The organism is Candidatus Neomarinimicrobiota bacterium, from assembly GCA_012964825.1.
Classification (GTDB): domain Bacteria; phylum Fidelibacterota; class Marinisomatia; order Marinisomatales; family S15-B10; genus UBA2125.
The window spans coordinates 1-51,011 of the sequence record DTTI01000005.1 but is presented as its reverse complement, the minus strand read 5'-3'; the positions used below and the strand labels follow the sequence as shown (position 1 = coordinate 51,011).

Below are 51,011 nucleotides of genomic sequence, written 5' to 3'. Positions count from 1 at the left end.
TGCCACCGTAGCTCAGTTGGTAGAGCAACGCATTCGTAATGCGTGGGTCGGGGGTTCAAATCCCTCCGGTGGCTCAATCCCACCCTTCTGTTTTGGCATTTGCTCTTTTATCCGGTCTTGTTGCACTTTTTCTAGGTGGAGTGAATTTTCCGAAATCTGACAAGCGATTCTCCAGATTAGTCTGACACCTCCTCCCTTATAGCAAAGATCCAGATGTCTAGGAAAATTAATTTACTTTTTTGGATTGAGCAAGTTCGCAGAAAACCACCAGACTGTGGTTTGCAAAACTCTTCTGGTCTTTCCCTGGTCTGAAAGCATGAATGTACTTGCTCTTCCGAAATAAAAAACCAACTTCGGAGAGGAGAAGTGTGATGGAGTCCAAGGAATACTTCACTTTGTGAACATTCTCAAACTTAAAGCGAACAAGGTTATAAAGATTTTCCGGCAATGCAGAATCTCCCCTGATTCTCTCTTGAGGGATACAGATGATTAATGAACCGTCTCCTCTGAATAGTCCCTTCAATTCTCTCAGAAACGCCTTGGGATTATGCATATGTTCGATAACGTGTGATAGCAGTACATACTGATATTTTCCCCTGTTCTCATGGTAGAACTCATTTGCGATGTAATGAAAGGTCAAATCAGGATCACGCTTCCGGCATCGATGGATCGAACTAAGAGAAACATCGGCCCCTTGAACATGACTGTAGCCAAACTTTGTGGCCAAGGCGCGAGTAAATTGGCCAGTGCTGCATCCGAGATCGAGAATGAGACCACTGTTGCCCCGTTCATTGATATAATTAATGATATAATCAATTTCACGTTTTTTGTAGTTGAGAATATTTCTACCAAGGACCGTCTTGGCGCCGATGATATACTGATAGGCGAGATTGTAGATAGAATTATTATTCAAAATAGGAATCAACGGCGTAATCTGAATGTAAAATCAATTACCCCCTCCATTATTAATGGATTTTACTATGAGACTTCTGGATAAAAGGTATCTTCTACTCTCAGTTAAAAAAGGTGGAACAAAATTGGCAAAAATGTGCTGTTGAGGTTCGAAACCAGCTTTTCTTAACAAAGAGAATAATTGTTCTTTGGAGAATTTGTGTTTGTGTGGATTCTCAAACTTCAACTTGAGAAAAAAAGTATGCGGTTTGCAGGGGATTAATATCACCCCTTATCCTCTCCTGAGGTACGGCCGTCACAAATGAACCTCCTTCTTTCAATAGTCCATGAATACCTTTCAAGAAATCACTGGGAATGTCCACATGCTCCAAAACATGTGATAGTATTATGACGTCAAAAAAGGACTTATACCTGTCGAAAACCTCTGAGTTAATAATTTCTGCCGGAATGCCATTTTTATTGGTAGCTGACACTGCGGCGTGGTGGATATCCCCACCAATCACGTTACAATCATATTTCTGCTTTACCAGCCTAGCATGGCGACCTGTGTTACATCCATAATCCAGTACATTACTATTTTCTTTAGCATCCACAAAATTAACTATACTTTCATCTTCGTACTTCCCGAAGCGCAAAATATTTGTATAAAACCAAACTGATGCCTGCGTTAGCCTGGAATAGAAACTGTCATAGGGTGCTTGCTCGTTCATGTTGCCAAGTTTCAAATTAAGTCTTTGATCAGCATAAACAGAATCACCGTTCCACTCAGCATATTGCCTGTGTGTCCCCTCTCAGATTGAAACAGCCAATAATGCGAAAATCGCATTCGGAAAAGAAACTTAGCATTTAGTAAATGTCAAGCAGTTCTACCTCGAAAACAAGCGTGGCATTGGGGGGAATCGGACCCATCCCTCCCTCACCATAACCTAGATGTGAAGGTATAATTAACTTCCTTTGGCCTCCCACGCGCATGGATAGAACACCTTCATCCCAACCGTCAATGACCGAACCTACACCGATAACAAAGCCGTAGGGTCTCCCCTTTTTCCGCGAACTGTCAAATTCCTTCCCTTTGTTGTCAGGCTGATTCTCATCATAAAGCCATCCAGAGTAATGAACGGATACCCGCTGACCGGCCTGTGGTGAAGTACCGTCTCCTGCTTTAAGATCTAAATACTTCAATCCAGATTCTGTTTCCATGAGTTCTCCCGCTTTTTCACTGCATGCCGTGAGGCAAATAACAGAAAAAAGAATCGTCTTTGTTGCTATTTTCATCCTTCAGTTCCCATCAAGATTGGCAAGTGTACAGTTTTTCCTCCTTTTTTGCACTCTCTATTTAGTACGGTTGGTTTTGGACAACCTTCGATCTAAATTAATTTGTCATGAGCAAGAACAGACAATTAATGCCCCCACTGGCTGAGCGTGTCCGACCGGCCTATTTGCAAGATTTTCTAGGTCAGGACGACCTCACAGGCGAAGGTACCCTTTTACAGCAATCCATTGCGTCGGGAAAACTGTTCAGCTGCGTTCTCTGGGGGCCACCGGGTACTGGAAAGACAACACTTGCAAAGATCCTTGCTAAAAGTTTGGAGGGAGACTTCTTCCAGATCTCGGCTGTGTCATCCGGCGTAAAGGACCTAAGAAAGATCATCGAAACAGCGAAAACTAACCTGACATTGAATACTCCTACCGTGTTGTTTATTGATGAGATCCACCGTTTCAATAAAGCACAACAGGATGCGCTTCTCCATTCCGTGGAAGACGGGACCCTGACCCTCATCGGAGCGACTACAGAAAACCCGTCCTTTGAGGTCATTTCGCCTTTGCTTTCCAGGTGCCGTGTTCTGAAACTAAAAAGCCTGGAGAAAAATGTACTTAAATCAATTCTGTTAAATGCAATAAACATCGATGTGGTCCTCATGAAACACAACATCTCTTTCAAAGACGGTACACAAGAAAAACTCGTACTCGCCTCTGGAGGAGATGCCAGAAAGATGCTCAACACACTGGAAGCGGCTGTAACCATGAGTAACCAAGATGGAAAAACAGTGGTTGTTGACAAAAAATTGTTGTCCGAAGCACTTCAGTCAAAGAGCCAGATTTATGACAAGGCTGGTGACTACCATTACGACACCATTTCCGCATTTATAAAGTCTGTGAGAGGAAGCGATCCGGACGCCGCCGTCTATTGGCTGGCGATCATGCTGGAGGGGGGCGAAATGCCTGAGTTCGTTGCTCGGCGCCTTATCATCCTTGCTTCAGAAGATATTGGAAATGCCGATCCTCAAGCTCTCGGTATTGCTACCTCAGGTTTTCAGGCTGTTCACGTTATTGGCATGCCCGAAGCTGCATTAATCCTTGCCCAAGTCACCATTTATCTCGCCTCTGCTCCCAAATCAAATGCCAGCTACGTAGCTGTCACCCAGGCCATAAATAAAGTAAAGGAAGAAGGAACCTCTTCGGTGCCACTTCATTTAAGGAACGCACCTACACCACTCATGAAATCTTTTGATTATGGCAAGGATTACACCTACCCGCACAATCATCCCGACCATTTTACAGATGTGAACTACTTTCCTGAAGAAATGGCACAAACCCCATTCTATAAGCCAACAAATCAGGGTTACGAAGAATTTATCTCCAAACGCCTCAAGGATCTCTGGCCGGAGCGCCGGAGCTGATTAAAATCCAACCCACATGAATGTCAGACTGATCCTAACGGGCCTCACTATATCTGTCATCACTGCTCAGTCAAGTGAACGGCTGCGACTTATTCAAGCCGATGTTCTGGAGAACGTGACAGACGCTCAAGGCGAGCCTGTTCAGCACCTGCGCGGCAATGTGAAATTCCAAAAAGGGGAGGCCGTTATCTCCTGTGATAAGGCTTATTACCGAAACCGTGATGGTATCGGCTCTTTCGCCGGGAATGTTCAAATGGTAAAGAACGAACAAATATTGACGGCTGATTCAATCAGAACAAACTCAAATGACGATATTGTCACCGCTTATGGATCAGTTCATTTGCAAGACAGAGAATACAAACTCAAAAGCAGACTGCTCACTTACTTTTCAGAGGCTGACAGCGGTATTGCGGAGGGTGACGTTGTGTTTGTGCAAAAAGGTCAAACCATCACCGCCGGAAAATTTACTTATGTGAAAGAAACAAATGACGTCGCAAGCTACAGAGCCGAAGAGGATGTGATCATCCGAGAGGAGGAAAGAACGGCAACATGTGGGCTCACCATTTACGATGCACTTTCTGACATATCCAAACTATTGGATAACCCTATCGTTGTACAGGAGGGACAGCAAATCAGCGGAGAAGAAATTCATCTTCGCTATGAGGAAGATAAACTGGCAAAACTAACAATTCCCGGCAAAGCCCACATTGTTTATAAACGGAAAGGAAAAACCAACGGGACTGAAGATAATGAGTCAATACTTTCTGAATTCCTCGATGATATGACAGGCCAAAGTTTGGAAGCTTTTCTAAATGAAGGGCTTTTGGACTCAGTCCGTCTACAAGGTATGGCCACCACTTTGTATCATCTTTTCGAGGATTCAGTTTATCAGGGAAAGAATATTGCCAGCGGCGACACAATCACACTTTTGTTCGAAGCCGACTCCACTGAAAAAAGAGATGTTAACTCCATTCATGTTGCCGGTGGTGCAAGAGGTGAGTACCATCCGGACTCCTCGGCGGAAAAAATTGAGAATGCCATCCTTTACCAAGCGGATACCATTCATTACAGTATCCCCGATCAGCAAACATGGCTCCGCAAAGATGTTAAAATTGACTATATGGATACCGAGCTCCGATCGGGTTATGTGAATGTTATTTGGAAAGAAAATCTCATGAAAGCTGCGGCAGCACCACCGGGAGCCGTTAATTCTGATCCTGAAGAACGGCCAATATTCACTGAAAAAGGTCGCGAGCCCATGAGGGGTGATTCCCTCACTTACAATCTTTCAAATGGCCGAGGAAAGGTTCAGCACGGCACAACCAAGATGGAAGACGGTTACTACAGAGGCGATGAAATCCGTAATCGAACAGAATCAATCTTGCTTGTTGACAGGGGTATTTATACGACTTGTGATCTCATCGATGATCCTCATTTCCATTTCGGAAGTCGCCGGATGAAAATGATCATGAATGATCTCATCATTGCCAGACCCATCATTCTCTACCTTGGCGGCATTCCACTGTTTGGGCTGCCGTTCGCCGTCTTCCCCGACCAGAGCGGCAAGCGTCATTCAGGATGGATCATGCCGTCCTATGGCCAGAACACGGCGCAAGGGCGGTATCTGAGAGGGTTAGGCTTTTTCTGGGCGGCAAACGAATTCCTCAACAGCCAGTTCACCCTGGATTTTTATGACAAAGAGGGGATTGTATTTCACAATTCTAACCGATACTTCCGAAGATACAAGTACAGTGGAAGTTTCAGCTTTCGTTACAACAGAACAGTTGCAACAGGTGACATTGCCGAATTTTTTTCAAATCCGGGTGCTGTGAGGTGGTCCGGCTCTTGGAGTCACGCCCAAATGCTCCGGGGAAACCAAACCCTAAATGTTAACGGGCGGTATTATTCTGACAGTCAATTTAACCAAAAATTGGGCATAAATCGGGATACCCGCCTTAATCAGAACGCTGTTTCCAACGCTACCTACTCTAAACGATGGCAAAAATTGAATGCCAGCATGTCGGCAAACCTTTCGGAGACCAGAAATCTCATGGTAAAGAGCAAAATGGATCCAACATCTATATATTATGAAAATCCCACAGGCGCCGGTCGCCGCCTTGTAGAAAGTACTACAGTTTTTCCTATCTTGAATTTCAGAAAAGGACAGACCCAGTTGTTCGGGGCATCTGGCTCCGGTGTTTACCTCTCCTACGGCAGTACCCTGAAAAACCGTGGTCAGGGATTCTATAAATCAGAAGCGCTGGATGATTCAACCTTCGGCTGGGGAGACAGTCAATCGGAATATGATAATAGTTGGGTCCACAACATTTCTCTTTCAGGTTCATCACGGTTGCTAAAGTACATCGCTGTCCGGCCCAGCCTATCATTTCGAGAAGAATGGATTACAAAATATTTTGATGCCACCGGAGCTGACAGTTTGGGTAATGCCATTGATGCGCGTCAGGTGAGTGGATTCAAAGCCCGCCGCACAGGTACTCTATCAGTGAGCACCAATACCAAACTTTACGGTATTTTACCTGTAAAGGTCGGCTCATTGAAAACCCTTCGCCACACCATTACACCATCGGTCGGTTTTTCTTATCGCCCCAACTTTAGTGATGATACTTTCGGTTATCTGAAAAAACTTGAAGATAATGATGGTAATATTTACAATTTCGATCCTTTCAAAGGCACTCAGATAGGCACCACCCCAACGGGCGAACAGAGAAATATGAACATTTCCGTTAGAAATCTTTTTCAGGCAAAACTGAAAGATGGTGAAAGTGAAAGAAAAATCGACAACTTGCTCACCTGGAACATGAATACAAGCTACAACTTTGCAGCTGATGAGTTCAAACTGTCGAAGCTTCGCTCCACTTTTCGGGCTGGCTGGCTTAAGAAACTGAACCTCGATTTTTCAATGAGTCACGATTTCTATGACACCAATACAATTGACGGCCAATCAGTACGAATTAATGAAATCAAAACCAACAGCTGGGGCCTTCCCGCACCCCGAATGACCAATATGAACGCTGCCACAGGCTTTAAAATCTCTGGTAAGCGGCTGGGGTGGAGTGACTCTCCTACGGAAACAGATACCACAGAGAATGATACCTCTGCCTTTGCGGATCTTATGGGTGGCGGTATCGCTCGGCCGGGCAACAGAAGTCAAGCCCGCAATCCTGGGAACCTGTGGGATCTTAATCTTTCTCTACGTTATGCCGCCAACAGGATGAATCCTCTCAATCCAAAGGATACTTTCTGGATGAATTCGAACCTTACTTTAAAAATCTCCAAAGGGTGGCGGATACAGTACAATGCCCGGTTTGATCTTTTGGAAAGAGATTTGGTTAGCCATGATGTGAATGTCTACCGCGATCTCCATTGCTGGGAGATGAACTTTACCTGGACACCATCAGGTTTCGGACAGGGATTTTATCTCAGGGTGAATGTAAAATCACCAACGCTTCGAGATTTGAAATTCGAATCAAGAGGTGGTCGCTGGAGCGGACCTGGAATCCCTTAAAACAGTTGGTTTTCCCTCAAGCAAAGGACAAATTTCTGAGGGCAGACTCTAGCCGGTACGGATTTGAAAGCACGCTTAATCACACTTCTCCTCCCTTTAACAGTAGTCATACCCGATGTAGCTGACTGTTTTCAACTCAGTATTTATTCCAGTACCGGTTGGACAAACCATCATCAATTCAGCAATCCTTTTGGTATAGGTCTCTCCATTTCTCAACCTGTAAGACCTCAACTTTCAGTTGTGCTGGACCTCAGTCACCGAAGATTTCACAATCAATATTTCGGGGAAAAGGTATCACGTAACACTGCCACAACCGTGAAAAGAGAACCGGTTGACAATTTTTCCTATAGCAACAGTGGTTTTCTCTGGATAAAAAACGATTTCTTTTTCTTCTCCAAGGGCCTCTTGGCTGTGGCTGTGGGCGCAGGACCTATGGCGATTGATGGTAGAATTGTTGGAAACGACACCGGTCGTGTACTGAAATATAAAGGTTTAAACAAAATCAGTGGTAACATTGCCGTGGGCATTGAATCATTGATCTCTGAAAAACGGCCAACTTTCTGGAGTTGTTATCTCAACTATCAATTTCTCTCTTCCTCCATCCGCTTGACCTCTCTTCCTGACCCTTTTGCAAGATCCATTCGCGGTCTCGAAATTCGTTTGGGATTATCTCATATCTTTTAAACTTAGGTACCGGTGAATCTGAGAAAAGTGATAATGTGAAGTAATATGTTCTGCCCTGAATGTCAATCTGAATTCACCGCTGATGTCTCATTTTGCAAGGACTGCAGAGTATTCCTTATGGAGAAACCGCAGAAACTTGAGAATGTTGCTTGGAGTCCAGTAAAGGAATATGCAGGCTATATTCCAGCTGAAATGGCAAAAGTGGCTCTGGAGGAGCAAGATATCCCCAGTTTTATTAAGGGCGATTTTCTATCGACCGCTTACGGGATCAAGGCTTGGGAAACAGCCGGCGGCAAGGCAGTTCTTTTCGTTCCTGAGGGAGATGCTGAAAGAGCAACATTGATCGTCGAAAATATAGTAACTGACAACTGATGGGCAGGTCTTTCCAAACCGTTAAGGGAACCAAGGATCTGCTACCGGCCGATACGGCACGGTGGCGTGAATTTGAAGATGTTGTCAATGAAACCATGCACCAGTGGGGCTATGGTGAGATCCGGACGCCCGTTTTTGAAAAGACAGAACTTTTTTCCAGGAGTGTGGGCGAAGAGAGCGACATCGTATCCAAACAGATGTATACATTTACCGATCAGAGTGATACAAGCCTGACCTTGCGTCCCGAGTTGACCGCACCAACCATGAGAGCCTACATTCAGCACAATATGGATCGAGAAGGGGCCCTAACTAAACTTTACTACATGGACACACTCTTTCGGCAGGAAAGGCCACAGGCTGGGCGATTGAGACAGTTCAGTCAGTTTGGAGCAGAAGCCATCGGCTCTCCCCATCCGGAACAGGATGCTGAAGTGATCTCACTGGTCTGCGCCATTCTTAATAAGCTTGGTGTCGCCAATCTCACAGTACTCATTAACACAGTGGGCTCATCTAAGTCGAGAGAACGGTACCGTTCCGAGCTTGTCAATTTTCTCACTCCCCTTAAGAGCGAGCTTTCGGAGATCAGCCAGAAACGGGTGGAGACAAACCCTCTCCGCATTCTTGACACGAAAGATGAAAAAGAAGTTGCCCTTCTTTCGGATGCACCGGACATCCTCAACTGCCTCGATTCAGAGGATCTTTATCATTTTGAGAAAGTTCAAGGATTTCTCACCGAACTGGGCATTGCCCACGAATGTGACAACAAGCTTGTTCGGGGACTCGACTATTACTCTAGAACAACATTCGAAATTACCAGTCCCGATGTGGGTGCCCAGAAAGCGCTTTGCGGTGGCGGCCGCTACGATGAACTCATAGAACAACTGGGCGGAAAACCAACACCTGCTGTCGGTTTTGCGGCCGGCATTGAGCGCATCATGCTGGCTCTTAGTGAAAAACAGGCCCAGGCGACGGAAAAAATGATGGTATACTTTGTCACCGCAAGTGAGAGCGCGGTGGGCAGCCTGTTTCGCCTGGCTAACGAGTTGAGACAGAGCGGTATTCCAACTTTTTCCGATACATTGCGGCGCAGCGTTAAGGCACAGATGAGAGAAGCGAACCGGCTGGCCGCAACACACGCCGTTATCGTTGGGGACGAGGAGATAGCTGACAATTCTGCCAAGGTAAAAGACCTCGCTACAGGAGAGCAAACCGACGTCTCCATGAGTAATCTCGTTTCACACCTCAAATCTCTTTAACGTTTCAATTTTCGCAGAATATCTTCTTCACCTGATAATCGGTGTTGACTTTGCTCCCATCCATCGTAATTTTTCGCGCGTAAAGGAACCATTATGTCTAAAACACCCCTCATAATAGTTGAGTCTCCATCAAAAGCTAGAACCATTGAAAGGTATCTGGGCGGTGAATACCGCGTTCTAGCATGCAACGGCCACGTGAAAGATCTGCCCAAAAAGAACCTTGGCGTAGATATCGCCAACAACTTTGCGGTTGAATATGAAATTTTGTCCGAGAAAAAAGATATCGTCAAAAAGTTAAAAAAGTCAGCATCCGGTGCACCCGCTATCTATATAGCAACAGATCCGGATCGGGAAGGCGAAGCCATTGCCTGGCATGTGGCATCTGAACTGAATGGTGAATCGGGAAAGATTCGCCGCGTCCTGTTCAACGAGATTACAGCTGATGGCATCCGTACCGGCATGGATAACCCCAGAGAAGTAAACCACAATCTGGTAAACGCTCAACAGGCCCGCAGGATTATTGATAGGATTGTGGGGTTCAAGGTTTCTGAATTCCTCTGGAAGGTACTTTACAGCGGTCTTAGCGCCGGCCGCGTCCAGTCGGTGGCACTCCGCCTTGTGTGCGAGAGGCACGAAGAAATTGTCAAATTTAAACCGGAAGAGTACTGGATTCTAGAAGTCGAATTGATGACAAAAGGTGGTGAAACATTCACGGCCCGCTTCCATAAAGTGGGCGGTGAAGAGATTGAGCTGAAAAACGAGTCAGCGATCAATGAAATTATTTCGAAATTAGAAAATGAATCATTTACTATCGATTCCATCAAGAAAAAAGAGGTGCGCCGAAAGCCGTATGCCCCTTTTATTACCAGCACCATCCAACAAGATGCCGCAACACGATTGAAATTTTCACCTGCTAGAACCATGCGCCTGGCCCAGCGCCTTTATGAAGGAGTGGAACTTGGCAAAGGCGAGCAAACCGGGCTCATCACTTATATGAGAACTGATTCAACACGTCTTGCGCCTACTGCCTTGAACGGGGCTCGGCAATTCATTTCTTCGCAGTACGGTGATCAGTATCTGCCTGAAAAGCCAACTATGTACGGTCAACAAAAAAAGAATGTTCAGGATGCTCATGAAGCGATCCGCCCAACCGATCCCGAAATGACACCTGAGATGTTGAAGGGACATCTTGAAGACGATGAATTCAAACTATACAATTTGATCTGGCGCCGCTTCATCGCGTGTCAAATGAATCCGTCAATTCTGGATCAAACAACAATTGAAATCAAAGCTGGTGAAGCACAATTCAGAGTCAGCGGATCGGTGGTGAAGTTTGACGGTTTTCGAAAAGCCTACCCGGCACTGGAGAAGAAGGAAAATCCCCTCCTTCCTTCTGTCATTTCCGAAAATGAGGAACTTGAGAGAAAGCAGTTCCTCCCGGAACAGCGCTTTACAAAACCGCCTCCCTATTATACTGAAAGTTCTCTTATTAAAGAGTTGGACAAACAGGGAATCGGTCGACCGAGTACATTTGCTGAAACCCTGTCAAGACTGTACAAACGGCAGTATGTCACCAAAGATAGGCAAAAACTGCTCCCCACCGAGGCAGGGCTTACAGTAAACAAAGTACTCATCGAAAATCTGCCTGACATTTTCAATGCTGGTTTCACGGCGCGGATGGAAGAGGAACTTGACGAAATTGAATCAGGCGATCAGGATTATATCGAAGTTTTGCACGATTTCTACAAACCGTTCCACTCTGCCATGGAATTGGTAGAGGAGCGGCGGAAAGAAATAAAAAATTCCCTCATGGAAAAAACAGAAGAGTCCTGTGAGAAATGCGGGAGTCCCATGGTAATCAAATGGAATCGACGCGGTGAAAAATTCGTCGCCTGCTCAGGCTTTCCTGAGTGTCGCAATGCAAAATCACTCCATGATGATGCGGAACCGGAAACCATTGAAAAACCGTGTCCAAAGTGCGGTGGTACACTTCAGGTAAAACGAGGCAGGTTCGGCCGTTATATTGGTTGTGAAAAGTATCCGGATTGCCGCCATACTGAATCCATCACCACTGGAATTGCTTGTCCCCGAGACAATTGCGAAGGAGAAATGGTTGAAAAGTCCAGCAGAAAAGGTAAAGTCTTTTTCGGTTGTAGCCGTTATCCGGATTGTGATCATGCCTCGTGGTACAAACCAATTCTCCAACCCTGTGAAGTTTGTGACAACCACTACATTGAAGAAAGGGTAAATAAAACCAAAGGCAAATTTTTTCTATGTCCGGAATGCAAAACCGAGGCAGAATTTGTTGAAGAAGCTGAAGTATAACATCCTCTTCACCACCTTTCTGGCCAGTACTGTACTGGGGCAAACAGACGTCGGAAAAGAAACCCTCATCTCGGAGCTTGAAGGAACCTTAATGGCACCCTGTTGCTGGAGCGGTACCGTAGCCGACCACGGCAATCCGGGCATGGAAGAAAAGATTCGCGAACTTGTGTCTCAGGATAAAACCAAAGAAGAAATTGTAGACCACTTCGTCGGCATCTATGGTGAGCGAATCCTGGCCATCCCTGTGGCCCGCGGTTTCAATCTCATGGTTTGGCTCGCACCGGTGATAGTCCTTGGTCTCGGCACGCTTGTACTTGTGAATTATCTGAAATTGCGTGCGAAACCTCAAAAGGCTATCCCCTTTAAGGAAGAAAAAATCCCTTACGATGATCTCATCGAAAAAGAGTTAAAGGAAATGGAGTAATCCAGCCTGATATCCAATTCAATTTTCCGTCTCTCCTATTCCCCAACTGATCAGATATGACTGATTCAAAAACCATGGATAAGCTTGTTTCTCTCTGCAAACGGCGGGGGTTCATCTTCCAGAGCTCCGATATCTACGGTGGATTGGAGGCAACCTACGATTACGGACCTCTCGGTGTTGAACTAAAAAATAACGTTAAGCAACTGTGGTGGCGGGATGTGGTAACCTCCCGAACAGATGTGGTGGGTATGGACGCCGCTATCTTCATGAACTCGAAAGTGTGGGAGGCATCGGGTCACGTGAGCGAATTCCACGATCCAATGGTGGATTGCAAGAACTGCAAAGCCCGATTTCGTGCGGATCACATCGACCTGGAGAAAAATTGCCCCAACTGCGGCATAAAGGAATGGACTGACGCAAGACAATTCAACCTCATGCTAAAGACACATTACGGCCCTTCGGAAGACAGTTCATCAGTCATTTATCTCAGACCAGAAACAGCCCAGGGTATTTTCGTCAACTTCGCCAATGCTGTTACAACTTCACGAGCAAAACTCCCCTTTGGCATTGCCCAGATCGGAAAATCTTTTCGAAACGAGATAACCACCGGCAATTTCCTGTTTCGCTCAAGAGAGTTTGAACAGATGGAGATGGAATTTTTTGTAAAACCGGGCGATACATCAGAATGGCTGGAATACTGGAGTAATGCACGGCTGGATTGGTACAAAAGTCTCGGTATCACTGAAGAAAAATTGAAGCTTCGTTCTCATGAGGATAATGAATTAGCCCATTATGCCGCTGCCTGTTTTGACGTGGAGTATGAGTTCCCATTTGGCTGGTCTGAACTTGAGGGCATTGCCGATCGCGGCAGTTATGATCTGGATCAGCATACGCAGCACAGTGGAAAAAAGCTGACGTGGTTCGACTCCAAAACCAATGAACATATTACACCGGCGGTGGTGGAAACGTCCGCAGGCGTAGACAGAACAGTGCTTACGATCCTTGTTGATGCATACCACGAAGAAAAAGTAAAGAACGAGCAACGGGTGGTCCTTAAGCTTAACCCAAAAGTGGCACCAATCACTTTGGCTGTTTTCCCTCTGGTAAATAGGGACGGCATGCCGGAAATAGCTGAAAAGATTATGGATGATCTCAAAGGAGATTTTGCTGCATTTTTTGACGCCGGCGGATCCATTGGCCGCCGCTATAGAAGACAAGACGAAGCAGGTACTCCTTACGGCGTAACCGTGGATTCAGATACGCTGAGTGATCAGACGGTCACTGTAAGAGAGCGGGATTCCATGGCTCAGGAGAGAGTGTCCATAGATCAGCTTTCGTCCTACTTCCGCGACAAGCTTTGCTGAAACGTGAGTTCCCCCCGGATCTCCGCAATTATCCCAACCTTTAATCGCGCACACCTTCTTCCTAGGGCTGTCGATTCTATTCTCAGCCAGACCCTTCCCCCTCATTCTGTGATTATCGTGGATGACGGTTCCACTGATGGTACAGAAAAGCTTATAAAAAAGAACTATCCCGAGATCAAATATTTGAAACAAGATAACCTCGGTGTCAGTGCTGCCAGGAATGCCGGCATAACTGCCACATCATGTGAATGGTTAGCATTTCTTGATTCCGATGACGAATGGCTTCCCGAAAAACTGGCTCGACAAATGGAGGTTTTGAATTTGGCACCAGCCATGAAAATCTGCCACAGTGATGAAATTTGGATTAGAAATGGTAAGCGGGTGAACCCCTTGAAAAAGCATTCCAAGTCCGGCGGCTGGATGTTTAAAAAGGCCCTACCTATCTGCTGCATTTCACCTTCAAGTGCTATGATTCACAGATCTGTTTTTGATAATGTGGGACTTTTTGAAGAATCTCTCCCTGCCTGTGAAGATTATGATCTGTGGCTTCGCGTCACCTCAAGTTATCCGGTGCTCTATATCTCTGAAAAACTGGTTGTAAAGCATGGCGGTCACCAGAATCAGCTGTCGGAAAAATATTGGGGAATGGACCGGTTCCGTATTCAGGCTCTGGAAAATATCATCCTGTCTGGCAATCTGAGTGATGAGAATCTCAATGATGCCAAACAAATGTTGCAAGAAAAGACAAAAATTTTCTCCAACGGTGCTCGAAAACGTGGGCGGACGGCGGAAGCTGAAAAGTGTGAACAAAGAATGGAAGCCATTCTCGGTTGAACGGTAGGATCAACACGGTGGTGGCGCTGCCCGGTGAGGCGCAACCAATCATTGAGAGGTTCCATCTTTCACCTTTCAAGCATTCTCCTTTTAAAACATTCCGAAACACTAAGAAAGAGCGCTGGCTTGTTATCTCCGGTGTAGGAAAGGATTCATCGGAACAGGCTTGTGCACATTTAGCGGAAGTTTCATCAACCAACGCGAGCACCGCTTGGCTCAATGTGGGTGTTGGGGGTCACAAGTCTCTACCCATAGGCACCTTATTAGCTGCACATAAGATCACAGACGACAGCAGCGGACGAACGTGGTACCCACCCATAATTTTTGATCTACCGTGCAACTCATCAGAAGTCAGGACATTGAAAAGTGAATCTCACAACTATCCCCATGATGAAATCATCGAAATGGAAGCGGCTGGTTTCTATGAAGCAGCCTCGCACTATACATCCCATGAGCTGATTCACTGCCTGAAAGTGATATCAGACAATGAAATAAGTCCTAGGTTAAACTACAATACCGTCCCTGAACTATTGGCAGGGTGCCTTGACAAGATAGAGAATATCTCATCTCAATTGATGCAATTATCTCGCGATCAAGGTCAGCTTAAAGCACCTCATCCTGAAATGGAATCATTTCTTAAAAAGTGGGATTTCACGGCAACACAGACCCATCAGTTGAGGAATTTACTGCAACGGTGGTCTGCACTTAACGGTCATGAAAGTGGTTTCGAAACGGCTGTTAATTCTTGCCACAACTCAAGAGAAGTGGTGGCTTTACTCTCCCATAAACTCGACATTCTACAGGTTAACGCAGAAACCCTGTGATTGATACCATCTACCTGGAAGAAGCGGTCCGCACTCATCCTCGGACAGTTGAGATCCTCGATTTATTCCCCCGGGCCCGGTTGATTTCGTGTGAACGATACGGCGAAGTATTTAATCCCCGGAGTCAAAATTTTCGAATCCAGAAACAGCTACCAGCTCTCATCCTGGCTGAAAAATTCAATGGCCATGTGCTGCCGGCTCCGGAAGGGTTCGGTATTGGAGACGAACAGAATTTCTATTTCTCTCACATGCTCAACTGCCTTTACGACTGTCGCTACTGTTTCCTTCAGGGAATGTACCGATCGGCACATTATACCTTGTTCGTGAACTATGAAGTTTTTCAGGAAGCTATTGATACAACTCTAAGCAGTTTGCCGGATGATCAAAAAGCCACCTTTTTTTCGGGCTATGACTGTGACTCTCTCGCCATGGAATCGGTGACCGGCTTCGTTAAAGTATTCCTACCTTTTTTCAGAGAACGGCCTCGCGCACTTTTGGAACTGAGGACAAAAAGTGTAAGAATTAAAGAACTGGTGGAATTCGAGCCGTTCGAAAATTGCGTCATAGCATTTAGTTTTACGCCTGCAGTAATCGCAAAAAGAGTGGAGCATGGCGTCCCGCCTGTAGAGAGCCGCATCAAGGCCATGGCAAAACTGGCTGAGTTGGGATGGAATCTAGGACTGAGGCTAGATCCTCTCATTTACCATGATGGCTTTGAAAAGAGCTATGAAAAACTTGTGGCTGACATCTTCCAATCGGTGCCCTCAAAAGCCATTCATTCCGTCTCTTTGGGGCCTATGCGCTTCCCGAAAGCAATGTTCGCCCGCATTTCACAGCTCTATTCTGATGACCGCCTATTGGCGGGGCCGCTTTCACCCTCTAACGGAATGGTCAGTTACAAGCGGACACTAGAAGAAAAGATGACTGAAATATGCTGCTCCCTAATGGAAAGATATGTTCCCAAGGAGAAATTTTTCCATTGCACACCGTGGACTTAAGTTGTGGTGTAACTGGATTTTATTTTTCGTAAATCACAGCCCCGTTCACAATGGTCATCAGAACGTCCCCATCAAATAGCTTAGCCGGTTCAGTTAATCCCACATTCAGAGGATCAATGTTCAGTACTGTGATATCAGCCCACTTCCCCTTTTCGAGAGTACCCGTTACATTATCCAGAAAAGCAGCGTAGGCTGCCCACACCGTATAGCCCCGCAAGGCTTCTTCGGGGGACATATTCTGATCGGGATACCATCCAGCTGGTGGTTGGATAAACTTATCGCGACGGGTCATGGCTGCATGCAGTCCGTAGAAAATGTCATGATCTGATCCGGTCAGATCGGAGTCAAAAACGAGCCTGACACCTACTTTCCGAAGTGTTCTCCAGGCATAACCACCTTTAATTCTGTCGGGCCCAAGACGGTCTTCTGCCCAAAGTTTATCCTCTACAGCATGGGGAGGTTGCATAGAGGCGATGATGTTCATATCGGCGAATCTTTCGAAATCATCTGGATGGATGATCTGTGCGTGTTCTATGCGGTGGCGACCGCGGAGGCTTTTTGGTGACTCACTAAAAACAGACTGGAAAAAATCAAGTGTTTCTCTGATACCCGCATCCCCAATCGCATGAACCCCAACCTGAAATCCAACCTTCATAGCCTCTTCCACAATAGATTCATCAAACCCATATCCCTCTCCACTTACACCCCTATGTCCGGGCTTATCAGAATAATCTTCTAAAAGGCGAGCCCCTCGGGATCCGAGAGCTCCGTCGTAATAACCTTTTACCGAACGGGTCATTAGCATTCCATCCAAATCCTTATCAGGACCTCGGTCAATCCAGTGTCGCATTAGAGCTTCATCTCTGGCCGAGAGCATGGCGTAAACCCGTACTAAAAGATCACCGTCTCTTTCCATTTCTTCCATTGCGGTCATCTGATCCGTACCGCAGCCAGCTTCGTGAACCATCACAAATCCTGAACGGGCCATTTCCTGTAATCCTTCCTTCAACAAATCCCTTGTCTGTTGAATGGTAGGCGGGGGAACAGCATTATTGAGTAGAGCCGTGGCCCGATTGAGAACAACACCTGAAGGATTTCCCTGCTCATCCTTCAAAATTATCCCTCCGACAGGTGGTTCAGTCTCAGAGGTGATCCCTGACTTTTCGAATGCCAGTTGATTTCCCCAAATGGCAAAACCGTGCAAACTCTTTAGGATTACAGGATGGTTTGGAATTTCCTTGGATAGCAGTTCCAAGGTAGGATAGTTCGAAGCCCAGGCACCTTCATTCCATCCCCAACCAATGATCCATTCACCGGCTGGTGTTTCAGCCGCCCGTTCAGCGACTAAACGGATAGCTTCCTCTTCCGTCTCAACACCAAATAAGTCAACTCGTGTTAGACGAGCCCCCAGTCCAGCTACATGGGTGTGAGAATCAACAAGGCCAGGAAGTACTGTAGCACCTTGGAGGTCAATCAAACGTGTGTTCACACCCGTGAATCTTTTCAACTGGTCAGCTGACCCGACAAATAGAATGTCGCCACCCTTTATTGCAACAGCTTCAGCGTCCGCATACCAACGACCGTTTTCGAATGGAGCCCTGCGGGCGGGATTACCATCCCTGTCAGGATCGGGCCAAGAAAAAGTGTAGACATTACCGTTTAGAAGAATCAAGTCAGCGTAGCGACTGTCTTTCTCACATGAGAACGTCGTTCCGACAAACACAATCGTCAAAATCAAAAGGGGAAGTTTTCTGATTCTCATTCGTATTAACTATTGGAAGTAATCAAAAACGTAATTCTTAATCTACGGAAGGAATTCACTATTTATCCCCTAGTTGAGAAATCTTGAAGCGATCCAAAGTGGATGGAACATGCTCCCGCTTCATGATTGTTTCAATCTTTTCAACAACATCGTGATGCCTGGCTGCTATGTTGAACTGTTCCTGAATATCAGTTTCTAAATCATACAGTTCAATTTCCAGGTTACCGTCAAAAATATTCTTTCGCATTCCTTTCCATTTTCCCATACGGACCGCCTGCTGCCCATTATACTCAGGAAACTCCCAATAAAGATATTCATGTTCCTCCGCCTGAGGCTTGTTCAGCAATGCAGGTAAAAAGCTGATGCCATCAGATTGGCCGGGTATGGGCTGGCCAACTACCTCACACAAAGTGGGCATTACATCATAAAAGGCAGATAGGTGGTTTGAGGTGGTTCCAGGGGTGATGCGGCCTGGCCAACTGGCGATCATAGGAACTCGAATCCCGCCTTCGTGCAAAAACCCTTTAGCCCAACCCCGTTCTGTCTTGAAAGGCTTGGCACTATCAAAAAATGGTGTGTCCGCACCTCCGGTATAAGTGGGACCGTTGTCACTGGTAAAAATAATTAAAGTATTGTCATATATACCCAGGTCCTTCAGTTGAACTACAATATCTCCTACCTGTTCATCCAGATAAGAAATCATGGCTGCATAGGTAGCTCGTGGAGTCAAATTCGGAAAATAACTTTCACCCGTAAAAGGTTCTTCCTGACCCAATTTTTTCTGATAATAGTCTACCCATCGTTGAGGTGCTTGGAGTGGAAGATGTGGAATAGTTGAAGCATAATAAAGAAAGAAGGGGTGATCTTTATTTGTATCCATAAATTTGAGCGCTTCTTTATGCATCAGTTCCGGTGCATAATCATTTAGTGTAAAGTCGTCATAGCTGGCAGGGTTATTGGGATCAACTCCCTCTGAGAGGTTAGAATGAGGTGGCACCATTTTATTGTTTAACAGATCCCTTTCCTCATTCCTCCATAGATGCATGGGATAGTACGTGTGTGCCTGACGCTGACAGTTGTACCCATAAAAGAAGTCAAAACCCTGTTTGTTGGGTACACCCTCTGTGGTTGGGGCGCCCAAACCCCATTTCCCTACGCTTCCCGTTCGATACCCCGCTTCCTTAAGTATTTCCGCAACGGTCATTATACTATCCAGTAGGGGTCGTTGCCCTTCCAAAAAAGGGTTTTCAAACATGGCGGCGTAGTCCCAAACCTCACCTCTGTCCTTCCACTCATCATTTCCACGTATATGGGTATGTCCAGTGTGCTGGCCGGTCATAAGCACCGATCTGGAGGGTGCACAAACTGGAGAACCAGAATAATGCTGTGTAAAACGCATCCCAGTTTTTGCCAAGGCATCAATATGAGGCGTTTCAATTATTTCTTGTCCATACGCACCTAATTCTCCATAACCCAAGTCATCGGCAAGAATATAAATGATGTTGGGCCGAATTTCGTGCTTGTCACAAGAGGAAAGACAAAGTGTGGTTAGGATCAGAAAAGGGAGAAAGCTGAAGGATTTCCGGTTGAGGCTCATTTCTATTTTGTCATAACTGAATTGGTATCCCCAACTTCTTGCCGGAGTTCCAGAAGTTGCTGTCTGGAGTTTTCGATGATTTCAGCATAAGCAGGGTTACCAAAAATATTATTAATCTCGTTGGGGTCCACTTTTAAATCGTAGAATTCCCATTCGTCAATATCCTCATAAAAGTGAATGAGCTTGTATTGGTCTGTCCTAACACCATAGTGCCTCTTCACAAAATGCCAGCCATGAGGATACTCATAATAGTGGTAATACATCGCTTTTCGCCAATTTTCAGGCTGTCCACTCCGAGCCAATGCTCTAAGAGATTCACCTTGCATTTCGTTGGGTATTTGAGCGCCAGCGTAATCAAGAAAAGTAGGTGCAAAATCAAGATTGAGGACAATATCATTGGAAACCTGCCCCGGTTTGATTTCCTTTGGATATCGCATTAACAAAGGCATACTGAGCGACTCCTCATACATGAATCTCTTGTCAAACCAACCATGTTCCCCAAGATAAAAACCTTGGTCAGAAGTATAGATGACAACTGTATTTTTTGTCAAACCCTTTTCGTCTAAATAATCCAGGATTCTTCCAACACTCTCATCCACGGACAGGATAACACCGAGATAGTCTTCCATGTATCGTTGATACTTCCATTCCAACAGTGCTTTCCCTGACAAATCTGATTTGCGAAAATCGGCACTGATTGAATCATAATACGCTTCCCACACAATCTGCTGTTCAGCGTTCATCCACTCGCGGTAGGAGTCCCGTATCATTCCAGATATCTGACCACTGCCGCCACTGCCTGTTTCCCGCTCAATGTCTTCAGGGTTCAATTTCATATCCCATGTCAGAAACATGTCATCAATTCTCATATCCGACTTTTCAGCAGCGATGGATCGGGTTGAATAATCATCATAAAACGTATCTGGAAGAGGGAATATTCTGCCTTTGAAAAAACCCAAGTACTTGAGATCTGGCATCCAGTTTCGGTGAGGAGCCTTGTGATGCATGAGCATGGCAAAAGGTTTGCTGGTATCCCTGTTTTCCAATGTTTCTATTGCAAGATCAGTTATTACATTCGTTACATACCCGGTAATGTTTTTTTCACCCGATTCATCTATTATCAATGGATTATAATATTCACCCTGACCCTTGAGGATCTTCCAATGGTCAAATCCGGTAGGTTCGCTCTTAAGATGCCACTTACCAATCATGGAAGTTTCGTACCCGGCTGACCGTAAATACTTGGGAAAGGTTGCCTGAGAGCCATCAAACACTTGATTGTTATCTAAGACACCATTCAGGTGACTGTATTTTCCCGTAAGCAAAACAGCTCGGCTTGGAGCACAAATAGAATTTGTTACAAAACTGTTATTAAAGCGGATCCCTTCCTTTGCAATACGATCTATGTGAGGTGTCTCAATCAACTTGCTTCCATAGGCACTTATAGCTCTTTCGGAATGATCATCACTCATAATGAAAATGATATTCGGGGGAGTTAACTCTTTACTACAGGACAATAAACATAAGCCAATGGAGGTAACTACAATTCTGTTAAATATGAATTTCATGCTATTATTTTATTCTTTTACGTGTCAATCAATAAAACAGAGTGTGATCTGACAACCTGGGTGCCCATGATCAAGACTTATTCAATACCTGTGTTTTCGGTGACCGAGATAAAAGTGTACTAGGGCGTCCGATTTTAATCTATTTATTAAATGCTCCGTGCATATCTGAAAAGATAGATTGGTGATCCAAGAAGATCATTAATATTCGGCAATAAAAGATCGTACTCACTGACCCATTTGTTCTGCCTTAATCAAAATCGTCCCATTTTCCGCATCTTATCCCCCTAATACAGAAAGAGAACGATCCAAATGAACATATCCGCCATCGACAAAAATATGCTGACCCGTGATGTGTGAAGCACGTTCAGAAATCAGGAATACGGCCATATCCGCAATTTCTTCTGCGGTTGTCATTCGGTTACCCAGGGGAATATTTTTTTCAATCTCCCTTCGCTTTGTGTCAGGATCATCAAATGTATCTAACCATTTTTTATAAAGCGGGGTCATCACTTCTGCTGGGACGATTGCATTTACGCGGATATTATATTTTAATAGTTCGACTGCCCATTCCCTGGTCAATGCTAAATGGGCGCCTTTAGAAGCGGCATACCCAGCCGTATTCCCTTGGCCGGTAACAGCCGTTTTGGAACTCACATTAAGAATGCTTCCCTGAGATTTTTTGAGTGCCGGAAGGCAATAATGGGCCATATAATAATAGTGAAAGAGATTATTTCCCATGGAACCCAGGAATTTTTCGGGGTTACCATTTTCTAAACCAACCCCATCGTTGACCCCAGCATTATTAACTAAAGCATCAATTTGTCCATATTTATCCACCACCTGGGAGACGGCAGCTTCACAATTTTCAGCCGGCCCCAGCTCGTAAAATAACGCCAAAGCTTCATGACCCTCATTATTCAATTCTTTTTGTAGGTTTTCTCCCGTTTTTTTGGATCGTCCGATAATAACCGAGATACCTCCTTCGGCAGCCACACAGCGGGTAATTGCTTCACCAATACCTTTGGCCCCGCCGGTAATGATAATGATTTTATTTTCTATTTTTAGATCTATGGAATTCCTCTCATTTCAATTTATAGAAATCACGGGCATTCAAACCCAAAATTTCTTGTTTAGCATCCGGCTTAAGACTAGAAATATAATTAGTTACAATCCCTATTACCTCATTATAACTACCGGCTAAGAGACAAACTGGCCAATCAGAGCCTACCATAATCCTATCGACACCGAAACTTTCAAACACCACATCCAGATAAGGCGTAAAATCAGAGGGATGCCAACTATCCCATGAGGCTTCAGTGACCATGCCTGAAACTTTGCAACATACATTGGGTAATTCGGCCATTCGTTGTATATCAGCTAGCCAAGAATCAATCTTTCTTTCCTTGATGAATGGTTTCGAAATATGGTCAATGACAAAACGCTGGTTTGGGAAATCGTGCACTAGTTTCCATGCTGGCTCAAGGTGGTTGGGATAAATCAAAATATCGAAAGCCAGATCAAAGGCTGCCAATGTACTTATTCCCTGCTGAAAATCATCTCTGAGCATGAAATGGTCATCCTGCTCATCCTGGATGACATGTCGGATCCCGCACAGTTTTTTTGATTGGGAAAAATGGGCCAACGTTTCTTTCACATTCGAGTTACACAAATCTACCCACCCGACCACACCTTTAATAAAATCAAACTGATCGGCCAGATTTAACAAGAATGTTGTTTCTTCTTCTGTTTGTCGCGCCTGGACAGCAACACATCCATCAAACGCGTTGTTTTTCAGTAAGCGTCCTAATTGCGGTGGAAGAAAATCATTCTTTAGTCGCGCCATACGTCCATCAATCCAATCATATTGAACAGGGTCATAGTGCCAAAAATGCTGATGGGAATCAATTTTCATGAGGTATACTTCTGCCTGCATCGCCAAATCTTATCAATTTCATTATGTATTTAGGTTAATAGATCCACCATCAATAGGATAATCAACGCCTGTAATGAAAGCTGCTTCGTTTGAACAAAGAAAAAGTGCGAGGCTGGCAACTTCTTCCGGTCGACCCATTCGGCCGATGGGCTGAGTTTTTTCTAGCTTTTTAAACATTTCTTCCTCTTTTCCTGGATAATTCTTTTTCAAGAACCCATCAACAAAAGGGGTATGAATTCTCGCCGGTGAAATACTATTGCATCGGATATTATCGGAAAGATAATCCTTTGCCACCGATAATGTCATGCTCACCACAGCACCCTTACTCATGGAATAAGCAAAGCGGTCAGGAAGCCCCACCGAAGCCGCAATCGATGCCAGATTGAGGATTACACCACCGCCATTTGATTTCATGATGGGTATACAGGCATGCAAACAATTATAAATACCTTTCACATTCACAGCGTAAACTTGGTCAAAGTCTTTTTCTGAAGTATTCTCCGCATTGCCGATATTGGCAATACCCGCATTATTCACCAGGATATCAATTGGGTGATCTTTGGCGATAATCTGAAACACTGTCATTACATTTTTCTGTTTACTTACATCGCAGATATGAAAAGTTGCTTTGTACTTTTCTGCTTCAAGTGCTTGGATGACCGATTTCCCTTGCTCTTCTACCAGATCCAAAATATGAACACAGGCACCATTTTCGGCTAAGGTCCTTGCAATACTGTTTCCAATACCGCTGTTTCCACCGGTAATTACCGCGTGTTTTCCTGAAAGATCAAATTGACGCAATGAAATCCCCTTCAATCATTAGTTTGCCAAAAATGTGACACCACTGTTTTCCTGCCTGTCTTTCCAGACCGATCCATTTGGATAAATATGATTCTCAATGAATTCATGATCCATTTCTAAACCCCAGCCCGGGTTTGATGGTAATACATAGGCACCGTTAGATATTTCAACCGGATTTTCAAAAACATCTTCCTGTAAAAAATCAATATATTCGACTAACTGGGTGTTAGAGTGACCGGCGACACAAATTTGGTCCCAAATTGCAAAATGACGGATCATATTACATAAGCCAATACCACCGCCATGTGGACAAACCGGCACATTGTATTTTGCTGCCAAGAGAATGACTGCCATCACATCGTTTACACCTCCAATGCGACAGGCATCAATTTGTGCATATTGTATTGCACTGCTGCTGAGCATCTGCTTGAAAATGACGGGAGATTGAATTTGTTCTCCCGCTGCGACGTGAATCCCCAGTGGATTGAGCGCTTTTGAAATTTTATCAAAACCCAATACATCATCTCGACTGGTGGGTTCTTCGATCCAGGTAATATCAAAATGAGCCAGTTCACGCATATAAGCAATAGTTTCATCTACACCCCAGAATTGATTGGCATCCAGCATCAGGTTTGAATCGGGTCCAATCGCTTCTCTTATAAATTGGAATCTGGCTTTATCAAATTCTAAATCCTGGCCAATTTTGAGTTTAAAAGAATCAAAACCATCGCTTTTCATTTGATTTATTTTCTCGAGGATTTGTTGATCGGAAAGCCCCAACCACCCGGCAGTCGAATAGGCTTTAACACCAGTCTCTAAAAGTTTTTTTTCAGCACTGGTCTTCTGCGATTGATTCTTTTCCAGTATTTCCCGGGCTTCCTGTTTGGATAATGCATCCTCCAAGTGACGCCAATCAATGCAATCGATCACCTTATCAGGCGACAAGTCAACCAGCAATTTCCATAAGGGTTTCTCCTCATCCTTGGCCCATAGATCCCACATGGCATTTAACACACCACCCATCGCCATCCTGTACACACCGTCCCCCAGCCACCGGAGTTGGTGGTGATTAAGGATTGTTTGATATAGTTCTCCCGGATTCTCCTTAAAGCTATCGAGGGTTATACTCTGGACCAGAGGGGTTAACTGTTTTATGCCATAAGTGATCCAATCATTGCCGGCACCAATGGTAAACACAACCGATACACCGCTCTTACCCGAACTACTTTTTATGGTGGTTAAAACGGCTGAATAATCTGGTTTTTTATGAAAAGGATCCGAACCCAATAATTCGTCGGAGGTTGGAACGCGAAGATCTCGGGGGTTTATAGCAGTAATGTGAGTAACGCTCATAAATTCCTTATACCGGTGTTACCCCTTTCTTGAGAATAATATTGCCGTATTTCGCCAATTCTCCCGAGACAACAATGGCAAATGCATTTTTGGCTCGCTCATAAAAAGTAAAGCGGTCAATACGTTTTATGGCCGGTGCTCCAGAGACATACTTTTTTATCGGGATTAAATAAGCTTCCTCCACAGTCGGATCCAGCGTATCACCTGAAACCGCTCCCATCATGACAATTGGGTCATCCACATAATCATCAATTTCTAACAATGGTAGGATGCCCATTAATAAGTCCTGAATTTTCACGCCATCGGCCCTCAAGATATTGTCATTTAATGAATCACCCGGGAAATGTGCGTCAGCCAAAACGATTTCATCCCCATGGCCCATCCGGTGAAGAGTGTGAAGCAAATCCGGTGAAACGAATGGTGATATACCTTTTAGCATATTATTTCCGTTTTAGTTTACGGTAGTTTCCTGGCCGTATTCCAGCCGAAAAATCCTATAACTAGAAAACAAATAACAGGTAAACAAAAGCTGACCCGGGTACTGGACAACATTAATTCCCCCATGGAAAAGGATGACATATCCATAATAGCCCCTTGCAGAGGCGGCATAAGAGAACCGCCGCCGATGGCCAGAATTAATCCTGCAGAACCAATTTTAGCATCCTCCCCTAATCCTTTGAGGGCGATGCCGTATATGGTTGGAAACATCAAGGACATGCAGGCCGAAACAGCAACTAATGAATATAACCCCATCATGCCAGAAATAAATATGGTGCCTAAAGTAAACACCCCGCCGCCCAAGGCCAGGCCCATTAATAATTGCCCGGGGTTTATATATTTTAAAAGGTAAGTACAAATAAACCGGCTGCTGACAAAAATGACCATGGCAATCATGTTATACGATTGCGCCTCTGCCTTGGTCATTCCAAGTTCATTCACACCGTAATGAATTATAAATGTCCAACACATGATTTGAGCCCCGACGTAAAAAGCCTGAGCAACTACCCCTTCTAAATAAAGCCTGTTAGAAAATAAGCGTTTCAGCGTTGGTCTGAGATTGAGTTTGTCCACATTCTCATTTCTTGAACCTGGCAATTTTGTAATAGCGAAAATGACAAAGACAAAAGCGACAACAATCCCCAACATCAAGTAAGGTCCAATAATCACATTCAGGTCACTTTGTTGAATTTGGGTAAATAAACCGGGATCATTTTGCGCTAATTCCCACCTCCCCGCTTCCGAAGTAGAATTTAATCGAGCCAAAATAAATTCTTTGGCAATAAACATTCCCATCAAAGATCCCAAAGGATTAAAGGCCTGGGCAAGGTTCAATCTTTGTGTAGCAGTGGCTTCATTGCCCATAGACAGGATGTAGGGGTTTGCGCTCGTTTCTAAAAATGATAAGCCACAAGTCATGACAAAATATGAGAAGAGGAAAGCCTCGAAAACCATCATTTTTCCAGAGGGTATAAACATAAGACATCCAATTGAATAAAGGGCCAAACCCATTAGAATCGCCTGCTTATAATTAAATCGCCAGATGAAAATCGCGGCAGGGATTGCCATAAAACAATATCCGCCATAGAAGGCACATTGTACCAAGGCACTTTCAAAATTACTGACTAACAATATGTTTTTAAATGCCGCTACCATAGGATTGGTAATATCATTGGCAAATCCCCAAAGGGGGAAAAGTAATCCTACAAGAACAAATGGGATTAAATACGGTTTTGTTACGACCTGCTTTGAATCAGATAAAGACTTGTTCATATTGTTTTAAGGTTTATCCCTTCCCAGCCCAGCCAACCTATTTCATTTTATTTTACAACAATTTCATCCACAAAAACCCATGCTTTGCCACCAGCACCCGGGTGCCAGTCTGGACAAATCGTGACATTTTTTGCTTTAACCTTGACGAAACGTGCTTTTTCTTGAGAAAAAACATGTGAAAAATCTATTACCTCATGACCCGGACTGATTTCTGTTTTATGCAGCACCCGTTTTACCGAACTGTAATCAAATCCATCTGTGGAAATCTCAAATTCCACTTCAGTTGGAAAAAATATCCAGGCTGACTGATTTTGCAAAAAACTGATACTAATTTCACTTATGACAGTAGTTTCACCAAGATCAATGATTGCCTCAAAATCGACACCTTCATAACCCTGCCAGTTACCATCATGGAAATCAATAGTTCCTCTTATACCATTCACAACACCATTATCCCCACCAGCTGAATATTTTGTGCTATATTGATTATTAATAGTAACGGGTCTGTTAACAGCCTTATGAGATACTTCCAGAAAAGAGGGAGGTCTTGCAGGATCTAATCGTCCTATTGGCCGTACACCTGTACCAATTGTTCCGGTAAGTTTATCTCCCAATTCTTCACGCGCTTTCTGACCCAATACCTGTAATGTTTTAACAACGTCAGGATACATTCCCGAGACATCTTCTAACTCAGACATATCATTATCAAGATCATATAATTCAAGTTTGCTCTTACCTACTGCATATTTTCCTAAAACACCTTTGTAAATGCCGGGGTAACCACCCTGTCCCGGTTCAATACCCTCATAAGATCGATATGAGTGGGGGAAAAAGAGTTTCATTTTACCCTGCCTTACAGCAATGAGTTCACCCCCATAATAGTAATAATATTCCTTTCGGGGAGTAGCACAAGTATCACCCTCGAGAATCGATTGAATATTCACTCCATCTATGGGTCTTGCAGGCAAAGCTGCACCAGTAATGGATGCAATTGTAGGCAAAATATCAATCGTCGCAGCTAGCTGATGAGAAACAGAACCTGCAGGAATACGACCGGGCCAGCGCATAATACATGGTACCCTTGATCCACCCTCCCACATAGTCCCTTTACCTTCACGAAGCGGAAATGCGGACCCAGCATGATTACCATAATTAAGCCAGGGTCCATTATCACTGGTAAAAATGACCAGTGTATTGTCATCCAGATCATTGTCTGACAGCGCATTAAGAATTTCACCTAATGACCAATCGATTTCCATGATCACATCCCCATACATGCCCTGCTCGCTTTTACTTCTAAATTTATCTGAAACACCCAGAGGAACGTGGGGCATGGAATGTGGTAAATAGAGAAAGAAAGGGGTATCTCTATTTCTTTTAATAAAATCAACCGCCCGCTCCGTATAACGGGTAGTTAACTGGTCTTGGTCGGCTAATGTGCGAATCTCCTCAATCTTTTCATTATCTTCAATAAGTGGTAACTGTGGGTAAAAGCTTTTAAAATGATCGGTACTGCTCACAGATGAACCGTTATAGTCTACAGGCCACATATCGTTGGAATAGGGAATGCCTAGATATTCATCAAAACCCTGCTGCAATGGTAAAAATTTCTTATGATGACCCAAATGCCATTTGCCAAATATCCCTGTAACATATCCTATGGATTTCAGAATTTCAGCAATAGTCTCTTCCGCAGGATTCAGGCCGACACGGGCAGTATGATTGTAGGCGCCTTGAACTCCCACTCTTTGGGCATAACATCCTGTTAAGAGTGAGGCACGAGAGGCACTGCACACAGCTTGAGAAACCTGAAAATCCGTAAAACGAATTCCCTCACTGGCTAGACGATCTAAATTGGGCGTTTGAAAGCCCTGTGCTCCATATACACCTATGTCTGCATAACCCTGATCATCGGAAAAAATAATGACAATATTTGGAGGCCGATCCTTCACTTTTCCGCATGATGCGAGAAAGAAAAATCCGGTGAATAGAAGCGTGAGTCTGGACTGGGATTTCAGTTGGAGCCTAAGTTAACTTTTCTTTTCGCGAACTAAGACTTTCTCAGAAATCACCTGTTTCACCATGTTCGGACCTCTATAGGAAATTTTTAGTTGATTCGCGCCAGTTTTCTCAAAAAAAGTGACACGAATGGGATGATATCCTGCACTTAAAGCAATGGATCCTGTTTCCTCGTTTATTCCATGAAGACCGTCATTTTCCACAACCAGGCCACTACCGATATATAGACGACTGCCATCATCAGAATCTGTGAAAAATGAATAAATACCATCTTCAGGCAGAAGAACAAATCCCTCGAACCAAAATCCAAAGTAATCATTTTGCTTCCTGGGAGATATATCAAAATTAGGGATAAAACCTGTTGCTACAACCTCAAGCTCATTAAAATCAGGAAGTTGATCCCAAGACCCTTCATAATAACCATACTGTAATCCTTGGGTAATGCCGTGTAAATCCACACCGGGATTGGGAACAACTTTTGTATAATTAGCCTGAGTGCTTCCGCTAACCGGTTCCCCGTTCCGAAACAGTCGGGCTGATACCTGTGATGTTTTTGTCAAACTAATGGGTCCATCAACGATGGGGGATTTAATACTGGGCGTACTGCCATCTAATGTATAGTGAATTGTAATATTCTCCCTTGGTGAGACAATAGAGATATCCATTTCATTTATAAAAATATCATGTTCAGCTGAAATAATAGGCGGATCATTCACATCTGGTTTGCCGGCAATATCTATGGCGACAACACTATTGATTGGATCGGGCACTTTTTGAGGCACATTGATTACAATAGCATCTTCTTTGCGGAAAGCATCCAATTCTACGGTTGGATCGGATAGTAGAAAGGCCTGACCAGGCTGATTATATATGCCGGGAATCACCAAGCGGCCATTCTCCGGCCAGGAAAACACGTGAAGATACAAACGCGTTCCTCCTTTGACTGCTTTTTGGGTGCACCGCCCCCAAGATAAATGTTTGAAAGGGCTGGCCTGGGTCCCATAAATCGATTCACCGTTAATTTTCATCCATTGGCCCATGGCCGCAAGACGATTAATACTAGATTGGGGAAAAAGACCTTCAGCAGTAGGCCCGACATTGAGTAAAAAGTTGCCCCCCTTCGAAGCGATATCTGCCAACTTTTGGATCAGATCCTTGCTGGATTTCCAGTTATTGTTGTGCTTATTGTAGCCCCAATGATCGTTCATTGTCATGCAGGTTTCCCAGTCAATACCAGGAAGACCTGTGGGTGGAATTTCTTGTTCTGGGGTACCAAAATCACCGGCATAATTTCCCTCTTTCGTTAACCCTTGCATACCAGAACGGCCAGAATCAACTCTATTGTTGATAACAATTGAGGGTTGAAGATCCCGCACATAATCGTATAGATCCTGACCGTATTCGTGGTTCCATGTCTCCTCCCATTCACCATCAAACCAGAGTACCCCAATATCACCATAATTTTGGATCAACTCCTTAAGCTGTTTTTTCATGTGAGATATATATCGGCTAAAATCGGCACCCTCTGTTGTACGACTTTCCCAACCACGGCGGGGAAGGTAATCCGGATGATGCCAGTCCATAATGGAATGGTACCAGCATATCTTTAACCCATATTTACGACAGGCATTAGCGAGTTCGTCCATGATGTCCCGTTTAAAGGGTGTAGACATGATGTCGAAATCTGTATAGCGAGAATCGAACAGACTAAACCCATCATGATGCTTAGACGTAATAACGATGTATTTCATGCCAGCATCTTTAGCCATGCGAACCCATTCGTCCGCATCGAATTTTATGGGGTTAAACTCCTGAACGAACTTGTCGTATTCATCAATAGGTATTTGAGCGGTTGTACGGATCCACTCGGCGTGATTGGTCTCGCCTTTCCATTCCCCAGCTGGAATAGAGTAGAGCCCCCAGTGAATGAACATGCCGAATCGGGCTTCCCGCCACCATGTCATTCTCGCGTCATCCGGCGAGTAACCCTTATTGCCTTCAGCAATCCCTACCAGTAAAGTCAAAGCCAGTAGAAGAATTGATGATCGGTAAGCTTTCTTCATATTAACCAGCTGATTTAACACACCGAAATCCAGTGTGGTTCAGACCTGTATCCTGACTGGAACTCATACGCCTGGAGACACGATAACCACTACAGTAGCTGTCATTACATAAAAAAGAACCACCCCGCATCACACGTTTTGTCGCAAATGGCTCTCTGGGGTCAAGTGATGCTTCTGGTCCTGTTGGATTAATACATACATCATTTCTTGAATCCATCAGGTAGGACTCATAATGATACAAATCGGCGCACCACTCCCATACGTTGCCGGCCATATCATGCAATCCATAACCGTTTGGAATGTAGGACATGACCGGAGCACTGCCATAAAAACCATCTTTAGAGGAGTTCTTATAGGGGAACTGCCCCTGCCAAAAATTGGCTTTAGATACAGATTTAGATGCAGGTGTGTCTCCCCATGGATAAATGGGATTGTCTAATCCGCCATAGGCGGCCCATTCCCATTCGGCTTCTGTAGGAAGCCTCTTTCCGGCCCACTGGGCATATGCCACAGCATCATCCCAGGCCACATGTACTACTGGGTGGTCCATCTTATCCTTTATGCTACTGCCAGGTCCTTCTGGCTGTTTCCAATTGGCGCCGATTTTCCATTCCCACCATTGCGTCTCATCATTGAGTGGCACAGGCTCATTTGTGGCTTTGAAAACGACAGATCCAGGTTTAAAAATTTCGTCTGATGGCTTTGGCGTACCATTTGGCAGATCTTTTTTCATATCTTCCCAATCAATTTCTCTCTCAGCAATCGTGATATAGCCTGTATTTTCAACAAATCCTTTGAACTGCCTATTTGTTACTTCATGTACATCCATATAAAAGCTGTCCACCTGTACTTTATGACGTGGGAATTCATCCGGGCCGGACTGGTTGCTGTTGCCACCCATAACAAAAGTTCCAGCCGGTATAAGAGCCATTTTACCAAATTCGAGCTTGAGAGAAACTTCGTTATTACAACCCCCGAACAAGAAGAATGAAACTAAAGGAAGTATATAGGATCCAAAATTGGATATCTGAAAGCCAAAGAATGTTTTTTTATTTTTCATAACACTCTACCCATAATCAAACTTTGAAAAAATATTATGACCTGAACAATGTCTCTTCTCGGTTGAACCATTTCACACATCCATAAATTGCAACACCAGCCAACAAAAAGAGAGAAAGATACACCTCGGCAATAAGTATTGGATTTGCCTTCCCGCCCAAAATAGCTTTTGTTGCCAAGGAAAGATTAAGGATAGGTATGGCCGCTGTAACAAACCCCAGCTTGAATCCGGGAAGCATACCCACCATTGCCGGTAAGATAATGATAATGTTTAGAGGTGCTATCATACTCTGGGCCTCTTTAAAGGATTTGGCAAAGACGGAAATAGCCAGGCTCACAGCGGCGAAAAATGCGGCTACAGGCAGCACCATACTCATGATGAGAAATATTGATCTAGGACCCATCATATCCATTACCACTCCTGCTACATCCATTTCAGTCTTTGGGAGAAGATATACCATGAACAATACTCCAAAAAGGGCAAGGAGGGCCGTGGAGATACTGAAAAGTACAATCACAATAAATTTCCCCATTACAATATCAAACCTGCTGGCCGGCGAAGATAGAATTGTCTCAAGGGTACCTCTCTCCTTTTCCCCTACACCCAAATCCAATGCGGGGTATATAGATCCCATAAACCCAAAAATAATAAATATGTATGGTAAGTATCCGCCCGCAACTTCAGCGAATCGTTCTTCAGTGGATGCCACATCCTCTCTTTCAATTGCAATTGCATCGAAAATGGTCTCATCGAGTTGCAACCGACCAATTCTTTCATTAACAATCTCTCGGTCGTACTGATCAATAATAGCTTCAATCCTACGGCGCGCAGCATTGAGCGACTCCGATGACTTGAAGATAAGCCGAATCGTAGCCTGCTTGTCTCCTTCTACAAACTCAGAGAAATGCTGAGGAATGATGACAACGCCATCCAGCGTCTGTTCGGCCGTCATTGCACGGGCACTGTCTGCATTTGTCATGGTGACAAGAAAGAAATTCTCCTCTTTAGATAATCTTTCAAACAACTCGGGCGCTGCTGTCTCACCAATGACAGCTACTCTCAACTCCTTATCCTTTGCCTTTTCTACTTGTGACTGTGTTAGTTTTATGGCAGTTGTCATGAGGAGGGGAATCACCATCAGAGGCATGACCACCATCATGAAAATTGTACGGCGATCCCGAAGCATGTCTGTGAGCTCCTTGACAAGGATGATGAACCAGCCCAAGCTAAGCTTCTCCCACCAGACGTATAAATTCGTCTTCGTAAGTGGTTTCTTTCATTTGTCCTTCAAACTTATCCCGGCTCCCGTTGAAAAAAAGTCTACCTTCATGAATAATGGCAAGATCATCACACAAAAGTTTCACCTCTGACATCTGGTGTGTAGAAAAGATGACCGTTTTACTCTCTTCGCGGCAAGACCGAATCAGTTCTATGATTCGCCGAGCAGTCATAACATCGAGACCGGTCGTGGGTTCATCAAACACTACCACATCCGGGTCGTGAATAATGGTGCGGGCGATGGATGTTTTCTGCTTCATGCCAGAACTGAGGCGGGCAATTCGTCGGTCGGCAAATTTTCCCATGTCCAGCATGGAAAAGATCTTATCTTTGCGTTCCTCGAAATGATTCATCTCCATACCGTAAAGGTCAGCGATATACTGGACCATTTCTGTTGGGGTAAGTCTGTCGTAAAGGGCTGTCTGGGCAGTCATGAAACCAATATTCCGCCGCACTTCTTTCGGTTTTTGGAGGGTGTCAAAACCGGCCACAGTAACTGAGCCTTCCGTCGGTTTCAGCATAGTTGCAATGATACGGAGTATAGTTGTCTTTCCCGCGCCGTTCGGACCAATAAGTCCGAAAACTCGACCCGGTTTACATTCAAAGGTTACATTATCTACAGCGCGTATGGTCTTGGCATTTTTGTACTGTGGACCTTGTTCACGACGCTGTTTTCTTGATAAGCGGAAATCTTTTGATAGATTGCTTACCCGTATCATCTGATAGATATTGATACTAAGAAAAAAACCATATTAGAAACTTTGTTTGTATCTAACTGTTTAGTTGAGTGAGATTTGACAGTTAGCCCAAATGAACCAACAAAAGCTAACCTTAGGATTCTGAATGAAACAAGCACCCAATCTGGATGATATCCTTGCTGCTGCCAAGAGGATATTACCTTATGCCCACAAAACACCTGTCCTTACTTGCGCGGCTATCAATGAAATGACCAATTCGAATATTTATTTTAAATGTGAGAATTTTCAGAAAGTTGGTGCCTTCAAATTCAGGGGGGCCTGTAACACTATTTTTTCCTTATCCGATGAAGAAGCAAAACGAGGTGTTGGGACTCACTCCTCAGGTAATCACGCTGCTGCCGTGGCCTTGGCTGCAAAAATGCGAGGTATAAAAGCTCACGTAGTCATGCCTAAGAATGCGCCGGATATAAAAAAGAAAGCGGTGATGGGGTACGGAGCTGAGATCACCTTTTGCGAACCGACTCTTGAAGAGCGGGAAACGACCCTCGATTCCGTTATTGAAAAAACCGGAGCCGTTGAGATTCACCCATTTGATGATCCTCTCGTCATTGCCGGGCAGGGAACGGCGGCTTTGGAACTGATGAATGAGATAGACGATCTGGATGCAATCCTTGCTCCTGTGGGTGGTGGTGGGCTCATCTGTGGTACAGCCATCGCCGTGGCTGGCATGGGTAATGCGGTTTCAGTCTTCGCAGCCGAACCGAAAAATGCCGACGACGCCTTCCAGTCATTTAAATCGGGGAAGTTTGTTCCACAAACCAATCCTGACACCATCGCCGACGGCCTCCTGACTTCGTTGAGCGAATTGACACTTTCCATCATCATAGAGCACGTAAGCGATATTTTCATAGTCACTGAGGAGGAGATTATTACTGCCATGCGAAGGGTGTGGGAAAGAATGAAGATCATTATCGAACCCTCCTCTGCTGTACCGGTAGGAGCGGTGCTTAATCAGAAGAACGGTCTGACAGGAAAAAAGGTGGGTGTCATCCTTACGGGTGGGAATGTGGATTTGGAGAAGTTGCGGTGGTCATGAGCTAGGAACAGTAACCGTTTTATCCAAATAATGTGCCTAAGTAAGAACGTCCTCCACCAACTGTACCCAAATAGAGCTCCCTACCAACAACGCTTCTTCGTTAATATCAAAATGTGAGCAGTGGTGTGGAACGCGAGGTCCGTCCGGTGCCGAACCGACAAAGAAGAAACACCCCGGTACTTCCTGTAGATAGTAGGACATATCTTCTCCACCCATGGTGAGATAGGGTGGTTGAACACTTTCGCCTACCACTCCCCTTGCTGCCAGCGACACCTTTTCGCTTTCCGCTTCGGTGTTTACCGTGGGGGGATAGCCGTCGTGATAGTCGACCTCGATCAAAGCACCGTATGTGGTGCCGATTCCAGAACAAATTTCATGGAGGCGGTCATATATCATTTTTCTGTTCTCTTCCGTATAGGCACGAGCTGTTCCCTTCAGCACCACTTCATCAGCGATGATATTATAGTTGTAACCACCCTCTATCATACCCACAGTCAGCGCTGTAGATTCCAAGGGATTGGTGTTTCGGCTCACAATTGTCTGAAGTGTTGTGACCAAGTATGAAGCGACAACCACTGCATCCACAGTCCCATGAGGAGCGGCGCCGTGCCCCCCCTTCCCCTTTACAGTGATGGTGAATTCATCTGCGGCAGCTAGAACGGGACCAGTTTGGACCCCTACCGTCCCAAAGGACTGATAGTTCCACAAATGAATACCGTACACCTCATCAACTTTGGGATTTTCCAGGACGCCGTCGTTGATCATATATCGAGCTCCCCCGAGACCCTCTTCCGCAGGCTGGAAGATAAACTTTACAGTTCCCTTTAACTGATCCTTTTTTTCCGAAAGCGCTTTCGCAGCACCAATCAACATGGCCACATGACCATCGTGACCGCAAGCATGCATGACATCGTCATTAATCGATTTGTATTCCACATCACCGGTCTCCTGTATTGGTAAGGCATCCATGTCCGCCCTAAGACCGATACAAGGTCCGCCACCACCCTTCAATAGAGCCACCACGCCAGTTTTGCCAACACCGGTGGAGACCTCCAAACCCAATTTATTCAGCTTTTCATTGATGAATTTGGCTGTCTCATGCTCCTGGAGTCCCAATTCAGGATGTTGATGAAGGTGTCTCCTGTTTTCAATAATTTCTCCCCTCATAGCTTCAATTTCTGGTCTCAACGTGATGTTCATTCTTTCTCTCCTAAATGTTCAATAATCGAGGATAGAAGCAAACCAAACCTTTCACCGGCTTCGGCTGCGCTCTCAATAACTTCTTCATGGGTAATAGGTGCTTCCACCACACCGGCTGCATAATTTGTGAGGCATGAGATGGTGAGAATCTTCATTCCCAACTTGCTCGCAGCTCGTATCTCAGGCACGGTAGACATCCCAACAGCATGGCCGCCCAGTTTCCTTATCAAATCAATCTCAGCCGGCGTTTCATAGGATGGTCCCAACGCCCAGGCGTAAACACCCTCTCTAAGGTCAATACCGTTCCTATCGGCCGATTTTCTGGCAATATGGAGCATCTCAGCATTGTGGTATCGGTCTTCATTAACGATTGAAGGCATGGCGGTACTTTCCCGAAATGTGAAGTCCAGGTGAGCCGTAATTGCCATAAGCGTCCCAGGACCGTTTTCCTCCCGAACGGAACCAGCTGAATTGGTGAGAATGAGGTTCTTAACTCCCAGTTCATGAAAGAGCTTAATCGGAAGGGTAACAGTTTCTAGGTCCCACCCTTCATACAGATGGAAACGGCCGCTGGCCATGACCACTTTTTCGCCCATTAGATGACCAAGAATCAGCTCGCCTGAGTGACCTTCAACTGAAGGTTCGGGGTAGCAGGGAATGTCACCGTAGGGAACCTTGACTGCATCCTCGACGTTCTTCGCCATATGACCTAATCCAGAACCAAGAACAACAGCTGTTGTGGGTAATACACTAGCTCGGCCTTTAACATGACTAACTATTTTTTCGAGAGAAACTGTCATTTTTACTACATGGAGTTGGGAGGAGAATTTACCATTATTCCGTTGATTCACCAGAGGGTGGGCTGTAAGTTTTCCGAGCCTAAATCAACTGTTATATCTCGCCGGGAGACACTCTTTTATGGTAAAAAAAGACGATATTAAACTGGTTGACCAACTTCGCGAATCACGCGATGCAATATCTGCTGAGCTCAGTAAACGGATCATCGGTCAGCACGAGATCATTGAACATATTCTTATAACGCTGTTTTGCCAGGGACACGCACTGATCATCGGTGTTCCAGGTCTGGCGAAAACGCTTCTCATCAAATCGGTGGCAGAGATTCTCGAACTAAAATTCAGTCGTATTCAGTTTACCCCTGACCTGATGCCTTCAGATATCACCGGTACAGAAATTCTTGAAGAAGATCACGCCACCGGCAAACGGAAATTCAAGTTTTTTCAAGGACCTCTTTTCGCCAACATAATCCTCGCTGATGAGATCAACCGCACGCCGCCGAAGACGCAGGCAGCCCTTCTTGAAGCGATGCAGGAACACAAAGTGACGGCAGCAGGTATCTCCTACACTTTAGATGAACCGTTTCTTGTCCTGGCTACTCAGAACCCCATCGAACAGGAAGGCACATACCCCCTCCCGGAGGCACAACTGGACCGTTTTATGTTCAGCCTCAACATTACCTATCCGTCTCGAGAGGATGAAATCGAGATTGTCAAATCGACAACTTCCGGTTCTAATGAATCACTGAAATCGACAATAACCAAAGATGACATTCTCACTTTTCAGTCTCTTGTACGTCGGGTGCCTGTTGCTGACAACGTAGTGGAGTTTGCCGTCGATCTCGCATCCAAAACCCGCCCTGAAGACGGTGCCCCTCAGTTCATCAGCGACTGGCTGGAATGGGGTGCGGGCCCCAGAGCATCTCAATACCTGATTCTCGGCGCAAAGGCGAAGGCGATCTTGGATGGACGACCTACACCGGATATTTCAGACGTCATTACCATGGCGAAACCTGTTCTCCGTCACCGCATCATTACAAACTTCAATGCCGAAGCCGATGGTGTTAATGCGGATCAGGTATTAGATCAGCTGATCCAAAAGTCAGCCTAATTCAACTTTGACGACTGTAGACAAAAGAAGATATCTCCAACCGGAGATGGTGGCGCGGCTTGACAATATGGCGCTCCGTGCAAGACTTGTTGTGGAGGGCTATCTCATTGGATTGCACAAAAGCCCTTATCACGGATTCAGCGTTGAATTTACAGAGCACCGTGCCTATGGTCCCGGTGATGAAATTCGCCATCTGGACTGGAAACTTTACGGCAAGACAGACCGCTACTATATCAAACAGTATGAGGAAGAGACAAATCTGAGATCTTACATCCTCTTGGATGTCAGTAAGTCAATGACCTTCTCCAGCCAGACTGTCTCCAAGCTTGATTACGGGAGCTACCTCACCGCTGCACTGACCTATCTCATGCTCAATCAGCGGGATGCTGTCTCACTGACGATTTTTGATGAAAAGACACGGGGGCATGTACCCCCACGCTCCACTCAGGGCCATCTCAACTCTGTGTTGGCAAGATTGGAGCAGATAAAACCGGGCAACGATACGCGCATCGCTCCCACACTTCACGAGCTGGCGGATAAAATCAAAAAAAGGGGGCTCGTGATCCTGATCTCAGACCTTTTGGACGATCCGGAGGAGGTATTGTCAGGTTTGAAGCACTTTCGTCACCGCAAGCACGAAGTGATTGTCTTTCATCTGACAGATCCCCGGGAGACAGACCTCAACTTTTCTCTGAGAACTCGATTCCGAGACCTGGAAACAGGAGAAGAAATCACCACTGAACCGTGGCAGATTCGAGCGGCGTACAAACGGGTGGTTGAAAAATTTCAGTCTACTTATAAAAAAGAAATGAGGAAGCGAAATATCGACTATGTCCCGATCCAGACAGACCAGGCATTGGACCTGGCTTTAACGCACTATCTAACTAAACGAAGGACAATAGCCTAAACTATCTTTCACCCTTAGCCTTATTCAGATACTCCTGACCTTCTTCCATTCGCCCCTGCCTGTAGATAACCACGCCCAGGTTTCTAAGTAGCGTTGGGTTGTCAGGGTCTGAGCGGAGTGCCCGGCTATAATAATACTCAGCATCTTCCCAACGCTCCATCCCTTGGTAAGCATCGCCAATTCCAATGGCCGCTTGAGTATCATCTGGGTTAATCTTGAGAACTTGCTGAAACTCTTCTTCGGTCATCTCAAAATCGCCAAGTTGAAGATAAAGAACGCCCAGATTGAAATGTAAGTCAGGATTATCGGGGTCGGATCTGATAGCCTTTGTATAAGCAAATACGGCCCCATCCATGTCATCCATTTCATAATAAGCATCGGCAAGATAACGGGCACCAATAGCACTTCCGGAATTGATCTTTAATCCCCGCTCCAGATAATCTATTGCTTTGTCAAACTCCTCATTTGCTTTGTCAAACTCCTCATTATCCTTAAATACTTTACCGGCATCCTTAAATACTTTACCGGCAGTGAAAAGAAGATCGGGGTCTTCCGGGTTCACATTAAGGGCTTCATTCAGTGTGGACTCCAGCTTCTTACTGTCGTTTAGCTGGATGTAGCAAAAGACAAGGTTTTTGTAGCTGCCAGGTTCATCGGGCCTGATATCTTTTGCCGTGCTAAAACCTTCAATGGCTAAACGAAAATAACCTTCTTTTTCAGCGGTATCTTCGGCTTTAATGGCAAGGTTGAAATTGTCGGCCCCTTTATTATACTCGCGGCTCCAGTAAAAAGTACGCCATGTTTCAATAGCCGCAAGAAGAGATTGACCATCGGGTAGTTTATAGGTTTCACCGAGTTCCATGGCTTTATTAAACATTTCATTCATCTTGCTCCACTCACCGTTCCGGGCGTAGACCTCCTTACCCATGAGGAAGTAAGGTTCAGGCTCTTCTGGGGTCACCTCTATGGCAGCTGCGAGCATTTCTTCCGCTTTTACCCAATTCTGTTCTTTTACATAAAGTCTGGCTGAAGTGAGTTCTTCACTGGGACAACCGTAGAACAGTGTTGCCACAAGCAGCAGAGTAACAGTCCTCATAAACATATTCAAGCGCATTACAGACACCTCCAAAAAAAACTGATATCACAGGTCCTTAGATAAATAATTTAATTCTCTATACGAGTGCTTTCAAGGCAAATTACATTCCTTACCAACAACTTCCACCCGTTCGTGAAAAGTCTCTGGCGTCATCCTCTTGAGCCCTTCCAGGCCGAACCCTTCCACACAGAAAGAGGCGGAGGCGGTTCCCCAGATAAGACCATCCTCAAGAGAGTGACCGTTGGCAAGAGCGGCCATGAAACCGCCGGCGAAGCTATCCCCGGCACCGGTAGGATCCACCAGCTTTCCAATGGGGTAAACATCCACATGGAATTCACCTTGGGATGAGATGAGTGTGCTCCCTGCACCACCCTGTTTCACAACAATCTGTTCTGGCCCCATATCTCGAATGGAATGGGCAGCTTCGGATACTCCATTTAGTTCGGTGAGAAGCTCCGACTCGCTTTCATTCAACAATAACACATCAATACCTCTGAGAACCTTATTAAGATCTTCTCTCGTTGTATTGATCCAAAGATTCATGGTATCGCAAACAGTCATTGCATCATGAGAAGCCATCTGAGTAAGAACATCAAACTGCAGTGCCGGATGGATGTTGCCCAAATAGAGAAGCGGACTCTGCCTATTTGCCTCGCTCAGTTTGGGGCTGAAAGTCTCGAAAACACCCAACTCCGTGTAGAGCGTAGTACGGTTCTTCCAATTGTCATGATAGCTTCCTCCCCAACGGAAACTTTCCCCTTCTTCAATTTGAAGATCTTCAAGGCTGGCACCATACTTTTTGAAAAGCGCCATCCCTTCATCAGGATAATCTGTGCCGACAACGCCCACAACGTTCACCGGTGCCAGAATGCCGGCTGACCGAGTGAAATAGGTAAGTGAACCGCCCAGCGTCTCTCCCTTTGTGCCATCAGGCAGTTCAAGCCAGTCCACAGCGATGGAACCTACTGCAACTATGGGTTTGGGGTTCATTTCGACGGCAGAAAGTTTACTTTTCTCTATGTCGGGGCGCAAGCGATTGTTCTTTTTGCAGCTGCTTTTTCTCCCGTCTAAAAAGATAATTGTGCTCCTATAAAATGCATGCTATATTCCACGAAATCGCTTGGCAGGTTCCAAGGTATGGCTTCAAAAACATTCGCTATAGTGTCAGACGTGCATGGTAATCTGGAGGCGCTGCAAACAGCTCTCTCCGTCATCAGCGCACGTGAGGATATAGATGAGGTTCTTTACCTCGGTGATTACTTCTCGCTCGGTCCCGCTCCAAAAGAAGTTCTCGATATATTAACGCCCATGAATGATATTGTTTTTGTTCGCGGCAATCATGAGCGTTACATCATTGAAAAGCTGTGGACGCAGGAGAATCCCACCCTAGAGGGAATGAGTCCCGATGATCCAATTGTAAAAGGGATAGTTGAACATCAGAAATGGGCAGCTGAACAGATCGGCGAAACCGGGGTAGATTTCATCAATAATAGAACTCATATTTCCCACAGAGAAGTTTTCGACTCCACCCTCATAGAGTTCACGCATGCCTGGTACGAAAGAGACGACAAGCCACCTACCATGGAAGAGGCAAAGACGTGGCGAAATCACGTGAAAAAGGCCAACCCGGATATTGAGATGTGCCTTTTCGTCCATGGGCATATCCACCTCCCTCGCATGGAGGAAAACGGTGATCTGAAGATTCTGTGTCCTGTCAGCACGGGGATCCCTTTCGATGGAATTACGAAAGGGGCCATCGGTTTTCTCACCGTGGGTGACGAATTCAGCTGGAAAGTACACCGGTTTGACTACGATCTGAATGCCACCATCAATCTCCTTGAAGAGCGCCAACCGCCTTTTTACAAAAATCTCCAGAACACGGTGAAATACGCGGAGATTCGCAACGAATACGTTTAGAGCCTTTCCCCTTCGGCCTTTCTCCCCGTAATTTCTGTTTATGGTTTATCTTGATTATTGCGCCACAACACCGCTAGATGATCGTGTTGCCGACCTCATGGATTCGGTGGAGCGGGAGGTATACGGCAATCCGTCCAGTATCCACCGACTGGGTCAAAACGCACGGGCAAAAGTAGAGGTGGCCCGACGGCAAGTTGCCGCTGCAATAGGTGCCGAACCATCAGAGATTATTTTCACAGGCAGCGGTTCGGAAGCGAGCAACATCGTTCTGTGGGACGTTTTCCAGAGAGAAGGAAAGCATATTGTGTTGTCAGCGGTAGAGCACCCATGTGTCATCAATACCGCCCGAGCTGTTGCAAGGCTGGGTGTTGAGGTCACCGAGATAGCAGTAGACAGCACAGGCCGAGTGGAGCTCAGTGACGTGATCGATAACATTCGTCCGGACACGGCGTTGGTAACCATTATGACAGCAAATAATGAAACAGGAACTGTTCAGCCAGTAGAAGAGATCGGAGAAATTTGCCGCGAAAAAGGGGTCAGGTTCCACAGCGATGCGGTACAGGCACTGGGTAAAATAGAGATTGATTACATTACTGACGGACCCAACACCGCAGGCTTCTCGGCACACAAGATCTACGGACCGAAGGGAGTAGGTGCTCTCTATGTCCAGAAAGGGGTTAAGCTCCATCCTCTTGTTTACGGCGGCGGCCAGGAGCAGACGCTGAGGGCGGGAACAGAAAATGTGGCGGGCATCGCCGGTTTCGGATTGGCGGCGGAAATAGCCACCGGGAAAATTTCAGATGAGACTCCCCGCCTAGAAGGTTTGAGGGAGCGGATCTCCGTTGAATTTCCCTCAGCATTCATTTACGGCCATGAAGAACATCATCTTCCGGGTGTGCTGACTATCGGTTTCCCCGGTGTTGACGGTCAGAACCTCCTCATGAAGCTGGACCTGGACGGCTTTGCCGTCTCTACCGGCTCCGCATGTTCTTCCGGGACCACCAAGTCGTCCTCAACGCTAAAAGCCATGGGGCTGTCCGATGATGAATGCCAGAGTGTTTTGAGGATTTCCCCTGGAAGATTTACCACAGAAAGCGATGTGGAAGCATTCCTGGCATCACTCCTATCTCACGTTCACGACAATTCAGCCGTGGAGGCAATGGCGTGAACAGGCGCGTTCTAGTGGCCATGTCCGGCGGCGTGGACAGCTCCGTCACGCTGCTGAAAATTATAGAAGAAGGGTACGAACCCATTGGCGTCACCATGAAGCTTTGGGAAAGTCCAGAAGGGTCCCCATCTACCAATTCCTACTGCTGCTCCGTGGAAGCCATCAATAACGCCAAACTAGTGTGTGAGAAATATGGCGTTTCTCACTACACTCTCGATTTTCAGGACGTCTTCCGGAAAAACGTGGTGGACTACCTCGTAGATCAATATTTTGCCGGACGAACGCCCAATCCGTGCATCCAGTGTAACACCCACCTTAGATGGGGTGCCCTCATCCGGCAGGCTGATGATCTCGAGGCGCAGTGGATTGCTACGGGACACTACGCTCAGATCGATGAATTAGCAGGAGTGGGACCTGTGATCCAAAAAGGGGTGGATGAGAAAAAAGATCAATCCTATGTGCTTTGGGGTATTGATTCTCAGCTTCTTCATAGAACACTTTTCCCCTTGGGCAATTTTAGGAAAGAAGAAGTACGTAATATCGCCCGGAAAGCGGGTCTTGTGACTGCGGAAATTGCCGAAAGCCAAGAGTTATGTTTTCTGCCCAATGCCGACTACCGTCAGTTCCTAAAGGACTACGTGCCTGAGCGGGTGGGCGCCGAAAAGAAAGGCGCCATGGTGTCACCTAATGGTGAGATGGTGGGAGAACACCGGGGTATTTCACAATACACCATCGGTCAGCGCCGAAAGCTTGGCGTCACAGGCCCGGTGCCAAACTATGTTCAACAGATTGACACAAAGACGAATACTATTACGGTGGCGCCGCGGGAAAAGATTTACTTCCCCGGATGCCAGGTACGACAGCTTAACTGGCTCATTCCACTCGAAAAGTGGCCGGCAGGTGTTGTCCACACCCATATCCGTTACAACCACCACGGTGTGGAAAGCACCCTCGAACACGGAAAAGACGGCAACGTGACGGTGAAATTTGAGTCACCTCAGTTTGCTGTGACGCCAGGTCAGTCAGCTGTTTTTTACATTGACAATATTCTTTTGGGCGGCGGTATTATTGTTGGGGCTGAATCTCCACCGGAACAAAACGGACTTGACAATCATTCACAATAGACATTAGGTTAGGCTAGATGCAAACTGGATTCAACAGATTATTCGTTTTCGTTTTTATCGGTTTCTTGTTGACCGGTGCTAACGCTCAGTACAGGCACAACGTCCCCACCACCAGAATCAAGGATACCATGGCCCAGAGCCAGGGCAATTCACTCTCTTCACTCTTCAATTCTGACCGGCTCACCATGAATCACAGTTTTTCGTTGGGGATGGCGTCCATGGGTGGTTTTGCCACCAGTTACGGTACCTATACCAACAATCTGAATTATCTCATCAATGATAAGTGGTCTCTAACCTCGAGAATTGATCTGATTCAGCCCACTCTTTCATCGCCCACTCCTCAAGGAGTTAACGCTGTTAATCCCATGGTTTTCTACGGCGCCCAGTTGGAGTACAAAGCGTCCAATAATCTCCGCTTCAGTCTCTCTATGGACAACCATCCCCGCTATCAGAGACAGTGGGGTCTCAGTCCCTACAATCTTTACGCCTTTCCGCCAAGGTGATCCGCTGAATGGCCGGCAGAGGTCGTAGAAAAACCCGGCGTAAATCCAAGCCTTCCAAGAAAAAGTCACTAGTCTCAGGGGCTAATGTGGCCCTTGTCCTTTTGAGTATTACCTCCGTGGCGTTTGTGGCGTCTGTTGTGAACCGGCACATGAGGGGTGGTATGACTATCCAAGATTTTCGCCAGGAGGCGCCCCCCGCCCTCACAGTTGCGGCACACGATAATTCATTGCTCCGGGACATTGAAGTGGAGGTATTGAATGGATGCGGCATTAACGGACTGGCGCAACAGTTCACTGACTATCTCCGGGATAAACATCTGGATGTCATCCGGACAGAAGATGCCGACAATTTTCATTATGATAAGACCATTGTGATCCTTCGCCGCGACGAATTTGAAAAGGTAGCCCAGGTGGCAAAACTTCTGGACATCTCCCCACGGGATTCAATACGTGTTTTTGTTGATCCCGATGGTTCCCTCCTCACTGATGTCACCATCGTCATCGGGAGTGACTATCTGAACATCTCACCCGTTCAGAGATTCCTCGCCTCTCAGCCCTGACAAAGACCAAAACAGCAAAACTTTCAGCAGAGACGGCCTCCTACGACCTGGCCCACCGCGTCTCATCTATTGCTCTGAGCAAAAAGGCGGAAAATATCACCATCCTGGATGTACGAGAGCTCACCACGGTAACAGATTTTTTTGTTATCTGTTCAGGAAGTTCGGACACCCACGTGAAGACAATCCACGACGCCGTCAGCGATGGCCTCCTTCCTGAAGAAAAACCGTGGCATGTTGAGGGGCTCGACAACCTCAGCTGGGTGCTTATGGATTATGTTGACGCCGTCATTCACATCTTTCAACCGGATCAAAGGGATTTCTACTCGCTGGAGCGACTCTGGGCCGATGGTAAATCGGAAGTGGTTGAAGACGACGTCACTCCCTAATAAGACTGCCGTTCAAACTCTGGATTATCTAAACTTGCGCCATGTCAATTGTTGATGTGAAGCATCACATCCATGAGTGCCTTAGTAGGGCCCTCTCCTCTCTTGGACTTGAAACCATTTCCGTCAAGCTTGATCCCAGCAAGATGCCCGAACTGGGGGACATCTCTTCAGGCGTAGCCCTGTCCCTGGCCAAGTCCGCTAAAAAGACTCCCATGGAGCTGGCGGAAGCAATTCAGAGCCAACTGAAACTGTCAGAGGACATCTGTTCAGCGGTGACGGTGTCTAAACCGGGATTCCTCAATTTTCGCATCGCCACGGACTACCTTCAGAACCAACTGACAGAAATTGTTTCGGCGAGCGGTGACTATGGAAAATCAGGAGTCGGTAAGAGCCAACGGGCGCTGGTGGAGTTTGTCAGCGCTAACCCAACCGGGCCATTAACGGTCGGTCACGGCAGGCAGGCTGTTCTTGGGGACGTGGTAGCGCGGATTCTGGAATGGAACGGCTACAGCGTGGAGCGGGAGTATTACTACAACGACGCCGGCCGGCAGATGCGGTTATTAGGGGAGTCGGTGCGGGCCCGGTATCTGGAGATACTGGGTGAGAAAGGAGAGTTCCCAGAAGAGGGTTATGAAGGGAAGTATATCCGTGAGATCGCTCAGAAAATTCACGATGAGAAGGGAAAAATACTGAAAGATGAAACCGAAGTAACGCCCTTCAGAAACACCGCCGAGGAGGAGATATTCGCTGATATCAGATCAACCTTGGAAAGTCTTGGGATTCATTTTGATTCATTCGTGAATGAGCGGCGCTTCTATGACGAAGGGAGTATTGACGAAGTGGTTAGTCTCCTTCGGGGAAAGGGTCTTGTTTATGATAAAGACGGCGCCGTCTGGCTAAAAACAACAGAATTTGGTAAAGAAGATGATACTGTTCTCATTAAAAGCAGCGGTGAGCCCACCTATCGCCTTCCCGATATGGCTTACCACCGGGACAAGGTGGAGCGGGGTTATGATATGATTGTGGACATTTTCGGCGCCGATCACAAGGATACCTACCCTGACGTCATCGCGGCTGTACGCGCGTTAGGCCATGAAACAGACCAAATCAGGGTGCTCATTCACCAGTTTGTGTCCCTCCTCCGCGACGGCAAAAAAGTGAAAATGTCCACACGGAAAGCTACTTTCGTTACCCTGGATGAACTCATTGATATGGTGGGAGTCGATGTGGTTCGGTATTTCTTTATCATGCGAAACAGGCAGAGTCACTTGAATTTTGACATCGGTTTGGCTGAGAAGGAATCGGATGAAAACCCGGTCTACTATCTCCAGTACGCCCACGCCCGAATCTGCAACATTCTCAAATATGCCAAAGAGACAGATGCCAAAAGCAGTGGCGAACCGGACTTGGCTCTTTTGAAAAAAGACGAAGAATTGACCCTCATAAAGAGTCTCATCCATTTCCCAGAAACAGTGATGAACGCCCTTGAAAATCTGGAGCCGCAGACAGTTGCTGGCTACCTCCAATGGACGGCCACAGACTTTCACAAGTTTTACAGTGAGCACCGAGTGGTGACTGATGACAAAGAACTGACGATGGCCCGTCTTTTTTTAGTCTCAGCAGTAAGGACTGTCCTGGCCAACGGGCTGGAAATTCTAGGCATCAGCCAACCTGAAAAAATGTAACCTGCGTCATGAGTTATCTGGAATACATCCTCCTCTGTTTTTCCACGCTCTTTACATTGGTGAACCCACTTGGTATATCCACTGTATTTCTTGTTCTGACGGAGCGGTTTGATGAACACCAAAGGAAGGTCATCGCCCGGAAAGGGGCTATGACAGGGATTGTAACACTCCTCATTTTCGCATTCCTCGGTAAATACATTTTTCAGCTTTACAGTATCACCCTTGATGCATTTAAGATCATGGGGGGCATTATCTTCTTCAGAACGGGCCTGCGGATGCTTGAAGTCATCGTCTCCCGTACCCGGTCTACACCGCAGGAGCAGCAGGAAGGTCTGGAGACTGACGACATCGCCATTACACCTGTGGGCATCCCGCTCATAACGGGCCCCGGCGCCATCACCGGCGCCATGGTCCTGGCAGGGAAAGCAATCATCCCGCTCCACTACGGAATTCTCATCGCTTCCATCATTACTGTTTTGGCACTGACCTACTTCATCCTGGTAGGTGCCGATAAACTGTCCCGCAGGCTGGGGACAACCTGGATGCGTGTCATTCAGCGGGTCATGGGTATTTTGCTTATGGTGATTGCTGTTCAGTTTATCATTGACGGCGCCACCCCTGTATTGCGTTCCATCATTATCTCCGCCCTGGAATAGGGTAAAACAAAAATGGCGACCGAAAAGCCGCCATTTTTTATCAGCAAAATTGTTGTTTTAAGCTACAAAGTTTGTCTCTCAACCCTGTTTCTTGGGAACAAGAGATTACCTATAATCCGAAAAGGTAGAGTTACCAGAAGGAGAAATATTATCATCAGATTGGGAATAAAATCAACAATCCGCCGATGGTGTTTCATGAAATATTTGATTAGGGAGAAATGGGAACTGGCAATGAGCCCGGGACGACGACCAAGAGTGGTGCTCCCCCCTCTGTGGGTGACAACAGCATCAGGGCAAAAAACAACCCTTTTGCCTAAATCTTTGATTCGCCGGCACAGGTCAACATCACTGAAGAACATTGGGAATCGTTCATCCAGGCCACCTAGCTTTAGAAGTAAGTCTTTTCTAACTAAAATTGCTGCTCCTGCCGGTTGGTCCACATCCCGTTCAGTTGCATGATTAAAGTCTCTCATCTTCCAGCCATTAAACAAATTACTTTGACTGAAAACCCGGCTCAAGCCAGTCATTTCCGTTATTACATTCCAAAATGTTGGAAACCGCCGGCAGGAGTACTGAATGCCTCCACTAGGGAAACGAAGCTGGGGTGCTACCAGACCGATCAGATTATCTGATGAAAGTTTATTGATGAGCCTTAGCACTGATTCTTCTGTCACTTGGGTATCTGGATTGAGAATGAAAATATATTCTCCACCGGCATTTTCAACCCCTTGATTAACAGCTTTGGTGAAACCTTCATTATTTTCATTTTGGAAAAAAACAGTATTGTCATTTTTCTTTTGATTAACTATTTCAACCGTTTTATCCTCAGAAGCATTGTCGATGACAATTACTTGAAATCTGCCATTTTGGTTAGTGGATTGAACTGAGTCCAAACAAGCGCCAATATCAGCTTCGGAATTAAATGTAACAATAACAAAAGAGAGAATTGGCCCCTCAGAAACCTCTATGGCAATTTCCTTTTTCGAAATGCCCGGAAGTCCTCGCTGTCTATGGTCCTCTCAACCCCAATCCACCAAACTTCTCCTCTTCTCTCTCCCCAATTGAATTCAAGATTATCCACTACTTCATCCTCGTAGTAAAAATTGAAGTCGAATCCCTTGAAACGATATCTGATATCCAGCCGGAATTCCATCTTCACCTCTGGCCAGATATTGACCTGCCTCTCACGCCACTGTTCCACGATTTCGGCCACCCACCTGCCTGTATCGGGATTATAAACGAGGTAAGGCCTCTTTTCCAGAATCAAGGCTGTATTGTCAATAACGCCGTGCCGTTCATAATTAAAGGCTGGAATGATAGAAAACTTTTCACCCATATAACCCAAGTAGATGTAAAAATCATCTGAATCTGGTCCGCTGTGGGCTCCCCACCAGCGTCCGTCATAGCTGTTATAGTCATACACTTCTTTACTATACCAAGTCCCGGGAACACGCTTGGTCCAAAATTTTGACTTGATCAAGCCTGTGTATTCCATCCCCCCAACGATATTTTCATTACCAAAAAGCCCATATTTCCGTAGGCCTATAACACTGGCGCCGGAGTGGTCAGGCTGGCGGGAAAAGTCATCCCAGTCCCAGGCGTGATCGTCCCGACCGTATTCAATATATATCTTCAGGCCTGAAGAAGGAAAAGAGGTGACCAAGTAAGCCACCAGTATCTCATCCCACAGGTCAACAGCACTTTCAGGAACATCAGGATCTTTCTGTTTTTCACTTAAAAACAACCCTTCAAAGGGAAGCATCATGGCGTCTTCAAGAGAAATGTAAGACCAAGCTGTGGGTGTCATAGTCCCGTGGCCGGACAGATACGATCTGGAAAAACCAAAAGTAAATTGGGGATTGCTGTAGAATGTTGATGAAGCGAGAAGTGCGGTGAAATACGGCTCGCCCACATTCCTGTCATCAAGAGGTGAAAATATGTACTTGATATCAAAACCGATATTTTTCAATCGCTTTTCGTGTACAGTGCCGAACGTAAAATATCTGAACCCAGAGGCATTTGTAGACATTTGCAGCGAACTGTGTAACCCTGGCCCCCACCACATATTAGCATTTGAGACACCTACACCTAACCCACGAAAGTGGAACAGAAGCTGAAATTCTCGCACACCTGATAAAACGAGGGGCGATTCTTCGTGGGGCCTATTGTCATTCATCCTTTTATAGATCCCCTTTCTTACCGGTACAGTATAATCCAGATTCTCATTGTCAAAATGATAGGGCTCGATAACAAAAGAAAGATATTCTCCAGCATAAGACAGCCGTAACGATCTAAACCGACTGATCCCTTTACCGATCCACCTTACTGAACTGTTTTCAAGATTTGGGGCGGTGCTGTTTTCAAAATACTCAGCGCGAGCTGTGAGAGACCATCTGTTATTTTGTGTTCCAGATATGGGTTGGAAAGAGGGTCTGAAAAGAAGCGATGCAGGCGAACTGCCGCTTACAAAATAACTTTTTTCGTAACTCAATAAACGAAACGGATCAGCTTCATAATAAACCTGGGAATGAAGGACAGAAAAAAAGATAAGAAAAAAGAAAAAAGTGGTAGAAAACAATTTAATCATAGGTGTTTAAGTGCGTAGAAATATATCCGATTAAATAGTGAAGCTGTGGAGGCGGGGAGAGTCGAACTCCCGTCCAAAACAGAGATGCATCTCGTTTCTACATGTTTAGTTTGACTTTT

The 51,011-nt window shown here is 45.7% G+C and carries 44 protein-coding genes, 1 tRNA gene, 1 other RNA gene and 1 pseudogene; 23 read left to right on the top strand and 24 right to left on the bottom strand.

Annotated features, from left to right (window positions below):
* Nucleotide 1 precedes the first annotated feature (1 nt).
* A tRNA-Thr gene (locus tag EYO21_00400) sits at nucleotides 2-77 on the top strand.
* Between the two features lie 149 nt (nucleotides 78-226).
* Here EYO21_00400 and EYO21_00395 read toward each other — a convergent pair.
* The 3 genes from EYO21_00395 to EYO21_00385 form a co-directional block, all read right to left on the bottom strand.
* On the bottom strand, nucleotides 227-940 hold the full coding sequence (locus tag EYO21_00395; protein HIB02275.1) for a class I SAM-dependent methyltransferase: 714 nt from the start codon (nucleotides 938-940) through the stop codon (nucleotides 227-229).
* A gap of 187 nt (nucleotides 941-1,127) precedes the next feature.
* A complete protein-coding gene (locus EYO21_00390; GenBank protein ID HIB02274.1) occupies nucleotides 1,128-1,622 on the bottom strand; it encodes a class I SAM-dependent methyltransferase in 495 nt (164 codons plus the stop codon).
* Nucleotides 1,623-1,758: 136 nt separating this feature from the next.
* Nucleotides 1,759-2,187, bottom strand: coding sequence for an FKBP-type peptidyl-prolyl cis-trans isomerase (locus EYO21_00385; protein HIB02273.1), 429 nt, complete (start codon nucleotides 2,185-2,187; stop codon nucleotides 1,759-1,761).
* Between the two features lie 107 nt (nucleotides 2,188-2,294).
* Here EYO21_00385 and EYO21_00380 point away from each other — a divergent pair, with 107 nt between their 5' ends.
* The 11 genes from EYO21_00380 (at nucleotide 2,295) to EYO21_00330 (ending at nucleotide 16,200) form a co-directional block, all read left to right on the top strand.
* Nucleotides 2,295-3,593 (top strand): replication-associated recombination protein A, encoded by a 1,299-nt coding sequence (locus EYO21_00380; protein HIB02272.1) that lies wholly within the window; start codon nucleotides 2,295-2,297, stop codon nucleotides 3,591-3,593.
* A gap of 16 nt (nucleotides 3,594-3,609) precedes the next feature.
* Nucleotides 3,610-7,119 carry a hypothetical protein gene (locus EYO21_00375; protein HIB02271.1) on the top strand — a complete coding sequence of 1,170 codons (3,510 nt, stop codon included), beginning with the start codon at nucleotides 3,610-3,612 and terminating at the stop codon, nucleotides 7,117-7,119.
* Between the two features lie 63 nt (nucleotides 7,120-7,182).
* Entirely contained in the window at nucleotides 7,183-7,803 is a 621-nt protein-coding gene (locus tag EYO21_00370) for a hypothetical protein (GenBank protein ID HIB02270.1), read from the top strand.
* 45 nt (nucleotides 7,804-7,848) lie between these two features.
* On the top strand, nucleotides 7,849-8,175 hold the full coding sequence (locus EYO21_00365) for a DUF2007 domain-containing protein (GenBank protein ID HIB02269.1): 327 nt from the start codon (nucleotides 7,849-7,851) through the stop codon (nucleotides 8,173-8,175).
* Entirely contained in the window at nucleotides 8,175-9,431 is a 1,257-nt protein-coding gene (locus EYO21_00360) for a histidine--tRNA ligase (GenBank protein HIB02268.1), read from the top strand. Before EYO21_00365 ends, EYO21_00360 begins: the two co-directional genes overlap by 1 nt.
* A 93-nt stretch (nucleotides 9,432-9,524) precedes the next feature.
* Nucleotides 9,525-11,756: a type I DNA topoisomerase gene (gene topA / locus EYO21_00355; protein HIB02267.1), complete on the top strand. Its 2,232-nt coding sequence runs from the start codon at nucleotides 9,525-9,527 to the stop codon at nucleotides 11,754-11,756.
* Complete coding sequence (locus tag EYO21_00350; GenBank protein HIB02266.1) at nucleotides 11,680-12,180, top strand: hypothetical protein; 501 nt, start codon at nucleotides 11,680-11,682, stop codon at nucleotides 12,178-12,180. The genes topA and EYO21_00350 overlap by 77 nt, the downstream gene beginning before the upstream one ends.
* A 56-nt stretch (nucleotides 12,181-12,236) precedes the next feature.
* Nucleotides 12,237-13,544, top strand: coding sequence for a glycine--tRNA ligase (locus EYO21_00345; protein ID HIB02265.1), 1,308 nt, complete (start codon nucleotides 12,237-12,239; stop codon nucleotides 13,542-13,544).
* Between the two features lie 18 nt (nucleotides 13,545-13,562).
* On the top strand, nucleotides 13,563-14,378 hold the full coding sequence (locus EYO21_00340) for a glycosyltransferase family 2 protein (GenBank protein HIB02264.1): 816 nt from the start codon (nucleotides 13,563-13,565) through the stop codon (nucleotides 14,376-14,378).
* Nucleotides 14,375-15,202 carry a hypothetical protein gene (locus EYO21_00335; protein ID HIB02263.1) on the top strand — a complete coding sequence of 276 codons (828 nt, stop codon included), beginning with the start codon at nucleotides 14,375-14,377 and terminating at the stop codon, nucleotides 15,200-15,202. The genes EYO21_00340 and EYO21_00335 overlap by 4 nt, the downstream gene beginning before the upstream one ends.
* The gene (locus EYO21_00330; protein HIB02262.1) at nucleotides 15,199-16,200 is read left to right on the top strand and encodes a DNA photolyase; all 1,002 of its coding nucleotides are present in this window, start codon (nucleotides 15,199-15,201) and stop codon (nucleotides 16,198-16,200) included. Before EYO21_00335 ends, EYO21_00330 begins: the two co-directional genes overlap by 4 nt.
* A gap of 19 nt (nucleotides 16,201-16,219) precedes the next feature.
* On the opposite strand, the gene EYO21_00325 is transcribed toward EYO21_00330, so the two are convergent.
* The 14 genes and pseudogenes from EYO21_00325 to EYO21_00260 all read right to left on the bottom strand — a co-directional run bounded on the left by EYO21_00325 (nucleotide 16,220) and on the right by EYO21_00260 (nucleotide 34,123).
* Entirely contained in the window at nucleotides 16,220-17,962 is a 1,743-nt protein-coding gene (locus EYO21_00325; GenBank protein HIB02261.1) for an amidohydrolase, read from the bottom strand.
* 58 nt (nucleotides 17,963-18,020) lie between these two features.
* Nucleotides 18,021-19,559: an N-acetylgalactosamine-6-sulfatase gene (locus tag EYO21_00320; GenBank protein ID HIB02260.1), complete on the bottom strand. Its 1,539-nt coding sequence runs from the start codon at nucleotides 19,557-19,559 to the stop codon at nucleotides 18,021-18,023.
* 2 nt (nucleotides 19,560-19,561) lie between these two features.
* Complete coding sequence (locus tag EYO21_00315; GenBank protein HIB02259.1) at nucleotides 19,562-21,127, bottom strand: DUF4976 domain-containing protein; 1,566 nt, start codon at nucleotides 21,125-21,127, stop codon at nucleotides 19,562-19,564.
* Nucleotides 21,128-21,403: 276 nt separating this feature from the next.
* Entirely contained in the window at nucleotides 21,404-22,198 is a 795-nt protein-coding gene (locus EYO21_00310; GenBank protein HIB02258.1) for an SDR family oxidoreductase, read from the bottom strand.
* Nucleotides 22,199-22,208: 10 nt separating this feature from the next.
* A complete protein-coding gene (locus tag EYO21_00305) occupies nucleotides 22,209-23,039 on the bottom strand; it encodes an amidohydrolase (protein ID HIB02257.1) in 831 nt (276 codons plus the stop codon).
* 42 nt (nucleotides 23,040-23,081) lie between these two features.
* Entirely contained in the window at nucleotides 23,082-23,861 is a 780-nt protein-coding gene (locus tag EYO21_00300; GenBank protein ID HIB02256.1) for a glucose 1-dehydrogenase, read from the bottom strand.
* A gap of 18 nt (nucleotides 23,862-23,879) precedes the next feature.
* Nucleotides 23,880-25,214 (bottom strand): mandelate racemase/muconate lactonizing enzyme domain-containing protein, encoded by a 1,335-nt coding sequence (locus tag EYO21_00295; protein HIB02255.1) that lies wholly within the window; start codon nucleotides 25,212-25,214, stop codon nucleotides 23,880-23,882.
* Between the two features lie 7 nt (nucleotides 25,215-25,221).
* Nucleotides 25,222-25,653 (bottom strand): L-fucose mutarotase, encoded by a 432-nt coding sequence (gene fucU, locus EYO21_00290; protein HIB02254.1) that lies wholly within the window; start codon nucleotides 25,651-25,653, stop codon nucleotides 25,222-25,224.
* Nucleotides 25,654-25,670: 17 nt separating this feature from the next.
* The gene (gene fucP / locus EYO21_00285) at nucleotides 25,671-26,984 is read right to left on the bottom strand and encodes an L-fucose:H+ symporter permease (GenBank protein HIB02253.1); all 1,314 of its coding nucleotides are present in this window, start codon (nucleotides 26,982-26,984) and stop codon (nucleotides 25,671-25,673) included.
* 596 nt (nucleotides 26,985-27,580) lie between these two features.
* Nucleotides 27,581-29,002, bottom strand: a pseudogene (locus tag EYO21_00280) (arylsulfatase).
* Between the two features lie 12 nt (nucleotides 29,003-29,014).
* On the bottom strand, nucleotides 29,015-31,066 hold the full coding sequence (locus tag EYO21_00275) for a hypothetical protein (protein HIB02252.1): 2,052 nt from the start codon (nucleotides 31,064-31,066) through the stop codon (nucleotides 29,015-29,017).
* 1 nt (nucleotide 31,067) lies between these two features.
* On the bottom strand, nucleotides 31,068-32,126 hold the full coding sequence (locus EYO21_00270; GenBank protein HIB02251.1) for a formylglycine-generating enzyme family protein: 1,059 nt from the start codon (nucleotides 32,124-32,126) through the stop codon (nucleotides 31,068-31,070).
* Between the two features lie 34 nt (nucleotides 32,127-32,160).
* Entirely contained in the window at nucleotides 32,161-33,351 is a 1,191-nt protein-coding gene (locus EYO21_00265) for an ABC transporter permease (GenBank protein ID HIB02250.1), read from the bottom strand.
* 1 nt (nucleotide 33,352) lies between these two features.
* On the bottom strand, nucleotides 33,353-34,123 hold the full coding sequence (locus tag EYO21_00260) for an ATP-binding cassette domain-containing protein (protein HIB02249.1): 771 nt from the start codon (nucleotides 34,121-34,123) through the stop codon (nucleotides 33,353-33,355).
* Between the two features lie 124 nt (nucleotides 34,124-34,247).
* Between EYO21_00260 and EYO21_00255 the strand changes: the two genes are divergently transcribed.
* Nucleotides 34,248-35,198 carry a pyridoxal-phosphate dependent enzyme gene (locus EYO21_00255; GenBank protein HIB02248.1) on the top strand — a complete coding sequence of 317 codons (951 nt, stop codon included), beginning with the start codon at nucleotides 34,248-34,250 and terminating at the stop codon, nucleotides 35,196-35,198.
* Nucleotides 35,199-35,234: 36 nt separating this feature from the next.
* On the opposite strand, the gene EYO21_00250 is transcribed toward EYO21_00255, so the two are convergent.
* Nucleotides 35,235-36,398 carry an amidohydrolase gene (locus tag EYO21_00250; protein HIB02247.1) on the bottom strand — a complete coding sequence of 388 codons (1,164 nt, stop codon included), beginning with the start codon at nucleotides 36,396-36,398 and terminating at the stop codon, nucleotides 35,235-35,237.
* Nucleotides 36,395-37,198, bottom strand: coding sequence for a purine-nucleoside phosphorylase (locus EYO21_00245; protein HIB02246.1), 804 nt, complete (start codon nucleotides 37,196-37,198; stop codon nucleotides 36,395-36,397). The genes EYO21_00250 and EYO21_00245 overlap by 4 nt, the downstream gene beginning before the upstream one ends.
* Nucleotides 37,199-37,316: 118 nt before the next feature.
* On the opposite strand from EYO21_00245, the gene EYO21_00240 reads away from it, so the two are divergent.
* Nucleotides 37,317-38,303, top strand: coding sequence for an AAA family ATPase (locus EYO21_00240; GenBank protein ID HIB02245.1), 987 nt, complete (start codon nucleotides 37,317-37,319; stop codon nucleotides 38,301-38,303).
* A 46-nt stretch (nucleotides 38,304-38,349) separates the two neighbouring features.
* Nucleotides 38,350-39,210, top strand: a complete 861-nt coding sequence (locus EYO21_00235; GenBank protein HIB02244.1) for a DUF58 domain-containing protein — start codon at nucleotides 38,350-38,352, stop codon at nucleotides 39,208-39,210.
* 1 nt (nucleotide 39,211) lies between these two features.
* Here the strand turns inward: EYO21_00235 and EYO21_00230 are convergent, their stop codons facing one another.
* Entirely contained in the window at nucleotides 39,212-40,324 is a 1,113-nt protein-coding gene (locus EYO21_00230; GenBank protein ID HIB02243.1) for a tetratricopeptide repeat protein, read from the bottom strand.
* A 72-nt stretch (nucleotides 40,325-40,396) separates the two neighbouring features.
* Entirely contained in the window at nucleotides 40,397-41,296 is a 900-nt protein-coding gene (locus tag EYO21_00225; protein HIB02242.1) for a sugar kinase, read from the bottom strand.
* A gap of 108 nt (nucleotides 41,297-41,404) precedes the next feature.
* Here EYO21_00225 and EYO21_00220 point away from each other — a divergent pair, with 108 nt between their 5' ends.
* From EYO21_00220 to EYO21_00185, 8 genes are read left to right on the top strand one after another with little or no spacing between them, the layout of a single operon-like run.
* The gene (locus EYO21_00220) at nucleotides 41,405-42,223 is read left to right on the top strand and encodes a hypothetical protein (protein ID HIB02241.1); all 819 of its coding nucleotides are present in this window, start codon (nucleotides 41,405-41,407) and stop codon (nucleotides 42,221-42,223) included.
* A gap of 40 nt (nucleotides 42,224-42,263) precedes the next feature.
* A complete protein-coding gene (locus tag EYO21_00215; protein HIB02240.1) occupies nucleotides 42,264-43,391 on the top strand; it encodes a cysteine desulfurase in 1,128 nt (375 codons plus the stop codon).
* Nucleotides 43,271-44,515: a tRNA 2-thiouridine(34) synthase MnmA gene (gene mnmA, locus EYO21_00210; GenBank protein HIB02239.1), complete on the top strand. Its 1,245-nt coding sequence runs from the start codon at nucleotides 43,271-43,273 to the stop codon at nucleotides 44,513-44,515. The genes EYO21_00215 and mnmA overlap by 121 nt, the downstream gene beginning before the upstream one ends.
* A gap of 17 nt (nucleotides 44,516-44,532) precedes the next feature.
* On the top strand, nucleotides 44,533-45,018 hold the full coding sequence (locus tag EYO21_00205) for a hypothetical protein (protein HIB02238.1): 486 nt from the start codon (nucleotides 44,533-44,535) through the stop codon (nucleotides 45,016-45,018).
* Nucleotides 45,019-45,026: 8 nt separating this feature from the next.
* Nucleotides 45,027-45,578 carry a LytR family transcriptional regulator gene (locus EYO21_00200; GenBank protein HIB02237.1) on the top strand — a complete coding sequence of 184 codons (552 nt, stop codon included), beginning with the start codon at nucleotides 45,027-45,029 and terminating at the stop codon, nucleotides 45,576-45,578.
* Entirely contained in the window at nucleotides 45,575-45,964 is a 390-nt protein-coding gene (rsfS, locus tag EYO21_00195; protein HIB02236.1) for a ribosome silencing factor, read from the top strand. Before EYO21_00200 ends, rsfS begins: the two co-directional genes overlap by 4 nt.
* Before the next feature lie 56 nt (nucleotides 45,965-46,020).
* Nucleotides 46,021-47,649: an arginine--tRNA ligase gene (locus tag EYO21_00190; protein HIB02235.1), complete on the top strand. Its 1,629-nt coding sequence runs from the start codon at nucleotides 46,021-46,023 to the stop codon at nucleotides 47,647-47,649.
* 8 nt (nucleotides 47,650-47,657) lie between these two features.
* Nucleotides 47,658-48,305, top strand: coding sequence for an NAAT family transporter (locus EYO21_00185; protein HIB02234.1), 648 nt, complete (start codon nucleotides 47,658-47,660; stop codon nucleotides 48,303-48,305).
* Between the two features lie 62 nt (nucleotides 48,306-48,367).
* Here the strand turns inward: EYO21_00185 and EYO21_00180 are convergent, their stop codons facing one another.
* The 3 genes from EYO21_00180 to ssrA form a co-directional block, all read right to left on the bottom strand.
* The gene (locus EYO21_00180; protein ID HIB02233.1) at nucleotides 48,368-49,294 is read right to left on the bottom strand and encodes a glycosyltransferase family 2 protein; all 927 of its coding nucleotides are present in this window, start codon (nucleotides 49,292-49,294) and stop codon (nucleotides 48,368-48,370) included.
* The gene (locus EYO21_00175) at nucleotides 49,270-50,892 is read right to left on the bottom strand and encodes a hypothetical protein (GenBank protein ID HIB02232.1); all 1,623 of its coding nucleotides are present in this window, start codon (nucleotides 50,890-50,892) and stop codon (nucleotides 49,270-49,272) included. The genes EYO21_00180 and EYO21_00175 overlap by 25 nt, the downstream gene beginning before the upstream one ends.
* A 43-nt stretch (nucleotides 50,893-50,935) precedes the next feature.
* Nucleotides 50,936-51,011, bottom strand: a transfer-messenger RNA (tmRNA) gene (ssrA, locus tag EYO21_00170); the annotation flags it as partial.

Bases quoted from the DNA above. Each gene is read 5' to 3' on its own strand.
- EYO21_00390 (HIB02274.1), bottom strand. From the start codon at position 1,622: ATGAACGAGCAAGCACCCTATGACAGTTTCTATTCCAGGCTAACGCAG.
- EYO21_00385 (HIB02273.1), bottom strand. From the start codon at position 2,187: ATGAAAATAGCAACAAAGACGATTCTTTTTTCTGTTATTTGCCTCACG.
- EYO21_00380 (HIB02272.1), top strand. From the start codon at position 2,295: ATGAGCAAGAACAGACAATTAATGCCCCCACTGGCTGAGCGTGTCCGA.
- EYO21_00375 (HIB02271.1), top strand. From the start codon at position 3,610: ATGAATGTCAGACTGATCCTAACGGGCCTCACTATATCTGTCATCACT.
- EYO21_00365 (HIB02269.1), top strand. From the start codon at position 7,849: ATGTTCTGCCCTGAATGTCAATCTGAATTCACCGCTGATGTCTCATTT.
- EYO21_00360 (HIB02268.1), top strand. From the start codon at position 8,175: ATGGGCAGGTCTTTCCAAACCGTTAAGGGAACCAAGGATCTGCTACCG.
- topA (HIB02267.1), top strand. From the start codon at position 9,525: ATGTCTAAAACACCCCTCATAATAGTTGAGTCTCCATCAAAAGCTAGA.
- EYO21_00345 (HIB02265.1), top strand. From the start codon at position 12,237: ATGACTGATTCAAAAACCATGGATAAGCTTGTTTCTCTCTGCAAACGG.
- EYO21_00325 (HIB02261.1), bottom strand. From the start codon at position 17,962: ATGAGAATCAGAAAACTTCCCCTTTTGATTTTGACGATTGTGTTTGTC.
- EYO21_00320 (HIB02260.1), bottom strand. From the start codon at position 19,559: ATGAGCCTCAACCGGAAATCCTTCAGCTTTCTCCCTTTTCTGATCCTA.
- EYO21_00315 (HIB02259.1), bottom strand. From the start codon at position 21,127: ATGAAATTCATATTTAACAGAATTGTAGTTACCTCCATTGGCTTATGT.
- EYO21_00305 (HIB02257.1), bottom strand. From the start codon at position 23,039: ATGAAAATTGATTCCCATCAGCATTTTTGGCACTATGACCCTGTTCAA.
- EYO21_00295 (HIB02255.1), bottom strand. From the start codon at position 25,214: ATGAGCGTTACTCACATTACTGCTATAAACCCCCGAGATCTTCGCGTT.
- fucU (HIB02254.1), bottom strand. From the start codon at position 25,653: ATGCTAAAAGGTATATCACCATTCGTTTCACCGGATTTGCTTCACACT.
- fucP (HIB02253.1), bottom strand. From the start codon at position 26,984: ATGAACAAGTCTTTATCTGATTCAAAGCAGGTCGTAACAAAACCGTAT.
- EYO21_00275 (HIB02252.1), bottom strand. From the start codon at position 31,066: ATGAAGAAAGCTTACCGATCATCAATTCTTCTACTGGCTTTGACTTTA.
- EYO21_00270 (HIB02251.1), bottom strand. From the start codon at position 32,126: ATGAAAAATAAAAAAACATTCTTTGGCTTTCAGATATCCAATTTTGGA.
- EYO21_00260 (HIB02249.1), bottom strand. From the start codon at position 34,123: ATGATACGGGTAAGCAATCTATCAAAAGATTTCCGCTTATCAAGAAAA.
- EYO21_00255 (HIB02248.1), top strand. From the start codon at position 34,248: ATGAAACAAGCACCCAATCTGGATGATATCCTTGCTGCTGCCAAGAGG.
- EYO21_00250 (HIB02247.1), bottom strand. From the start codon at position 36,398: ATGAACATCACGTTGAGACCAGAAATTGAAGCTATGAGGGGAGAAATT.
- EYO21_00245 (HIB02246.1), bottom strand. From the start codon at position 37,198: ATGACAGTTTCTCTCGAAAAAATAGTTAGTCATGTTAAAGGCCGAGCT.
- EYO21_00240 (HIB02245.1), top strand. From the start codon at position 37,317: ATGGTAAAAAAAGACGATATTAAACTGGTTGACCAACTTCGCGAATCA.
- EYO21_00235 (HIB02244.1), top strand. From the start codon at position 38,350: ATGGTGGCGCGGCTTGACAATATGGCGCTCCGTGCAAGACTTGTTGTG.
- EYO21_00230 (HIB02243.1), bottom strand. From the start codon at position 40,324: ATGCGCTTGAATATGTTTATGAGGACTGTTACTCTGCTGCTTGTGGCA.
- EYO21_00225 (HIB02242.1), bottom strand. From the start codon at position 41,296: ATGAACCCCAAACCCATAGTTGCAGTAGGTTCCATCGCTGTGGACTGG.
- EYO21_00220 (HIB02241.1), top strand. From the start codon at position 41,405: ATGCTATATTCCACGAAATCGCTTGGCAGGTTCCAAGGTATGGCTTCA.
- EYO21_00215 (HIB02240.1), top strand. From the start codon at position 42,264: ATGGTTTATCTTGATTATTGCGCCACAACACCGCTAGATGATCGTGTT.
- mnmA (HIB02239.1), top strand. From the start codon at position 43,271: ATGCCAGAGTGTTTTGAGGATTTCCCCTGGAAGATTTACCACAGAAAG.
- EYO21_00205 (HIB02238.1), top strand. From the start codon at position 44,533: ATGCAAACTGGATTCAACAGATTATTCGTTTTCGTTTTTATCGGTTTC.
- EYO21_00200 (HIB02237.1), top strand. From the start codon at position 45,027: ATGGCCGGCAGAGGTCGTAGAAAAACCCGGCGTAAATCCAAGCCTTCC.
- EYO21_00185 (HIB02234.1), top strand. From the start codon at position 47,658: ATGAGTTATCTGGAATACATCCTCCTCTGTTTTTCCACGCTCTTTACA.
- EYO21_00175 (HIB02232.1), bottom strand. From the start codon at position 50,892: ATGATTAAATTGTTTTCTACCACTTTTTTCTTTTTTCTTATCTTTTTT.